Genomic DNA, 57,671 nt, shown 5'->3' with positions numbered 1-57,671 from the left:
AGGATGCAAAAGCAGAGATCGAGAAGCTGAATGTTGTGTGAAAATCTTAAGGTGTAAACGAAAAATAATTACACCTTACTTTACACCTTTTGCCGGTGTAAATATGCCAAAATATGCATATATTATGCCGGCAAATGAAAATGAAAAAGGTGTCTGAGCCCTGATAAAACAAGGAAAAACGATATGATAAAGATACTATTTGTCTGCCACGGCATAGTATGCGGAAAACATGGAAAAGCCCAGATTTTAAGGCGTTTTTAGATGTGGAAAAACTGGTTTTACCCCAACTTTCCCCCAACAGATTAATAGGAATACTTCATCCGAATTGAATATGGTTTTTTACATAAAGAGCAGTTGTTCTTAACAGAATGACTGCTCTTTTTCTATGCCCCAAACAGGGCTTAACCATTATTCAAACCACAGGAGGACACAGGATGAACTACGAAGAGTTTAAGGAAAATCTTGCAAATGATGTTAAAGAGCTGATGGAGTCCAGATCAGGCTCCAGAGTCACAGTTGAGACAAGAACAGTTGAGAAGATGAATGAGACCTATGATGCGCTCACGGTAAAACCGGATGACAGTATTATCGGCGTAAATCTCAATGTTACAAGCCTTTACAAGGAGTACGAGGACGGAAAGGACTTTGACAGCATTGTGAATGGTGCTGCCGAGGTGGCAGAAAATGCCCTAAGCAACAAGCCGGACTTTAACCTGGACGTCATTAAGGACTATGACCAGATGAAGGATAAGCTGGCTATCGAGGTGGTTTCTGCTGAGAGGAACAAGGACCTTTTGGAGACGGTGCCTCACAAGGATATTGAGGACATGGCTGTGGTTTACAGATTTGTTATAGGTGACACACAGGCAGGTACAGGAACAATTCTTGTGAATAATCAGATGCTTGAAAACTACGGCATAACAGCGCAGCAGCTCCATGAGGATGCTCTTAAAAATGCACCGGAGATCAGGCCACTTATTATAGAAGGGATGGCAGAGGTCCTTGCCAAGCAGATGGGAGTAGAAGACCTTGAGATGTTGGGGCTTAATATTCCTCCCGAGCAGGAGCAGATGTTTGTGGCTTCTGTTGAAGGAAATGTCCATGGAGCAGGCGTTCTTGCTTACCAGAATTTTATGGACCAGGCTGCAGACAGAGTCGGTGGCAGCTTCTTTATTTTACCCAGCAGCATTCATGAGGTGCTGATCATTCCTGATAACGGCAAATTTGATACTGCAAGTCTTGAGAACATGGTAAAAGAGGTAAATGCTACAACAGTGGATCCTTCAGACCAGCTCACAGACAGCGTATATCACTATGACGCAGATGCAAAGGTGTTTGAGCTTGCTGAGAAGTTTGAGGACAGGATGAAGGACAAGGTGGTTGGTATCAGGAAAGAAACATCTGAGCACGCAGCACCTAAGCCTCACAGGGATCGTGGAGGCGAAGCAATCTGATGGAAAAATACGCGGCTGATAAACCAGAAGAATGCAAAAATTGCTTCTTTGGAACAAGCAAGGGCATATGCACCAGATATTCTGAGTGCTTTTACGTCATAAGAAGAAACAAGCAGACGCGTAAGATGTGTGATAAGGACTGTCCTTACGGTGCGCACTGGCCATGTATTGGCTGGTGCACCCGTAAGATTCTTGAGGAAAAGAGGAATTAGCATAAATGGCTGAGTTTGATTATTTCTATGGTCAGGAAGCTGATCTGTTCAGCTTTATCAGAGTCCCTAAGCTGCTGTTTACAGATGCCAGATTTAAAGAGCTTACAAGTGATGCCAAGATTCTTTATGGGCTGTTACTGGACAGGATGAGCCTGTCTGCAGAGAATAAATGGTTTGATGAAAGAGGAAGAGTATATATTATTTACACGATTGAGCAGATCAGCGACAGCATAGGCTGCTCAAACGGAAAGGCCTGCAGGACGCTCAAACAGCTTGTTGATATAGGACTTGTAGATAAGAATTTTAAAGGACAGGGGAAGGCAGCTCTTTTGTATGTGAAAAAGATTCTTTCTGATATGTCACAGCGTGAAAACAAGGATGTCCAAAATGGGAATCCTGGAATGTCCAAAACAGAAATCCAAGGATTTTCAAAACGGGAATCTAATAATACTGAGATAAATAATACTGATTTTAGTAATACTGAGAATAAAAATATCTCATCTAATCTCATCAGGATATATCCTCCGGAACATAAACCGTTTTCTGATGATGCGATGAGAAGAGATGAGAAAAGAGATTCCTGCATGTCTGATATATCAAAGCTAAAAAGAAAAGTCTATGAAAGCATTGATGTAGATAGCTTGAAACGTAGATTCCCATACAATGGCGAGCTTATAGACCAGATTGCAAATCTGATCGTAGATGTTCTGTCGGATGATGCAAGGTATTTCGTTGTTGGAGGAGCAAAGAAATCTCCGGAGCTGGTAAAAGAACAGTTCAGAAGCCTTGATTACAGCCATGTGGCTTATGTTATCGATTCCCTTAAGAGTAACACTACTGACGTTAAGAATGTCAGACAGTACCTTATTGCAGCACTTTATAACGCGCCGCTGACTATTGATGCCCACTACGAAAATATGGTCAGTCATGACCATGCAAGGGGCTATTTCTGAGAAAAGAGAGGATGAAAATGAGCAGAGGAACAGTATATGCCCTGGTCAACCAAAAGGGAGGAACGGGCAAAACGCAGAGTACGGAGAATATAGGCATAGGCCTTGCGAAAGAAGGCAAAAGAGTCCTGCTGGTAGATCTTGACCCGCAGGGCTCCCTTACTATCAGCATGGGATACTCTAAGACAGATGATATCCCTGTCACAGTGACGGATATCATGAGTGGCGTGCTTCAGGAATACCCTATAGAACGGGGTGAAGGTATCATTCACCATCCGGAGGGAGTAGACCTTCTCCCGGCAAACATATCACTTGCCGGCCTTGAGGTTTCGCTTGTAAATGCCATGGGAAGGGAGAGAATCCTGAAAGAGTATATTGACTGTGTCAAAAATGACTATGATGCAGTGCTGATCGACTGTATGCCATCACTGGGGATGCTGACGGTCAACGCCCTTACAGCTGCTGACAGGCTTATCATTCCGGTTCAGAGCCAGTACCTGTCAGCAAAAGGTTTAGAGCAGCTTCTTCAGACTGTCAGCAGGGTAAAGAGGCAGATGAACCCGGGGCTTAAGATTGATGGAATCCTTCTGACCATGGTAGACAACAGGACCAATTATGCAAAAGAGATAGGCTCACTTGTAAGGGCAGTCTATGGAAAAAATATAAAGGTATATGACACAGAGATTCCTTTTTCCGTCAGAGCAGCGGAAATAAGTGCTGCAGGAAAGAGCATATATGAGCATGACCCAAAGGGAAAAGTAGCTGAGGCATATAAGAAGCTGACGAAGGAGGTGCTGAAGAATGCAGAAATCGCGCGGAAACATTCAGCTTTCGAGTTATGATGACATCTTTGGCGGGGCTTCATCTCAGGGTAAAGAGGCAGAAAGCTCCGGAGCCGAACAGGTTAAGGATATCCCTTTATCGGAGCTTCATCCATTTAAGAACCATCCCTTTAAGGTTCTGGATGATGGAGAGATGGATAAAACTGTTGAGAGCATCAAAGAATACGGGGTACTCACTCCGGCAATTGTACGACCGAGAGATGAAGGTGGATTTGAAATTGTGTCAGGTCACAGAAGATGTCATGCTTCAGAGATTGCTGGAAAAGAGACACTGCCCTGTATCGTAAGGGATCTGGATGATGATGCCGCTACTATTTTGATGGTGGATGCCAACTTGCAGAGGGAGACATTGCTTCCAAGTGAGAGGGCTTGGGCGTTGAAGATGAAATTGGATGCTGTAAAACGTCAAGGCAGGAAGCGAGTTGAGATTGGAGATAATGAGGAATTAGCTTCCCGACAACTCGTCGGGAAGTTGGAAGCTGCTGATATTGTTGCGGAAGGAACCGGAGAGAGTGGCAGGCAGGTGCAGCGTTATATCCGCCTCACAAACCTGCTCCCTGAAATCCTCGATATGGTCGATAACAAGCAGATCGGTTTCAATCCGGCAGTAGAACTGTCATACCTTGATGTAGATGAACAGAAACGCCTTTTGGAAGCCATGGACTTTTCGCAGTCCACGCCATCACTGGCGCAGGCGCAGCGCATCAAAAAAATGTCCCAGGAAGAAGGACTAACCCAGGAGGTCATGAACGTGATTATGTCAGAAGAAAAGAAGTCCGATGTGGACAAAGTAACTATCAAAAATGATGTCCTCAAGAAGTATTTTCCAAAGAACTACACACCAAAACAGATGGAGGACACAATAGTTAAGCTCCTTGACCAATGGCAGAAAAAGAGAATGCGGGAGCAACAGCTGTAGAAGCATTTGAAAGGGGGGATTTCTTATGCAGGAGGCTGTAGAAGAGAAAACCATAAACCTTGCTGTTAACGTGACCAAGCTGTCATGGCGGGCAATAGTCGGAGCAGTAAGAGCCTATATTGCTTACAAGCGCCATAAAGATATGGTGGGCCCTAAGCGCTACCGTGGGAAGCAGACTGTGAAACAGTTGATCAGCCAGGATCAGGGTGTGACAAGCATGCTCGTGGGAGATGAGAGTATAAAGCAGTTCGAAAGGATTGCGAAACGCTATGGTGTGGACTTTGCCATAACAAAGGACAAGTTCGCTGACCCTCCGAAATATACGGCATTTTTCAAGGCAAAAGATATTGATGCACTGGAAGCTGTAATGGATGAATTTGAGAAAACAAAGGCATTCCAGAAACAGAGGCCAAGCGTCCTGGATAAGCTTGAGCATTACAAGGAGGTATCCAAAGAGCAGATCACCAAAGCAAAAATACGGGTAAAGGAGATGGTGCGATGACAAAATCTCAGAAACGTATTATTATCCTGAATATCCCATATGCCTTTGCAGGACTGTTTGCTACTAACTTCGGAGAAGCATGGAGGTTGGCTTCGGGAGGGAGTGCAACTGAAAAGATAAACAGTCTTTTCAATGTACTTCCAGTAGCTCTTTCCAATCCTATTCCCAGCTTTCATCCCTTTGATATCATTGTTGGAGCAGCTGTCGGAGGCCTGTTCAGACTGGCAGTTTATCTCAAGGGGAAGAATGCCAAGAAGTACAGGCATGGTGCTGAGTATGGAACAGCCAGATGGGGAACAGCACAGGATATAGAGCCATTTATTGACCCAAAGTTTGAGAATAATGTTATACTGACTCAGACAGAGCGTCTGACAATGAACAGCAGGCCAAAGATCATCAAATGTGCCAGAAACAAAAATGTTCTGATCATAGGCGGTTCCGGATCCGGTAAAACAAGATTCTTTCTTTTACCGAACCTATTGCAGATGCACAGTTCATATGTGGTAACTGATCCCAAAGGAGACCTGGTGGTTAAAACCGGTATGTGCCTTAAGAAGCATGGATACAAGATTGTAGTCTTCAACACCATAAACTTTAAGAAGAGTGCCCATTACAATCCGTTCCGATATATTCATTCGGAAAAAGACATCTTAAAGCTGGTAAACACGCTGATCGCCAATACCAAAGGTGAAGGTAAGTCCGGAGATGAATTTTGGACCAAAGCGGAAACACTGCTCTATACCGCACTTATAGGCTATATTTATTATGTCGCACCTTACGAGGAGCAGAATTTCAATACACTTCTGGAACTTATCAATGCTTCTGATGTCAGGGAAGATGATGAGGACTATATGAGCCCGGTGGATATGCTCTTCAGAGATTTGGAAAAAGACGATCCGAATCACTTCGCAGTAAGGCAATATAAAAAATTTAAGGTTGCGGCCGGCAAGACCATGAAATCAGTGCTCATAAGCTGTGCTGCAAGGCTTTCACCATTTGATATCCAGGAGCTCAGGGACATAACCCGATATGATGAGCTTGACCTTGATATGCTGGGAGACAGAAAGACAGCCCTGTTCCTTATCATGAGCGATACTGATCCAACATTCAATTTCCTGATTGCCATGATCTATAGTCAGATGTTCAATCTGTTATGCGAGAAAGCTGATGATGTTTATGGTGGGAAGCTTCCGATTCATGTGCGCTGCCTTATTGATGAGACAGCAAACGTCGGACAGATACCGAATTTGGAGAAGCTGGTAGCAACAATCCGAAGCCGTGAGATTAGTGCATGCCTGTTTTTGCAGGCCAAGTCACAGCTGAAGGCTTTGTACAAAGATCACTGCGATACCATCATTGGCAACATGGATTCACAGTTATTCCTCGGTGGTACAGAGCAGACGACTTTGAAAGACTTGAGCCAGATGTTGGGTAAGGAAACTATCGACATGTACAACACTGGAGAGAGCCGGGGCAATAATCCATCGTATTCCATGAATTACCAAAAGACAGGTAAGGATCTCATGACCATGGATGAGCTTGCTGTCATGGATGGCGGTAAGTGCATCCTGCAACTCAGGGGCGTAAGACCATTCTTCTCTGACAAGTATGATGTCACACAGCATCCACACTATAAGGAAACAGCAGAGTATAACAAGAAGAACACTTATGACATTGCAAAGAACTTGAACCCTCCAATGTCCTTGAAGGAAGATGATCTTTACGATGTTGTAGAAGCATAGGCAGCTGCGGCTGCCTTTACATAGGCCAGCAAAGGCCGGAGACGTCCGGTACTTACTGGTCTGTTTTTATGCTCTAAAGCAGGTGCACATGAAGCGGGGCATAAAGAAACTACAAACCATTTTTTCATCAAAGAAAGGAGAGTAGTCCGAAGATTCAATTGTTCGGATGAAGATTGTTTATTGAAGTAGAGCGTATATGAAGAATGTAGTATGAAGCTGGATTTTTGGGCGAAACAAGAAATCGTATGGCATTCTTTAATTCAGCAGTAGGCGTATTACAGACACTCGTTGTAGCACTTGGCGCTGGTCTCGGCGTATGGGGCATCATCAACCTCCTTGAGGGATATGGCAACGACAACCCCGGCGCAAAGAGCCAGGGAATTAAGCAGCTGATGGCCGGTGGTGGTGTCTGCCTCATCGGTATCCAGCTCATTCCCCTTCTTTCAGGACTCTTCTGATTCCTGAAAGGGGAGCGCGGCCTGCCGCGCTATAGCAAGATGCAGGAGTAAAAACTGAATATTGTCCGGGGGCTGGCAAATGACCAGTCCCCACCTATAAAAAACAGAGAGGTGGCAATCTATGGATAGAGTTATAGAGGAGCTGGCCTCCTGGCTAAAGTCTGTACTTGTAGATGGTATTATGAGCGTAATGACAGGCATGTTTCAGGACGTAAACAACCATGTGGCGGATATAACTGCTCAGGTTGGAACACCTCCTGCATCTTTCCAACCCGGTGTTTTTTCCATGATACGAAATCTCTCTGAGACAGTAATCATGCCCATAGCCGGAATGGTGCTGACATTTATTGCCTGCTATGAGCTGATACAGCTGATCACTGCTCATAATAACCTGGCTAACTTTGAAACTTGGATCTTCTTCAAATGGCTGTTCAAGACTTATGTTGCTGTAATGCTGATCACGCATTGCTTTGATTTCACGCTGGCAGTATTTGATGTGGCGCAGCATGTGGTAAACAGCAGCGGTGGACTTATTGCAGCATCAACGGCCATAGACGACTCGGCTCTTGCTGCCATGAGGTCAACCCTTGAAGCAATGGATATGGCTGCACTATTCGGTCTGTTCTTCCAGGTCATGTTCGTGTCGCTGGCAACAAGGATCCTTGCGGCTTTCATATTTGTGGTGGTTTATGGCCGTATGCTGGAAGTATATCTGACCATAAGTCTCGCGCCGATTCCTTTTGCAACATTCGGAAACAGGGAGCAGAGTCAGATGGGACAGAACTATGTAAGAGGCCTGTTTGCTTTGGGCTTCCAGGGATTTCTTATCATGGTCTGCGTGGCTATATATGCAGCGCTGGTACAGTCGGTTGCATTTTCAAGCGACATAGTAGGCTCCATGTGGGGAGTTCTGGGCTACACAGTCCTTTTATGCTTCTCGCTTTTAAAGACCAGTTCCATTTCAAAGAGCATTTTCAACGCAAGGTAAGACAAAGGGGGCAAAAGAGATATGGCAAATTTTGTATCGGTCCCCAGGGACCTTTCACGGGTCAAGGAAAAACTTTTCCTGAACCTCACCAAAAGACAGATCATATGCTTTTCACTGGCGGCACTCGTAGGAGTTCCGTCTTTTTTCTTTGTAAAAAAGCTGACGGAGGATATAAGCGCATCGACACTTGTGATGATGGTGCTGATGCTCCCGTTCTTCTTTGTGGCTTTGTATGAAAAGGACGGCATGAACTGTGAGACCATCCTAAAGCACATGATACAGTGGCGGTTCAAAAGACCCAAGGAGCGTCCCTACAGGACCAGTAATTATTACGCTGCCCTCATGAGGCAGAGGAAACTAAACGAGGAGGTAGAGGACATTGTTATTTCATTTGTTCAGAAAGAAAAGAAAACGTGACCTTAAGGTTCCGGCCCGCCTCTCATCCGAGGAAAAGAAAAAGATAAAAAAGGTCATAGATGATGCCAAAAAGGCTGACAAGGTACCGCACTCCGCACAGGAGTCCGTGACATTTGAGAGGATGTTCCCAAGCGGTATCTGCAGGGAGGAAGGAGATTTTTATTCAAAGACGATCCAGTTCCAGGACATCAACTACAAGCTGGCGCAGGAAGAGGACAAAACCACTATCTTTGAGGAGTGGTGCAGCTTCCTTAACTTCTTTGACAGCTCTGTTGAGTTTTCCCTGACTTTTCTCAACGTCAGTACTGACGGCACAAAGTTTGAAAAGAGTATCAAGATCCCTTTTAAAAAGGATACCTTCAATGACGTAAGAGACCAGTATTCATCGGTGCTTAAGAGCCAATTTGAAAAGGGTAATAATGGTCTTACAAAGACCAAGTACCTTACTTTCGGCATCCATGCTGCTTCCATAAGGGAGGCTAAGCCAAGGCTGGCACGAATAGAGACCGATGTTCTCAATAACTTCAAACACATAGGAGTGTATGCCAACACTCTTAATGGAAAAGAGAGGCTGAAAGTAATGCATGCCATCTTCCACATGGGGGATGATGACAGGTTTATGTTCGACTGGAAATGGTGCACGGAAAGAGGGCTTGGCCCTAAGGACTTCATAGTTCCAAGCAGCATTGCCTTTCCTACGAAAAAGACCTTTGAGATGGGAGACATGTACTGTGCCATGAGTTTTCTTTCCATCACTGCTTCAGAGATAAATGATGAGATGCTCTGCGATTTTCTTTCCATGGATTCATCGCAGGTTCTCACGATCCACATGCAGTCGGTAGACCAGAACACGGCCATCAAAAAGGTAAAGCACACCATCACCGAGCTTGATAAAAGTAAGATCGAGGAGCAGAAAAAGGCAGTCCGTGCCGGGTATGATATGGACATCATTCCCTCAGATCTTGCGACATACGGCAAAGATGCCAAGTCGCTTCTGAGGGAGCTGCAGAGCCAGAATGAGCGAATGTTTATGATAACCTTCCTTATCATGAACACAGGAAAAACGCTCCGGGAGCTTGAAAACAATGTATTTCAGGCAAAGAGCATAGCCCAGAAGCACAGCTGCAGCCTTGTGAGGTTGGACTACCAGCAGGAAATGGGGCTTATGAGCAGCCTACCGCTTGCCCATAACCACATCGAGATACAGCGCGGTATGACAACTTCCAGCTCAGCCATCATGATTCCGTTCACAACTCAGGAGCTTTTTCAGGAGGGAGAGGAATCACTGTATTACGGACTTAATGCCCTTTCCAATAACCTGATCATGGCTGACAGAAAGAAGCTCAAGAACCCCAACGGCCTTATTCTTGGCACACCCGGCTCCGGAAAGTCTTTTGCTGCAAAGAGGGAAATGGCCAATGTCATGCTTTCCACAGACGATGACATCATAGTCTGTGATCCCGAGTCCGAGTACGCGCCTCTTGTAAAGAAGTTTGGCGGTCAGGTCATAAAGATAAGTCCCAATTCCAAGCAGTATATCAATCCCATGGACATCAACCAGAATTATTCTGACGATGATAACCCTGTAACTCTTAAGGCGGAATTCATACTGTCTTTATGTGAGCTGGTTATCGGTGGAAAAGAGGGACTGATGCCCATTGAAAGAACTGTCATAGACCGATGCGTTCACAAGATCTATAACAGGTACTTTGATGATCCAAAGCCTGAGAACATGCCTCTTTTGGAAGATCTGTATAATGAGCTCCTTAAGCAGGATGAGAAAGAAGCCCACAACCTGGCTACTGCGCTGGAGATATATGTAAAGGGATCACTTAATGTCTTTAACCACAGGACAAATGTGGATATCAATAACAGGATCATCTGCTATGACATCAAGGATCTTGGAAAACAGCTTAAAAAGCTGGGGATGCTCATTGTGGAGGATCAAGTCTGGGGCAGGGTCTCGGCCAACAGGGAGTCCGGAAGGAGCACCCGTTACTATATGGACGAGTTCCATCTGCTCCTTCGTGAAAAGCAGACAGCAAGCTACAGCGTAGAGATCTACAAGCGTTTCCGTAAATGGGGAGGCATCCCGACAGCCATAACTCAGAACGTCAAGGACCTGCTTGCCTCTGCTGAGGTTGAGAATATCCTTGAGAACTGCGAGTTCATCTATATGCTCAATCAGGCTTCAGGCGACAGGTCAGTCCTGGCACAGAAGCTCAATATAAGCCCACACCAGTTATCCCATGTCACACAGGCAGGGGAAGGCGAAGGGCTTTTATTTTTTGGGAATGTGATCCTGCCGTTTGTAGACCACTTCCCGAAAGATATCGAGCTGTACAGGATTCTTACCACAAAGCCTTCCGACCTTGCGAAGTACAGGGAAGAAGCTGATGGACAGAGCAAAGGGTAAACAAAAATGAATTTCATTATGAGGGGGAAATGGATTTGAATGATAGAGCGCATTTCAGGGATAAGTTTAGGACGAAGTCCACCATTGAAGCGGAGTACGGGAAAAAGCTAAAGCGTAGAGGCTGTGGTGTTGAGGCCTCTGACGCTGCAGCTGATCCAGAACGAAAGAAGATTCTCAAGGGCAGGCTGGAATCAAAGGAAATGCTTGGGGTAAAAGCCCAGATGAAAGCTGAGTCAGCAAAAGTTAAAGCTATGCAGGTTGCTGAGGGTGTCGCAAGAGCTGGTACAGCTGTTATAGGCACTGCCTCAGCTGTGGTTGCTGCAGGAAGCAGTGACTGCAGAGATGACAAAAATGTGTCCGGTGATGTGGTTCATGAGGGGGCTAATGCAGTTCATGAAGCCACTGACAAGATCAACGAAGGTCTATATCAGAGAAAGCTTAGGCGTGAGCATAAGGAAGAAAAGAGGCATTCCAATGAGCAGAACCCAAGGGACGGCTCCAATGCCAAGTCCAGGGCTGCTCAGAAAAAGAAGACCAGAAAGTCCTATTACCAGAAGGAAAAAGAGCGTGAGACTGCACGTAAGGGTGCAACCATGCTTGAAGATGCAGTTAATAAGCTCTCTGAAAAGATGAGCGACGTTCTTGCTGCCATCGTCAACTTCGTAAAGGACAATCCAAAGCTCCTGTTAGCAATCCTTATTGTTGTTCTCATCATCATCCTGTTGTCAGCTATGGTTTCAAGCTGCGCCCTGATGATTCCGTCCATTTCAGATGGAACGCTGGCTTCCACGTATACCGCCTATGATGAGGATATCCTTGGCATAGAAACGGATTACCGGAAGCTGGAAAAAGACCTGAAGAAAAAGATAGATGATACTGAGACACTTTATCCAGATTATGACGAGTATGAGTACGAGCTTGACGAGATAGGCCATAACCCTTATGAACTCATCACATATCTCACAGTTAAATATGATGACTTCAAGCGTAAAGACATGAAGGACATCATAAAGGCGTTGTTTGAGAAGCAGTACAAGCTCACATATAAGTCCTGGACCGAAACAAGGACCAGAACTGTAGAAAAGACTGGCTTGCGCTGGGTGGATGATGATTCCTATGAGGATGGCGGCTACTACGAGGACTACACCTACGAAGAGGAAGAGGAGTATACCGTAAAGATCCTGAAGGTGAAGCTTGATAACAGAAGCCTTGGCAGAGTCATAGAGGAAATGGGACTAACTGACAAACAGCAGTCTCACTATGACTTGCTCCTATATACCAAGGGCAATAAGGAATATCTTTTCGCTGATATCTATACCGACCTTGAGAATCCGGAGGACTATCATGTTCCCGGGGATGCCCTTACCGACCACCAATTTGCCCTGATGATAGCAGAGGCGGAGAAATACCTCGGCCGTGAGTATGTCTGGGGAGGCAGCAATCCCACAACTGGATTTGACTGTTCTGGATATGTCTGCTGGGTATTGAACCACTGCGGTTATAACGTTGGAAGAACCACGGCACAGGGGCTCCGGAAAAGAAGTGCCTATGTTTCTCCGGCAGATGCAAGGCCGGGAGACCTTATCTTTTTCCAGAGAACCTATGATACCCCAGGTGCTAGTCACGTAGGCATCTATGTTGGAAACGGAATGATGATCCACTGCGGGAATCCCATTTCCTACACATCAATCAACACCAAGTACTGGCAACAGCACTTTTTATGTTTTGGAAGACCATGAGGAGGGGAGATTATGTTTGAAAGGTTAGATCGATACAAGGCTGAACTTGCAAAGGCCAGGGAGCGAAGAGCCGAGGTTGATGCAAGGGTCAAAGCCCTGGAAAAGAAATGCCAGGAGGAAGAGATGGCAGCTGTCCATGAAATGATGAAGGCTGCAGATATCACTCCTGAGGGACTCCAGAAGCTGATTGCTTATACAAAGAGCAATCTTCCCGGAGGCAAGTCTGTTGGCGATATCGTCAGCGGGAATAACGAAGAGGAGGATACGGAAGATGAGGAAGTTTAAGACTACTGCGCTTTTAGCTGGATGTATCAGCTTAGCACTTACACTGGCACCTGTAACTGCTTTTGCCAGAGTTGACCCTGAGATGGTAGAGGAGGAAGAAATCATTCCTCCCGCCCCGCCTAAGGAGGAACCTGAAAAGATGGGGCCGCTCACTCCGGAAGGTAACCTTACCATAGTCGATGACTACGGGAATCCGGAAAAGAGCGGAAAGCAGTTCATCACTGTTACCACCAAGACAGGAAATATCTTTTATATTATCATCGACCGTGATGATGAAGGAGAGAACACAGTCCACTTCCTTAACCTTGTTGATGAGAGAGACCTGCTTTCACTTATGGATGAGGAAGAAATAGCAGAGCTTAAGGGCGAAACTGAGGAGCCTGAACCTGAGCCTGTAGTGGAAGAACCGGATGAAGAGGAGGCTCCACCGGAGGAACCAAAGAAGGGCAACTCCAATCTGATAGTATTTGTCATCCTGGCAATTCTTGGATGCGCTGGTGGGTTCTATGTCTACAGCAACAGGGACGACTTCATCAAGAAGGAAAAGAAAGATCCTGATGAGGATTATGCCGAGGATGAAGAGACCGGAGCTCTGGATAAGATAGAGACTGTCAACGAAAAGCCTGAAGACTAAGAAAACGAAGGCGGCTGCATATTGGTTCAATGTGTGGCTGCCGGACTAAAGAAAGGGGGAACAGTTCATGGTAGAAGTATTAACAGCTGATATGACAGCAGAAGAGAAGGTCAGTATGATAACTGACCGCCTGTCGAATTACAGTGTCAGAATGGGAGAAGTCGTGGATGCAAAGAAGAAAACTTCACGCAAAAAGAAGCAGATGATCAGGAAAGGCAAGACCGATGGCAGACCTTCAGTTTTGCAGAAACTTGAGAACTACAAAAAAGCGAAAGGGGTGATCTCATGAGCGGGCTTGATATAGCAAACGACAGAATCCACAAGGAAGAAGAGCTTACAGAAGCCGAAGAGGCTATCTTGGAGGAGCACACAATCCGTTCCAAGAAGAACTATCTGAAGGCGGCTGAGGATGCCATCGAAGCCAATGACAATAACTTCGATGGCCTTATAAATGCTGTCCCCGAAGATGATCCCGATGACCCTGGAGATGATGACTCAACAGAGCTTTCCGGCAAAAGAGCCAGGGAGTATGAGGCTTTCAGGCAGAGAGCCATCGAGGAAGAACAGATTGCAGAGGAGAGAAAAGAACATGCAAGAGCACACGCACATGGTCACTTTGAGATTGACAGATAAGGAGTACACCAGGCTCCTTGCCAAGATGAATGAGGCTGGGATCACGAGTCGCAGTATCTATATCAGGAAGATGATCCTTGATGGCTACTGCGTAAAACTTAAAACCGATGATTTCAGTGAAATCGTTTATTTCTTGCGCATGTGTTCCAACAATCTCAATCAGTATGCCAAGAAGGCAAATGCTTTCGGAGAGGTCTATGCAGAAGATATCAAAGATCTGCAAAAGCGTCTGGATGAGATCTGGGATCACACAAAAAGCATGATGATTGCTTTTTCAAAGATAAGGTAATCGACAAACTTGGCAGCTGCATCTACTGACTTTATCATGGTTATAACAACATTTGTTTAGGCATCAAGGAGGTAGTCGCCATGAGTATTGTAAGATTTCTGTTTAAGGTTTTATTGTTTCCGCTGTTCCTGGTTGTATTCACACTGAGCCTTTTTGTGAAGGTCGTTGTGAACGTGTCTGGAGTTGTGGCAGGTGTGGCATTCCTGCTGGGTATAGTGATCATTATCTACAACATTTCTACCCACTGTGTCTTTGGAGTGTGCATGACATTCGTTGCAGCTATGATGATTGCTGGTGCAATGCTGGCACTTGGCTATGGCGAGTATCTTTTGGACAGGGTTATAGAACTGTACCAGGATATCTAAAGATTGCAATTTCATAGATTAAGGGCAAAGGAGCAGTCTGTATTTTACGATACGGGCTGCTTTTTATTATGCCCGGATTTGCGAAAGGAGGAATTTGATGGCAGCGACAATGCTTATTCCGCTTCATCATGTTAGGTCTAAATCTGTTGCTGACTGCCTTAAGCGCAGCATCGATTACATCAGGGATTCAAGAAAAACTGAGGACGAAAAGTATGTAAGCACCTATGGTTGTGATCCCAATTCTATTGAGGAACAGTTCCTTCTTTCGAGAAAAATCTATGAGGACAATGTCCGTAAACCACACAAAAAAGACATTATCGCCTATCAGATCAGGCAGGCATTTAAGCCTGGTGAGATAACTCCGGAACATGCAAACGAGCTTGGATATGAACTTGCTATGAAGTTCACCAAGGGAAAGCATGCCTTCATAGTAACCACTCATACGGACAAACACCACATCCATAATCATGTGGTTTTCAATGCGGTAGCCATTGATGGAAAGAGCAGATTCCGGAATATGTATTTTTCCAGTTATGCTCTCTCCAGGGTTTCCGACATGCTCTGTCTTGAGAATAATCTATCTGTGATCCAGTCCAGATATGAGGAGAAGATCCGTAAGCATGGTAAGGAAAATGACAGGGGAAATAATCATGGCCTTGACTATAACAGCCTAAGCTTCCTTGTTGATATCGAGAAGAAAATGCGGGAGGGAAAAGGCAAAGGTTATGAGAACTGGGCGAGGAAGTTTAACCTTAAGCAGCGCGCCAAGGTGCTGTTGTTTTTGGAGGAACATGGCATTTCATCTTACGAAGAACTGGTTAAGAAGACCGACTCCATGGATGCAGAAATTGAAGAACTGAATAGCAAAGTTAAGGCCAGAAATCAGAAGATGGCAGATAACAAGGAACTTCAGAATGCCATCATCGCATACTCCAAAACGGCAGATAGTTACACTGCCTACATGAAGAGCGGCTACAGCAAAAAGTACCTTGCTGAACATGAAAAAGAGATCCAGGAGCATAAGAAGGCCAAAGCGATTTTTGAAAAACTGCCTGATGGGAAAATCCCAAAGCTCAAAGATCTCCGCAGGGAATATGGCGAACTCATTGAAGCTAATAGACCTGATTTTCAGCAGTATGTTCAGCTGAAAAATGAGCGGAGAGACTATCTTATCGCAAGGAAGAATCTTGAACTTCTGCTTGCCAGAGAGGAAGCAGAAAAGGAAGAAAAGGCGAAGGCGAAGCCAAGCCGTAGCTCGAGGTCGGAGGCCTCGTTATAAAAGCGAAACATGCATATGTATTACATATGCATTGCTTGCATGCGACCTTTGCCGTAGGCAGAGGTCGTCCCAGGGTAGCCACCCGAGCAAAAACAAAACAACAATTTTTCAAACGAGGGGGGAAAACTATTATGAGAATCGATGTAAGGACAAAAGCACTTGAGGAGACAATAAACGGAGTCAGGGGAGTAGCCACAGTAACATTTGGGAGCAGCTTTGCTGTCAGAAATATTTCCATTGTGGAGAGCAAGGCAGGGAATCTCTTCATGTCCATGCCCAGCTACAAGATGAAGGCTGTGGATGAGAATGGAAAACCCCAGTTCAAGGATATCGCATATCCTGTGACAAGGGATTTCAGAGAACAGCTCCAGGAGAAGATCCTCCAGAGCTATGAAAGTGGGGAAGGAGTCTCTTTTGAAGCGTAACAACTGATTATAGAATTTTAAGAAAAGAATGTGCTTTTTCAATTGACATGAAGGCCGCTCAACTGTATTATGATTGTAGAAGGAAACTTCTCGAGAAGCATACTCGTAAAAATGCTTTCATTACCTATGAAACAGAAGCCGTGATGGTATGCGGGGACTGCGGAGGTTCTGCAAAAGGTGGCAACTTACCATAAACCATCTAGTGAAAACGAAGAGAAAGTTGCATTAACAAAAGCCTTGCTTATGCAAGGCTTTTGTTAGTGATGGGAGGAAAATGGACATAATATACGAATGCGCAGCTAATTATAGAGAGCTGCTTAATATAAAATATCATTTTGTAATATCACTTCGAAGAAATACAAAAGATATTACAATTGACTTTGAGGAAAATGACTTCAGGCATATGTCTGGCCTTCAACATATAGACGATATTCACATAGAAAGAGATCCCGCTAAGGTAATAGAAGCAATAATTCAGGGAAAGATAACAGATGAAATACTGGAGTCCAGTGATGAGTACAAAAAAATCCATCCTGAGGGCAGAAGTATAAAGAGCAGGGTTGATCAGCTACGGTATTTACAAGAGTACCTTGATATAAGCGATTTTATAAGAATCTACGAGATGCAACAGTTTGGGAGTCTTATTCGGGCTGATTATTTTATTGAAGCAAAGTCATCCAAACGAAAGTCGACTGTCTATGTATTCATTAGGAAGCGAGAACAAAATGACAACTATGTTGTAGTATCATTTTTTGTTAAAACTAACGCTTATAAAGGCACAGCCGCTTATTGGATGCTGAAAGAAAAAATAACTGATGGTACAACGACTGAATTATATCGCCATCCAAATTATAAGCCTGAAGATAAAGACGAAAAGAACAGCGAAGCACAAAATACAACATGTTCAGAAACCTTAGAGAACCCGAATGATCAAAATGATAACAATAAAAATGCTACGGATAATTGAGGCATTGTTTGATGATAGAAAGTTTTGATGGGCGAAGTATGTGTGTAAGGCTTATTGAATTTAATAAACAAGAGAGCTAGAGATCTGCTATTTTCTGTTTTGGAAATCAAACGATGAGGAAAAATATTCTTCATCGTTTTTTTTGTAACCTTTTCTTTGGGTCAATTGTAATATTAGTATAAGGCCTTAAAAGAAGGAGCATTAAATGAAACTACCTGTACAGGAACTGATGAATATGTACAAGAACAATGTGTATGCGGTGGCATTCAATATTTGTAAAAATGCCAGTGACGCAGAAGACGTTGTTCAGGATACTTTTCTTCAATATTACATGACACATAAAAACTTTGATAATGAACAGCATATACGCGCATGGCTACTCAGAGTGGCAATTAATAAAGCCAAAAATATTCAGTCCTCTTTCTGGCATAGGAATGGAATGCCTTTGGATAATTATATTGAGACATTATCATTTGAAACACCGGAAACTAAGGAATTATTTGAAGAGGTTATGAAGCTGCCCGAAAAATATAGAGTTGTAGTTCATCTCTTTTACTACGAAGACTACAGCATCAAAGAGATAGCCAAGATACTCAGAACCACAGAAAGCAATATAAAGGTCAGATTATCACGCGGACGTGCAAAACTAAAAGACGCACTTAAGGAGGGCTGGGAAGATGAGCAATAGAGAACAGTACAAGAAAGCATTTTCGGTTTTACAGACCTCCAGTGACTTTACTTTGGATGATGAAAAAATGGCAATATTAAAGAAAAAAGCAATGTTAAGAACTTTCGCTGCTGCAGTTGCGGCCTGCTTCGTAATTGTTGGTGGTTCCGGAACGGCTTATGCTGCAAATGTTGGTGGAATCCAAAGAACAATTCAGTTATGGATGCATGGCGACCAGACTGATGTAACCATTGACTTTGATGGATTAGGTAATTATACCATGGAATATACCGACACAGATGGAAGTGTAAGAGAAGCTGGCGGAGGAGGTGTTGCCATCGAGGCTGATGGCACAGAGAGAGCCCTGACAGAGGATGAATTGATACTGCATCTTTCCAGAGAAGTAGATGTAAGTTATAACGATGATGGCAAGATAATGCTATATTTTCAGGAGCAGGCTGTTGATATAACTGATAAATTTGAAAATGATACCTGTTATGTTTTCCTTAATGGAACCGAAATAAGCCTTTATGTAACAGTACTTAAAGAGAAAGACGGAGCTTTTCACATCGCTTCAAGCCCTAATAGATACCTGCAATTCAAAGAAACTGAGCCTGGCATATATACATCATATTGATTGAATTGTTACTGAAATCGTAATCTGAGGGTAGGAGTTATTTTAGAAGGTATATTAGTCTTTGGTAAAGAGACTGACCATTCATTACAAAAAAGTGTCCATTCATGACATGAATATTTCTGTAATGATTGCTGTGATGTTATGATGAATATAGGATTATGTCGAAAATGCTTACATGGATGTCCGTGCTAAGCATTTTTGCGTTTGCAGGGGAAACAGTATAAGAGGCAAGGGCTCATGGGAAAGTATTGTTTTGCAGTATGTGATGACGAAAAGGCTGTAAGGGATTTACTACATGTATGGCTGTCTGACAGTTCATATAAAGCAGATATAAGAGAATATGTTTCCGGGGAAGAACTGATAAAAGATATAGATGCCGGAATAAAGATTGATGTCCTTTTCCTTGATATTGCCATGGACGGGAATGACGGCATAGAGACGGCAAGAGAGCTTGGCTGCCGCATAGAGCATAATGGGAAAAGCATGCGTGCCTCAAGGCCGCTGATCATATATGTGACCGGTATTCCTGACAGAATGGGTGATGCCTTTGGAGTCAAGGCTTATGGATATCTTTTGAAACCGGTAGATCGGTTTTCTTTTGATGGCGAACTTCACAGGGCAATTGAAGAGCTGAAAAAGTTAGATGCTCAGCTTGTGTGTGAGACAACATACGAGAAGTCAGAGGATAATTTTATAGCGCTTCAATCCGGTAAAGGTTTGATAAACTTAAATCTTAAGGATGTTCTGTACATTGAAAGCTCAGGAAGAAAAGCCGTAGTGCATTTGCCAGATCAGAACTATGAAATCTACAAGCCTATGTCCGAATTTGAATGCGAACTCGGCAAAAACTATTTCAGGATTCATAGAGGTTATATTGTCAACATGAAGCATGTAAAAGGGTATTCAAAATCCGAAGCCAAGATTGATAATGGTGAATCACTGATCATCTCAAAATATAAATATGCAGATTTCATCAAGGCGTACTTGGATTTTATATCATGACTCGTATGTTTAACGCAGGTGCAGACAATTAATAATTTGAACATGGGGGCTTTATGACGGAGCAGATGTTTCGAATTGTAGAAGAATGCTATGGGATTATGATTATTCTTGTCCGAGGCATTCTTCTTGGATTTCTTATCAATGCTTTTATAAGTGATGATGTCATGGACAGGGCAAAAAAGATAGTGATTTCGGTAGTTATTACTGCCGAAGGGGCAACTCTTTTTGTGGTGCCTTTTTCAACCAGAGGTGCCTGGACCATTATAAGTCTGTTGACGATACTGGCTGTATTCTATTTCTATGATAAAAGGATTTTGCCGCATATCGTGTTCGTCTATTTCCTATGGCAGAACATGTTTTTTGTATGGTACATCATGAATATTGTCCTGTCTGATTACATATCCATATGGTTCACACAGAACATAGACTATTCACAGGGTGATGCGCTTGCTGTATTTTATGGCAGGATGATGGTTCAGATGGCACTGGAGATAGTGTTCCTGGCAGCGGCTTTCATCGCTATCTATTTCTGCATTGAAAAGATATGCGTGCACAAGCGGGACATGTCCTGGACTGAGGCACTTTATCTTTCAATATATTCCGGGGTGTCCTATGTTATTGCCTACCTCATTGCAGAGGTCATGGTGGTTCCGCTGGAAAAGGAAGTATTTATTCTCTTGGATGAAAAGAAGAACCTTAAGCTTGTACTACCAATCCTGGCTATTCTCATATTCATTGGAGAGATGTCCGCTATCGCAACATGGCAGCGGTACAGAAGACTAAAGGAAGAGGAATTGTTGCTACAGGAACAGGTCCGTGAGCAGGAGTTTCTTCGGAAAAAGATTGAATACACAGAAAAGCACCATGATCAGATCAGAACACTGCGCCATGATATGGCTGGAAAGCTGATGATACTGAAAAGCTTTATTGAAAACAACCGGTATCAGGATGCCTCGCAGTTCCTTAGTGAAATGGATATAGAACTTAATGCCGGCGGTGTTAAGTATTCTACCGGGAATCCTGTTACTGATGTTGTCATAAATGAGGCGGCATCTCAGGCGGAAAAACTTGGATGCTCCTTTGATTGCGATTTTTCTTTTCCTGTGGAAAAGAATATCAGCGCCATGGATATGGCTATTGTGCTCAATAATCTTCTGGATAATGCATTGGAAGCAGTGGTGGTCATTCCGGAAGAAGACCGCTTCATAAAGATATCAGGCACTTCAAAAGATAACTTTTATCTGGTAAAAACAGAAAACTCATATGATGGAAAGGTTATCAGAGGGGCTGATAACAGCATTGTAAGCAAAAAGAAAGATGCTTCGAAGTCTGACAAGCATGGAATTGGATTAAAGAGTGTTATGCAGATTTCTGACAAGTACCTTGGAGTCATGGACGTGAAGACGGAAAATAAGGTCTTTGAAGTGAAAGTAATGCTCCAAAACACAGGAAACTGACTATTCATTACATAAACATGTCCGTTCATTACATACCTATTTAAACGCCTCCTTTTGTAGACGATACTTGAAATAGATAAAGTGATCGTCCTTAAGAGGAGGTGTTTTTTTATGAACTTTGGACAAAACTATTTTGATGTCCTGACAAGCAGGATAGGCGGAGCCTCCAACATTTGGAACAGACAGGGAACGTCGCATGTGAATAACAGGAGCAGGACTACAGGAACCCGTGGAACATCCAGATCTTCTGGTATCGGTGGCAATAACAGCTATTTTGGCCTTAGTGCCAACACCATAAAGGCTATGAACAATGCTTATAATGCCACTAACAACAGGTCTTACATGGCAGATGCGAATGTCGCTGATGGCGCTGTGAAGGTTGAAAATGCCGGACGTAAACTTTCCTACGGTGAGATGTATGAGGAGAAGAACACTGATCAGCTCCTTAAGACCGTAAAGAATTTTGTAGAAGGTTACAACGAAGTCAGCACAAATGCTAGAAATACTACGAGTACAACTGTCAGAAACAGAGCAGGCTGGATGAGGGAAGATGCTCTTAACAATGTATCAGATCTCAGAAAGATTGGTATCGGCTATGACAGTAAGACCGGTGAACTCTCTGTGGATGAGGATGTTTTCAAGGGAGCAACCAAAGATGATATAAAGAAAGCGTTTGCAGGAGCAGGATCCTTTGGACAGAGAATGCGTAACAATGCTTCCCTGACATCCCAGGCAGCGGTTACAGCAAGCAGATTTTCGGTAACTACCGGTATATATGGTTCAAATGGACGATATGGAACAAACAATCTGCTTGGCGGATATGGTGGATACGGATCTTTCCTTTCATCCATGTTCTCCAGATGGTTCTAAGGTAGCACTTTCAGTAACTATATCTGTTTACACAAATACGAGGACAATGACATATGAAGATAGCTAATAGTGATGTGTGCTCTAATGCAAACTACAGCTATCAAAAGGATTTGAAGACAGGCGGCGCAGGGACAGGCGGATTTTTTGCTGGGATTGTAGAAAAGCACGTAGAAAAAGAAAAGACTGATTATAAAGCCTCCGGCAAGGTACAAACCGAAGACGGAAGGGACATTAAGGTTGACGTTGATGTAAGCATGGCCCGTCAGAAAGAACATGAAACCTTTATACCAATGTCATCTCCACTGGACAACCTGTTTGACCCTCTTATCATCAATTATAATGCGCAGACTTCCGGGCTCAGCGATAAGAAATTTAAGTTTGATCTGGATGCCGATGGCAAGGAGGATGAAATCTCCATGACAAAGGCAGGAAGCGGATTCCTTGCCCTTGATAAAAACGATGATGGAAAGATTAATGACGGCACAGAGCTCTTTGGTGTAAAGAGCGGTGACGGCTTCAAGGACCTTGCCGAATACGATACTGATGGTAACGGCTGGATTGATGAAAACGATGAGGTTTTTGACAAGCTCAAAGTCTGGAGCAAGACAGACGATGGAGAAGATGAGATGAAGAGCCTGAAAGAAGCGGGAGTAGGTGCAATTTTCCTGGGATCCGAAGATACGGAGTTTACCCTTGATGGCGAGGACGGCGTTCTGGATGGAAAGGTGCGAAAAACAGGTATATTTCTAAAAGAAGATGGCACTGCTGGAACAATCCAGCACGTTGATCTTGCCATCAAAGGCCGCGAATCAGAACTTATGAGTGCAGCAGAGAAACTGGATGAAGTTTTGGAAAAAATGCGTAGCGAGAACTCCCAGAGGAGCAGGCGCAATAACAACAATGACAATGCAAGGCGCCGGGCTCAGAGAGCAGCGAGACAGAAGAAGCAGCTTGAGGACTATCAGAAGAGGCAGGATCTCAATAAAGAATTGACTGAAAAAGCCATAGAGCATAGGAAAATGCTATATGGAATATAAGAGCCATGAACCTTCAGGGACATTCCGGATTGGAGTGTCCCTATTTTTGTCCTTCCACCGTCGTTTTACGCCATTTTACCGTCGTTTAATGCAGCCATATTTTATTTCAATGCGAATATCCGATATCATAATTATATGAATAGAAAGAAGGTGTTCCTATGAACATTTTAATTTGTGATGATGATAAAAAGGATTTAACGAAGCTTCGGGATATGATTGAAAAATATGATAAAGAAAAACGTATCGGTATGTCTATTAGTGAGTGCGGCTCAGGAGAAGAACTGCTAAAAGCTATATCTAAAAATGCTGACATAGATGCAATTTTCCTTGACATAAACATGGATGACATGGATGGTCTTACTGTTGCCAAAAATATCCGCGAAGAGAATGAAGATGTTCCTATCGTTCTTGTTACGGCCTATATGAATTATGCTCTTGATGGTTATAAAGTAAGGGCGAGCCGTTTCCTCATAAAGGATGATCTGGACAAAACTTTTTCAGAATGCATGGACGATCTATGCCATGAGAAAAAACGAAAATCTAACAAAATACTATTCTCTTGTGTGGGCGGTGAAGTATGCCTGCAAGCATCAGATATTCTGTTGATTGAAACCGCAGGGCATAAAAATACTATTAGATTGAAAAATGAGTCATATCAGATATACAAGAAGCTTGATGACATGGAGGAACAGCTTAAAAGTCATGGCTTTCTAAGGGTGCATAACAGCTTCCTTGTAAATATGGATCATATCCGTAATATCAACAACTATGTCCTCACTATGGATGATGGGAGGCAGTTGCCAATCCCTAGAGCCAGATATAAAGAGGTGCGAAGGATATTTGCACTGTTTGCAGGTGAAAAAATATGATGGCATGGATAGTTTTCTTTGCAGAGGGAATAATTGAGACGGCATTAAGTATATATTTTTATGATTCATTTCTTGAATGCAAATGGAATTTGAGGGGAAAGATTATATGCAGTATGGGACTTTATGCTGCTTGTATAGCAGAAGCATTGTTTGTTGAAGCTTTATCAAGTGAGTTTTACCCTCTGAAAATACTGATGCTGGTATTGGTGAATATCATTTATATTATAGTGTGCTATAAAGCATCTGCTTTTATTGGGATTTTCTTTGCGGGTTCAAAAGTTCTAATGCTGATTTTGTTTGAATCCACCATTGTTGGAATAAGTCAGGTCGCTTTTGGGGATAAAGAATTAGCGCGTTTCTTATTATTGATACCGTTTGCCTTGCTTTTCTGCACTACTTTTATTCTTAGAAAGCAGCTTACATATTTAAAACATTTACTGAAGCATTCATCTAACAAGATTTATAATTTCATTTGGATCCCGTTTTCAAGTGTTATTGCAGGCTTTTACTTTGCGACACTATTTGTGAGTGGTGCTATGGGGGCCTTCGAAATATTTGTATCAATATTACTGATTGTAGTTAATATTGCAGCTCTTTTCATCTTACAGGAATTATTGAAAAAGGATGAAGAAATACGCTTGTCTGCTGTACAGATAGAGCGCAAGCAGAACCAGCTTCAGGCTTTCAGGGATATGCAGTCACTATATGAGCGCCAAGGGAAAAAGCTTCATGATTATAAAAAGCAGCTTGCAACCATACAGGAACTATTAGCCAGTGGTGACGTGGAATCCGCTACAGATTATGTGGAGAAGTTAACCAAAAGTATATCTGTGGAGATATCTGAGGTAAATGTAGGACATCCAGTTATAAATGCTGTTTTGAATCAGCAGTATCGTATAGCCAAGGAAAAGGGAATTGGAATGACATTTGCTGTCAGTGATCTTCATGATATAAGGATTTCTGATGAGGATATTGTTATTCTTTTGGGAAATCTCATTGAGAATGCGATACATGAGTGTGAAAAAGTGATGCTTTCTGGGGAGAGTGCATCTATACAGGTAAAATTTGTTGAAAAGGACGATAATCTAATCCTTATGATAAAGAATCCTGTGGTGCAGAAAGTCACGATTTTAGATAACAAGGTGCAGACCGATTCTGATGAGAGCAATGGTATAGGACTCTCTAATGTGGAAGGAGTTACGGCAAAATACGATGGAAGTTTTGCCATTGCATGTACTGAAGAAGAATTTAGTGCAGTCGTAATGATATAGATATTGATTACTAATCTATGTCTATTTATGTCATTTTAACGTCTATTCATGCAACAGAGGTTATTGTTTCTTATTCTGATGACGAAAAGAGATATAGAAAACTATTCTTATCGGAAAAATTGAATATTTTCATGAAATGGATGTCGGCGTCATTTACAAGGAGGTAAACGATTATGGCTGGAATCAATGGTATTTCTGCTTATCAGCAGACAGAGAATACATGGAACTCAGCAAAAACTCAAAGTGATAAATCTCAGATTACGTCTAAAACAGCCCCGGCAGCTGCTGCAAAAGATAGCAAAGCAGCTCCGATCGAAACAAAAAACTGGTCTCCAATAGACAATAAGAGCTCTCTTGTTCCCAGATCAGCAGAATATGGCAGCACGATTGGTGATGTGCAGCTTTCTGCCAAGGCAAAAGACTATCTTGGAAAGTTGAAATCAAAGTTCCATAACATGGAGTTTATCACTGTCAGCAATGATATGAAGGCGCAGGTTCAGCAGAATGCTGCGTCCTATGGCAATGCCAATAAGATGGTTGTGCTCATAGATGAAGAAAAGCTTGAGCGTATGGCCACAGATGAATCCTTCAGGAAGAAGTATGAGGGCATTATTGCCATGTCTCAGGCAAAAATGACACAGGCAAAGATGGGCTTATCAAGTAGCGGTGCTAATGTAAAGAATTTCGGCATATCTGTTGATTCCAATGGGAAAGAGAGCTTTTTTGCCACTGTAGGTAAGTCTTCAGATCTGCAAAAGAAACGAACAGAGAAGAAAGCTGCGGAGAAGAAAACACAGAAGCTTCAGGAAAAAAAGAAAGCCGATAAAAAAGCCCGAGAGGAACGCCTGCAGAAGGTAAAAGACAAAAAGACGGATAATGCTGATACTGACAAGAAGGGCGATAAAACAATAGAGGATAATTATGATGAGGACTACGTAATTCTCGAAGCGGAGTCTATGGATTAGCTTCTGTCTAAGGCTCAGAGATATTCATATAATAGCGCGGCTGACAGAGTTATGACCTATTCAGAACGGATGGTTGGAACTAAGGTTGATTACAAGGGATAAGGAGTTGATCACATGAGTATTTCAGGTGTGGATTATACAGGCTACCTGCACACATACGAAGCATATAGGATTCCTAAGGGGACTACTGTGAAAAACTCTGAAGGTGAAGACGTTATACTTTCCAAAGAAGAAGACCAGCTTGTTTTAACAGAGGAATCCAGTCGCCAGCTTGTGAAAGACCGCAAAGACTATGGTGACATGCTGAAGACACAGGCAGAAATGGCTGCTGAAAAAACACAATCTGCTGCTACGGAAAAATACATAAAAGATCAGGCTAAAGCGTTGGCTGTTTACAGAGCCTTGGCTAATGGTGACAACGTTCCGGCATCAGATGAGAGCAGATTGATGGATTATGATAAGAAGCTGTATCAGGCAGCCAAAATGGCACAGGCCATGGCTCAGATGCAAAAGAAAAAAGCGGAGTCAAAAGAATCCCAATGGGATCAGCGAGAAGAAGAAGCTCATAACAAGAAAATGGAAAAACTCTGTGAAGAATCAAATGAGGCTGCGCTGGCCATCGGCACCGAATATCACAAGTTTTATGAGGCACAGCTCCAAAATGTCGTGGAAATAGACTCCAGTGGGGTGGATCTATCATCACTCAAGACTTGTAATTTAGGGGGAATAACTGGTGAATATATAGATCTTTCGCTGTAGATTGCAAATCTGTGTCTATTAATGCCGGTTTCACGTCTATTCATGCAAACCATGTAGAATTAGGTTCATATACAAAGTAAAATAAAAATAACAGAATTGCCGGATATCAGCGGAAGGAAAAGCTTCATGGATATTCGGCATTTGTTATAAATGCTAAAAACTAGCTGGAGGTGTTCCTTATGAAAAAGAAAACAATAGTTATTTGCGGAATAACACTTGCAATCATTACTGTTGTTATTGGGGGAATACTTGTATCTTCTTCAAAGACAACAGCCTCAACATCATCAAGTGATTTATTCGAAGAGGATATTTATTATGTTAAGGATACTCTTTCAGGAGAACAAGAGAAAACAGCTTCACAGGATTATTTACCAGCAGAAGATATTACAGCAACAGAAGCTCCAGATGAGGTTGCCCACACATTTGAGCCTGCTATGAAAACGCACGATGATAATAATATTGAAAATGACTATAGCCGAGTAATTGATAGGATACTCAACCAATACAATTCTGAACCGGTTGCTTGGAATAATACTATTGATTGGAAAGAGGATGCAGATGTTCTCGTAAAAATGGCTGAAGAGAACAAAGGTAGATATAAGGCATATGGAGTTATAAGCAAAGAAGCGGGGGCATATGGGATAGTACTGATTGATAATGTTGATTTTACAGAGTTTCATACGAACTATGTTTATGAAAAATGGTTTTATACAGGCAGTTCTTCAGGAGAGCCAGAATTGAAATGGGATAAAAGCAGGTTATATTTTACATATCCGGTTCCTTCAGGAGAAAGCTATATAATGAAGACCGTGGAAATTGATTGTGGGAACGATTCCGGGCATATGGAATTTTGTATAGATGGGTAATAAGGAACGTTTTGATGGATGGACCAGTTTCATTTTTCTTCAAAAACAAAGAAGTGCAGTGGCATTGTAAGCATGTTCAAAATCTTACCATGCTGTTTTATGAGAACCTGCCGCATGAATATCAAAATGTGGTGAATCCAGTTGGACTGGAGTATGCTGCCTTTTTGCATGACATAGGGAAACTGGAAATTTCCGAGTCTATATTGAATAAGCCTGGCAAGCTTGATGATGAGGAATGGAAAATAATGCGTACTCATCCGGAGCTTGGTGTAAAAATAATAGAATCGCTTGGTTTATTTGATGGGATTACAGACTGGGTTTTATATCATCATGAGAGAATTGATGGAAAAGGTTATTATAAGCTAAAGGGGCCCGATATTCCTCTTGCTTCAAGGATAATTGCTATCACTGACACTTATTCAGCAATAACGATGAAACGACCTTATGAAGATGCAAAAACTCATGAGGAAGCTTTCAGAATTATCAGAGAAGTTGCTGGCACACAGCTTGATAAAGAATTAGTGGATATATTTACATCCATTTCCAAGACAGTACTGGAGAAATGTCAGCCATGTACATGAGATGAGGTCTATTCATGTCATTTTAACGTCTATTCATGCCACAAATATTAAGATGACTTATGCCTTTACCGATATTTATATCAGCAAAGGATTTGCCGGATATCAATGGATTGAACAATCTGATGATATTCGGCTTTTTATGTGATATGAAGGAGTGATGGCTATGAATATAGGTGCTGTAAGTAACGCCTATTCCTATCAGGGAATAGGTAGCGAAGGAACTAAGAATAAAAACAATAATGTAGCCGGTGATTTTAAAAATACTCTTGATAACGGATATACGGTTACAGAATCTTCCGGTCTTACTCTTCACTATAAAAAGGTGGCAGAAGATGGTTCAAGATGTCTGAGCTCGTGGGTCGATGCGCGTTCTGGAATAAACACTGCCGTATATAAGCCTGCAGATTTTGACGAAAACGATCCGGAGTACAGGGTTGAAATATGGGATAAGAACGGGAATAAGACTGAGCAGATGGTGAAAATTTCTGAAGTTGATCCTACCAATGCAACTTCCGCAGAAATGCATGCTTATTCGTCATATCTGTCAGACTCAGGAAAGTGCAAAAGTGCAGTTGACAGTTTCCTCATGTCCAAGAACAGAATCTATGATAAGACCCCAGACTATGATGGCCTTGAAAAAGCTAACTTCATGGATTTGGCACGCGATATGATGCAGATGCAGTACACAGTTGGAAATATGCAGGGTTACCTTAAGTTCAAGGCATTCTATGATGCGCTGTTAGATAGCAGAAATGCTTTTGGGATGAGCATGAAATCATATGCATTCGTATGAAATTGTAGTAGCTGATGCAAAAAAGATGTGCTGAAAGGTTCATGATATGAGTATTGGGTTGATAAAAGGTGATTTTGCGCTATCTTCAATGGCATATTTTAATGACGTAACATCGGTTGATGGTCATGAAACAGATCAGGATAAATCTTCTTTTAAAGATAAATTGTTGGAAAAGCAGGAGTGCCTGAATGATACTGATAAAAAATTGGAAATTGTTAATTCCAATGATGATGTAGTAAATAAGGAAATGCCGGAGCAAGGAGTGCCTGATCATCGTTGGCACGATGGGAATTTTGGGTATACAGCATATGTGTATAAAAATGAAGGAACTGAATCGGAGTATACAGTGAAGCTGAGGTATGACAATGGAAGAATAGAGGAAAGAACCGTTAATGCAGATATGATTGATGCGGCATCATGTAATATTACAGATCTTTCTGTAAAGCTGTATCATCTTGAGGACCAAGGAAAAATAGAAAACGCAGGAGTGCAGATCATTCAGGCACAAATTTATATGAGATACAACTTGCCGGAAGCTGATGATCATACTGTAATCGACTTTAGAAGCAGGTATGAACGGCTGCTGATGCTGGAGATAAAAAACAATGGATCTCCGAAGTATATAAAAGACCTTATGGATATTCTCAAATGGATTTAGCAAAAACTGCTAATCATGCCATTATAACGTCTATTCATGACAGCCATATTAAGCAGAACACATTAAAACCGATATTAATAGTGATGGAACAGCCAGATATCAAAGGATTGATCAGCCTGGGGATATTCGGCATTTTTATACCGGAAATAAAGGAGGTGCATAATCCATGCAGGTTAATTCGCAGTATTTAAGCTATGTTAGCACTTTCTCGGGAGTCCGAACCGGCATCAAATCATCTCCGGCAGATGAATGTGATAATTCCGGAACAAGCTCTTTTGCAAACAAGCTATCTGAAAAGAGCAGGATCTATGAGCCGGAAACTGAAAACAACAGAAAAACCGAGGAGACCGCTATAAATCCAGAAGAGACTGCTACATCAGGCGAGCCTACATATCACTGGTATGACGGGCAATATGGCTACCATGCCTATGTCTACAGAAATGATGGTTCAGGTTCCGAGTATACCGTGAAGCTGCAGTATAACGATGGGAGATGTGAGGAACGCCTAGTAGATGTAGACAGCGTGGATGGCTCCAATTGCAATTTTATTGATCTTTCAGTAAGAATGCACCACCTGAAGGATGAGGGGAAGCTTGATCAGAAGGATGTGATGATGAACCTTGTATCAGCACATTACAAGATGGAGTACAGTATGCCTGATGCAGATATGAATACTAACATAAACTTCAGAAGTTGGTATGAGCAACAGCTAAAGCTCAATATGAACAATACCATGTCACCCAGAGGAGTCCAGGGACTTCTCGACATATTAAAGTGGCTGTAGTTGTTAAAGAATTATGTGAAAGAAGGTGGCGCCAAAGACAAAATGATGTATCTGAAGGTTATTTGCCCACTCGGTCCTTTCCGGAGAGTGGCGCGGCTCTGAATGACGGACGAGCCGCAGAAAGGAACACTTATGTCAAATACAATTACAAACGGAAACTATTATTACTCGCAGAGTGCATTTGTGCAGAGTGCCCACTATTATTCAAACCAGACCATCGGAAATAGTGATTTCCAGAGTGCTGTTCTTGAAAAAGACGAGGATTCACCAGAGGTTGTAGATACCCTGGAAAAAGAGGAAGAACCCAAAAAGAAGGGCTACACAAGGGTGATCACAGCGAATGTGTGGAACTCGGGTTATACCGCAACACAGCTTTCCGATGGTAAAACAGCATATTCATATCAGGGTGTAATGCAGAAGTTTGAAATTCGGATTGATGTGGATGGTGACAGCAGAAAGTATACTGCAACCGGAACTGATGAGAATGGCAAGGAGTTCTCAAAGGAAATCGATCCATATAACGTTGATCCGACCGACTCTGATTTTACTGAATTTGCGGCACTTTGCTCATATATCCGCGATACAGAAGGTATTGCTGATGAAGCCATGCAGGCAGTGGATGATGTGGCTCCTGTTGATATATTTGAGAAAAAGAATTACCTGTCTGAGCTTAACGGTTCCATAAACAACTTCCAGATGATGGGCGTAAGCACTCTTGGAGCTGAGCAGCTTCTTTCCCACATAAACAGGCTGATGGAAGTCATGATGACATCAGGTGTTGGCACAGGCATTTCTCCTGAGCCAGTAGAGAATGCAACAACATTTGCAGGAGCCAAAGTCTGGGGAGATACCGGAAGCTTTGGTACTTTTTCAGGATTCCGGTTCCAGGCAATAAGTTATTTTGGCAGCCGGGAAATAGGCGGCGCTGAAACAGCTGATGCCACAAAACCTGTAGAAGTGAGCGATAAGGAAGACGAACAGAAAGAGATAGTTACTCCCTTAAGTGGAATGGGCACACTTCCTGTCGGAAATATGACTTATGTGATGACTGCATCAGAAGTATTCAAGCCCGGCTCAGATGATGCTATTGTCCGGGTGCATGTCGGTGACCAGGACATTGACGTAAATATAAATGAAGTTGATCCTAAGCATGCATCGGCAGTAGAGATGTTCGCTTACTGCCAATATGCAGATGCCCATGACACAGGAACGGGATATGCTTTTGGCAGTTACAGCGTGCTTAAAAACGTTACAGATCCTTTGAGAAAGACAGAGTATGCTTCACTGGATGAGGCTATCTCCAAAAAGAGTAACTGGAGCGATACAATTTCTGGTTCCAAAGCTTCCTTTACAAAAGAACAGACAAAAGAAAAATTTGACTCATCCGTACTTCTGAAAATGCTGGAAGAAACCGCTAATCTCTTTGCAACCAAGGGTGGAGACAAGGATTTGGGAGATCTTACAGATGAAGAGTGGGAAAAGCTCCTTGGCGATACTGATAAAGCTGTCAATGAAGCAAAAGAAACAGCACCGGCAGATAATACATATGCAAAAGAGGAGTATAGATATGAAGTATCAGTTTATGCTTCATCAGTTTCCGGTGCTGCAGATACTTCCGACCAGAGAAAGTCCGAGCTTGGTCTGATTTCCATGGATGCTAACGGAGTACGCTATTCCAATAGTGAAACTAATGGGATTGATTGGGAGATTGAATTCCAAAACGATGAAGATTATGAGCGCGCCCAACTTATCATGGAGTGGGTAGCTCAGAACAATATCAGTTCAGAGTTTATAGCTGATAAAGATAAGTGGTCAGGCTACATGTCGGGTAAAATCAGCGAAGCATCCTTCAAGGATTGGATACAGAACGGTTCTGTAGATGAATCAGAAGAGATGAAAGAAGAAACCGAGGCTGAACGCATGAAGCGTCTTATTCAGGAAAACTGGGAAAACGGTAAGATACAAAAAGCCATGGACGGATATGAGTTCATGAAGATGCAGGGTGAACTTATCGAGCGGAATATTGAGAAGCTCAGGAAGAATCAGAAAACCACCCGAGAAAGACTTCTTGAGCAGGATCCCAATGCAGCCAGCAAATGGTATATGTATGATGGCGGAAGTAAACGCTATTCCTTTGATGAGTTTTGCAAGTTTATGGACGCTAAAGATGCAGAGCTGCGCGCCAATGCCCCGGAGTTCAAGAACCCGTATCTTGAAATGGCAAACGACATCCTGAATCGGAGGAAGAAGGAAGCATAACACGCAATTTTCATGTACCTCAAGAATAGGAGGCGGTATTAGTGAGAGTGCAAAGGCAGTCAAATATGAATATAGCCCAGCTTCTCTTGACTGGCGGAAGAGGAGCAGGAGAATATAAATCCAATAAAATTGGGAATAGAGGACGCCGTGATGAATATGTGCACGGAATAATATCGCCTACTATTACTTATTCAAAGAATAATAGTAGAACAATCGGCATATCAAAATCTGTGATGGATGCAATAAACTTTGGTTATACAAACATTCATAAGGACCATGGCGAAACAGTAAACTCCATCAAGGTAAACGGAAAAGAATACTCAAAGAAAAGTCTTCCGACAGTTGATGAAGCCTGGTGCTCTACGATACAGGCCAAAGATAATGTTGTCCACTTTGATAATGAAAAATATTACAAATATACAGATAAAGATGGCTGCCTGCATACCTTTTCATGTGACCATGACAGGCTTACGCAACCCTATTCGGATCTGATATCCGGACGGCAAAACAGTAAAAGCTATGAAATAACGAAGTTTTGGAACATGCTCTCGCAGGATGGAACATATTTAGGTTTATACTATAGTGCTACTGAACAGAAACAGTTTCTAAATGATGCCGGAATCAAAGAGGGATTCTTTTCTGTGGAAAGTGGTTCAAGGAAGCAGGATTACTTTTATTCCAATGGAAATGCGGGCGTAGCTGTAAGAAAGTTTGAGTATGATGCGGTATATGACATGTATACCAACAGGGGCAGCGCCTTGTTTAATAAATATGAAGTGGGATCTGTCTTTAAAATTGGTGGCAAGGAATATACTTTAAATGAGGATCGGAAGCTTGATATACCATATGGAGAAGATATTTTTGATATCCAGTTTCCACAGATGAAATCAGATGTTTAAAGCAATAATTGAAAAACATTATAGTCCATACAAGCAAGGAGCAAACCATGATACAACATACAGGTCTGACAGATACATATGAACTTAGCTATTATCAGAGGAATAGCCGTGAAACGATCTCCCTTCGAAAAGGTGACAATGATAATCTGATAAAGATAAATGCTGATGGTACAGAATCTGCGTTAGACAGATATGAAGGTCCGGCAATATCTACAGCTCCAATTCCGTGCGAGAACTACAATGATCTAAAAAACAAAGCGGCAGACGCACCGCTCCTTAGTTGGAATAAACTTTTTCATGAGTCTTATGACGTTATGGAAGGATTCTATGCTGGGGAAAAGACGATAGAAGATGTCACTGCTTATATAAAGAAAACATGCAGCTTCAGCACTGCAACGAAGACTGGCATTACAAAGGCATTGTCAACTGTATATGAACATATGTCAAGGGCCAATGCACAAAATGCAGCCGAGAAAAACGCCCGGGAAGCAGAGAAATTATTTACAGAAACTGGTCTAAGGTCGGATGTAGGCGATTACTATGGTAATCTTAAGGGGACGATGTATTATAATGCCGACTATTACTACGCTTACAAAGAGATGCAAACTGTATTCAAGGATACTCTTAATGAACTGGCAGACAGTTATGGTGCATCGAGACCTGATTATGATGCAGTGGATAATAGTAAAACCTTCATTGACGGTGGCATTACCTATAATGGAGTCTGGAATCAGAAAACCATAAACACATACCGCGGTCTGGATGATTCCGGTGTAATAGATAACAGCTTTGTCCCTTCGGGATCCTTCCTTTTCTGTGAAGCAAGGGTTGAACTGAGAGAAAAGAATGACCTTGACACAGTAAAAGCAGCAATTACCAAGTATGTGAATGAAAATATACGCAAAAATACAGGAAATAATCGGTCAAGTCTCGTCATGGAACTCCAGAAAAACAGCCTCTATAATAATGATCTGCGTGAAGGTAAAGGAAGAATACACCAATACCTGGAAGCCAACAATATTCCAATAAAGAATACTGCGGACAGGAATTGGATAATGGATTATTTTGGAATGGTAATGCTATAAAGGCAAGCTTTGTCCATTCATGTCAAAATAACGTCTATTCATGCAGTTGCTGTTGCCTTATGAAGGCTGTTAGCTGACAATAATTATGAGGGAAAACGCACATGTGGGTTCTGTTTTAGCCCATGACATAAGAATAGGATTCATTAAACTGTGCAGGGATTCATGGAAGATGATGTTTGTCATATGGAGTCCCTGCTATTTTATTATTCGGAGGTTCGCTATGAATATTGGCGGTATCGGAAGCGTTGCAAATGCATATCAGTATGCGAATCTGACAAGGTCAAATAAGGTATCCTCACCAGATTTCACAAGCTCCATGCAGGAGGCTACTGCGGAGAATAAAGTTGATGCCTATAAGAACTACTTACAGGACAAATACGGAGTCCCAATTACTGTGACGAGCGTTGGAAAAGATCAGAATAGCATGGATAGATTTGCCGGCGGAACAGCAGGCTCCGGCAATGTTGCCATAGCACCTAATATTTTGAAGCAGATGGCTAATGATCCTGAAAAAGCAGCTTACTATGAAAAGAAAATATCGGATTATTTTAACTATGGGGTACCTCAGACAGATGCATTTATGGCAATGATTGGGCATAGGAAAACATCTGAAGGCTTGGTAATACATGAAGATGGAACCGTAACTCATTATCTGAGTGGTGAAGAATCACCGGAAAAGGTTGCTAAATTCGAAGCGGAACAAAAAGCCAAGAAAGAGAAAAAAGCGAAACAAGCACGTGAGGCACAGGAAAGAGCAAAGGAAGTTGCTGAAGAGAGGCATCGTGTACAAGAGGAAATGTATCATAACCGGTCGATAGAATCAGTTCTTTATGATCAAGTATATAACAGTAGGATGATGGCATATTCGGATTCACAAGAAGGACTGCTATCAGCATATACATTGAGAATGGGACCAATTGTAACGTCGCTGTAGCATTACATAGAGAAAAAACAAGTTGTTAGGGGGCATGGGATTTACGGCAAAACTGCTGCTGGCATACATTTTACTGCTAGCATTGACTGTACCTGCATTTATCAAGAAAAAGAAATTGTTAGCTATGTTGTTCTTGGGCATAATGCTCATGAGGATCATTGCTTTATTCTATTTGCTGATGATATCACCTATGTAAAATAGGATATGAGTGTCGTTTTCTCAGAAGGCTGATAAGTATGGTTGTTGAGCAGATTAAAGCTTACAATACAATAAGCAATATAGAGGCTCCTGATAGTGGTGGGTTGAAGAAGACAGAATTTGGAGCTTTTGCCACTATGCTGGCTGAGCAGCTTGGTAGTTATTGTCCTTTGCAATGCAAAGAAACAGGAAATGTCAAGGTTTCCTTTAAGGTGGGAGAATGCAAAGAATGCAAAGTGACAAGGACCAATTGGGAAAAAGATGATTTTCCTTTTTGGGAATACTTTGATAAAAATACCACTGCTGATAAACTAAATGGGTGGCATGGCTCAGCTTCTGGTCTATCTCAAGCAGAAATACAAGACAGATTAAAGAAAATAGGCTTGGGGGAAATGGTGGTGATAATTCCGGAGAGCCTTAAAGAAAAGATGCAAAAGGATCCATCGTATGATGATGCGATATATAAGAAAATAGCCAAGTGGAAAGAAAACTATGACCTTGCTGATAATGTCATTGCAGCTCAAAATGGCTTTGATGCAGATATTTACCAGATGACCAAAAGCTATTGTATAACATTGGATGAAAACGGGAACGTCGATAAAAATGTTGTTATCAGTGGTGGTGTTGACTGCTGCGGGAACAGTAATTCTAATGAGCAAACAAGCAACAGTGATCCTATAAAATACAAATTAAATTCTTTCAAAAAAATACCAGAAGAAAACATAGAAAAGAACTCAAATAATGGCATGAACCGGCAAAATGAAATTGAATATATGTATCTGGATGCTATGGGTATACTTGCATCTGGCTTGTATCGCAAGCTATAGGGGAATAATGATATGAAAAGAGGGCTTTTGGTTGTTTTGGCAGTGGCAGTTATGAGTATTACTGCATGCTCACACAAGGATATTAGTTATGCGAATTACACATCCAGGGATGAGGATGGCTTAAGGGTCGTTATTACAGGGGACAAAGTTTTTATTCCCCTAGCAGCAGTTGACAATACTGACAGAGGAATACAGATCGGAATAGTTGATGGGGATGTCAAAGATCAGATCTATGAGTATAAAGACCACAATCAGGATGAGTGGATAATTGAATATTATGATTCCGGTGAAATGGATAGTTCAATGCTTTGCAGAGAGCGTAGCGTGGATGATTGGGACGTAGATGTATCTGGGGCTAAATTGGATCAAAGCATGGGTTCCGATCGTTCGCTGTATACTTCCGGGCAGGAGGGTATTGAAAATAATTCCTCAAAAGTGGCTGTATCAGCATTTTATACGCCGGATGAGCTTTTTGAACTTAGTGATGATGACGCAGCAGGTATTCAAGAAGAAATTATCAAGGCCTCCTGGAATGAAGAAGGTACAACGGATGGCCTTAGCGACTGCATTATCCTGATAGAAGATACAAAAATATATTATAATTCTACGGATGGAGTCCTAAATGATGTATCAAACGACAGATATTGTATTGTGGACGACCACACAAAAGAGCTTTTTAATGGTATTTTGAGAACATATATAGAACTGGGAGGATTTGACTGATTTTTGTCTCGTTTCAGAGTTCAGATTTGATGAAAACATAGATTAAATATATCTTGGTGACTATTTATGTCAAAATAACGTCTATTCATGCAGACTGTATTGATTATTGAAAAATGATGTGGTAGAACATATCTGTTGCGTTCTTTTCCGCATCTAATATGAGTAATGTTTATGGGCGAAGAAAAGAAGACACGCTGGGTCAGATGCCCAGAATGTGACAAAAAAACAAGAATAAAAGTTCAAGAAGACACTGTTCTGATAAAGTTTCCGCTGCATTGTCAAAAGTGCAAACGGACAACCCTGATCAATGTCATACATTTTAGGATAGAAAAAAGCTTGGAGCCGGGCACATGAAATATGCATGTGGAGAGTCTGCTTTTCCTTAATTGGAGAAGCAGACTCTTTTTTATTCCTTTATTGCTTTCATCTTCTTTGACTGAACCATTTCTACTATGGAGATAAAGCTTGGTTCCACAAGCTTTGCTTCAGCATTGGACAAATGGTTTAAAAGATAATGAATCAGTCTGTGTAAGTCGGGCTTTTTAGTGATTTTCCCAGGGCAAAATATATCATTAGGGTCTATATTCAAAGCTTCTATAATAGGTCCCATCGTGAAAAGCTCTGGATTTGAAAGAAGATCAGGATTTTCAAGCCTTTTGATCGTGGATACATCAATCCCTGATTTTTCAGATAGTTCTTCTTGTGTCATGTTCTGCTCAGTTCTGTACATTTTCATCACTTTAGCAAAGCGTAGAGCAAGAGCTTTGTTTGATGCGCTATTACGCTTGTTTTTAACATTTTTCATATGCGAATACCTCATGATTATTCTAAAAACAATCATGGAATCATTAAATTGCATAGAAAGGACGCAGTAATTGATTAAGGTGGCATATATACAACCAATGGTGTATGTATGCTCCTAAATAAGCGGATTGACGGCGCTTATATAAGACTAAAAAATTTTTTGAGGAGGAACCAACGGTGGGAACAATAATTATCGCAAGAAAGCAAAAAACTAAGGTGTATTGCCCATTTTGTGGCAGGTATTTTGTCACGCTCGGACATGGGGAAGCTGAGAGTGAATGCAACAGATGTCATAACTATCTGATTGCAATCAATGACGAAAAAGGATTCAGACTTTTTCGAAACCGCAGGTGTACTGTATAGGCACAGATGACCAAAAGGCATACTTAAGTGAATACGGACTGAGCTACCTGTATCAGGCGTTGGATCAGGCATAGAACCGAAAAGTTCGCAGCAGGTAGCAAGAGTTTGCTTAAGCGGCTAGGAACGGCACAGAATCGTTGAAAGGCGGAGCAAAACAGAGAGAAATATCCATTATGGGTATTCTGTTTTGCTACGCTTTTATATTTTGCCCATTTTTAAGGTGCAGATTTGGAATGCAATCAGAGATTTCTCTCTGTTTTCTCTGATTTGGTTTCAGATATGCACCTTTTTGTTTGGGAAGCATTTATAGGCAGATATCCGTGATCCCCGATTTTTGGAACTTATCAACTTTCAAAAATCGGAGGAAACGGAAAATGAATATCGAGAAATTTAATGAAGAATGCAGCGTTGTAAATCTTGGATTTGAGTATCCGGGGATGACTGGAGGAGTTAAGTGGGCTGTGATAACGGATCTGGACAAGTCTGTTCTTGAGGAAAGGTATGGAGATGCCCTGATGCCATATAAGCCCTATGTGATCATGTCAGTAGAACAGGGTCAGGCTTTTCGTGAATATGAGCTCAACGAAAAGAAGCATGACATGAGGCAGCTCCGGCACCATGACTATCAGGGTTATGAAGAAGGAACTACAGAGTATATGCACTCAGTATTTTCATCGGACGAACCAGAAGACATGGTTATCTCCAAAATGGAATATGAGGTGCTTCGGGAAACGATAGATAAGCTTCCTGAGAAGCAGAAGAAGCGTTGCAAGTTATATTTTTACTATGGCTTTAGTGAAGCTGAGATTGCAAGGATTGAAGGGGTGAGCCAAAAGAATATCTCCACTGCTTTATCAGCTGCAATAAAAAATTTGAAAAAAGTTTTGGAAAATAGGGTATAAAATCATTAGTTTCTGTGGGAATAGGTGAGAGGACAAAATTCGTTTTGTCCTACATCTACAACCACATACCCATTCATCAGGCACATTCCTGTTATTCTAGCCCCAAAGGTACGCCTTGCGCGAGATAGCCTCCCTGGAAACCGGCAGCACCGGTCTGGCGATGACAATAACATGGATAATGATACTTCCGCTCAGCCACAACTCATCGTAATGGGAGCGGCCCGGCGAGATCCGCGGGGAGGCAAAAACCTATGGCGCTGTCAGCTGCAGCCACCTGATGACTTCCCACTATCGGGGTGTCGAGGACAAATAGATAAGAATATTTTGGATGATTTCAGGAGCGCTTTCTTTTTTAGAAGGCGCTCTTTTACATAGGAAGGAGTGATGAAGTTTGAATGATATTAAGAGAGGGGACATCTACCTTGCTGATCTGGGAGAAGGGATAGGGTCTGAGCAACATGGGGTAAGGCCGGTTCTGGTTGTTCAGAATAATATAGGCAACAAGTATTCACCAACGGTAACAGTTTTACCCATAACAACGAAAATCCACAAGAGTAGAGGGTTGCCTACTCATGTGATGATAGACCATATGGGAGGGCTTGATGAAAAGTCTTCAATTATGGCAGAGCAGATTTCTACTATAGATAAAACAAAACTATTTACGTATATAGGAACAATCCCTGAGGATGCAATGAAGAAGGACATAAACGAAGCGATACGAATCCAGCTGGGATTGCCGGGGAGAAAACGATATGGAAGAAAGTAAGATACCAGTATGGCGGAAATACTCACTGAGTATACAGGAAGCAGCGAATTACTTTGGAATTGGTGAAAAGAGGCTTAGGTGCATGGTCGCAGAAAATACAGGAGCCAGTTTCCTTATTGAGATTGGAACACACACAAGAATCAAGAGAAAAATGTTTGAGGAGTACTTAGATGAAGCAGAAGTTATTTAATAATATTCGTCATGCTTTTCATGTGGCATCTGATATGTTATTTATAGACATGGATGAAGTGTTTCTTTTCTTAGAAAAGGAGGCACGATATGGTTGAAAGGAGAAAAGATGATAAAGGACGGCTTCTTCGAGATGGAGAAAGCCAGAGATCAGATGGCAGATATCGATTCAGATATACTGCATGGGATGGGAAAAGAAAAGAAGTGTATAGCTGGAGGCTTGATATTCACGATAAAGTACCTCCCGGGAAGAAGGACACGGAACCCTTAAGAGAGCTTGAAAAGAAGATACAGGCTGATGAGTTTGACAGAATAGTAACTGACGGAGGAAAGCTTACTGTATTTGATCTGGCGAAAAAGTATATCGATACAAGGGTGGGGGTTAGGCATACTACAATGCTTAACTACGGAACGGTACTTAATTTTTTGAAAAAAGATCCATTTGGAAAGAAACGGATAGATACAGTTCGTAAATCTGATGCAAAACTTTGGCTTATTCAGCTACAAAAAGAGCAGGAAAAAAGCTATAGTCAAATCACGAATATAAGAGGTGTCTTAAGACCAGCATTCAGACTTGCCTTGGATGATGACTTAATAAGAAAGAATCCATTTGATTTTGAACTTGTTAATGTAATCATTAACGACAGTATCCAGCGAGAGGCGCTGTCAAGAGAGAACGAGCGTAAGTTTCTGAATTTTGTTAAAGAAGATAAGCACTTCTCAAGATATTACGAAGCGATTTTTATTCTTTTTAAGACTGGAATGAGGATTTCAGAGTTCTGTGGCCTGACAGTTTCTGATATTGATTTCAAGAATCACTCCATAAATGTAGATCATCAGCTACAGAAAAAAGCTAAATACGGATACTACATTGAAGAAACAAAAACCGAAAGCGGCAAAAGAGTATTGCCAATGTCTGCAGAAGTGGAGGAGTGCTTCAGAAAAATAATTGCCAGAAGAAGACCACCTGATGTAGAGCCTATGATAGATGGAAAAACAGGCTTCCTCTATTTTGATAAGGATGGAAGCGTGGTATACTCTTTGCATTGGGATCACTACTTTAAGCATATTGTTCAGAAATACAATAAGATTTATAAAGTGCAGATGCCAAAAGTCACACCACATATATGCAGGCATACCTATTGTACGAACATGGCAAAGTCAGGGATGAATCCAAAGACACTTCAATATTTAATGGGACACTCGGATATCAGTGTTACATTAAACACATATACTCATATAGGATTTGAGGATGCAAAGAAGGAACTTCGAGGATTGAAGATTGTCTGAAAGCCTTGAAAATACTTAAGGGGCAAACTTAAAAGTTTTACCCCAATTTTTACCCCACTTGCCGGGAAGTATACACCAAGATATGCCATCTTATGCGGTGTAAGCCACAAAATAATAAAAATACAAAATGCGGGAAAACGCAGAAATAGAGGGCTTTAGAGCAATGATAAGAATTTTATTCGTATGTCACGGCAATATATGCCGTTCCACGATGGCAGAATTCATAATGAAAGATATAGTCAGAAAACAGCACCTGGAGGATCAGTTCCACATTGAATCATCAGCAACTCACACAGATGAGATATGGAATGGTCAGGGGAGCCCGGTTTATCCGCCTGCTAAGGCGAAACTTCGTGAGCACGGAATAGGAACTCCGGATAATGAACTGGGAGTGTCTGAGAAAAGAGCAAGACTTACTTCAAGGGCTGATTATGGCAAATTTGACTTTATCATCGGTATGGACAGCGCCAATATCAGAGATTTGAAGCGACTTTTCAATAATGATCCCGAGGGTAAAGTATATAAGATGCTTGATTTTGCCGACAGGAGCGGAGATGTGTCTGATCCGTGGTATACCGGTAATTTTGATGATACCTGGAGGGACTGCTCAGAGGGCTGCCATGGTCTTTTCAGAGAGATTCTTATGAATCCTGAGTATGCGAAAGTACTTGGCAATAGCGCAGGTTCGGAAGATAATAATGTATATGATTATGATGACGATCAGGACTATGACTTGGGACTGATTCATGATGACTTTCCGAGAGGATAAAAATATGGGATACCTTTACGAAACGCACTTACACACAATGGAGGCGAGTGCCTGCTCAAGTACGCCGGCCGGTGACTACATTGAATATATGATGGATCTTGGTTACAGTGGCCTGATTGTAACAGATCACTTTTTTAACGGAAACAGCTGTATTCCTAAGGCGCTGCCTTGGGAAAATAGAGTGGAGCAGTATTGCAGCGGCTATGAACATGCACTTGCTGCTGCCGATGGACTTGATTTTACAGTTATGTTCGGCATAGAATTCAACTTTGAGGGCGACGAATATCTTCTTTACGGAGTTGATAAAAACTGGCTTCTTGATAATGAAAATATCATGGAGAAGTCCAGAAAAGAGGTATACGATCTTGTTCATCAGGCGGGCGGTATCATGATACAGGCGCATCCCTATCGAGAAAGGGGCTATTTGTCTGCTATTCATCTGACGCCTTCCGTTTGCGACGGAGCGGAGATTTATAACTCCAACAACCCTGACTGGCAGAATGCTCTCGGCTATCTATTTGCAAAAGAACACAATTTCCTTATGTCAGCCGGATCCGACATTCATTCCTTCCCGCAGCTTTCCATGGGAGCGATGAGTTTTCCTTACAAAATAAATAACATTGATGAATATGTTAAGGCTTTTATGGCGGGTGACGGAACACCGATGATTAGAATCAATCCCGAGTCAAAGGATACCAAATTTGTACCGGTTGAGAGTTCAGCTGCTCAAACAACTTTTTCCAAGGAGCATACGCTTCCTGTGATAATGCATTAATCGTCTGTTTTTATTCAATATCAACCATTTTTGAAACTAAGTGATGACATTTTTATAATTCGGGTGTAAACTTGAAAAGTTGCACTCAAAACGAATCTGTTTTTGCAAACGAAAGATTTATGAATTTTTAGGAGGTAGTTAGAGAAATGGATTCAAAACGTATGAAATGGACCACTTTGGCGTTCATGGCCTTCTCTACGGTGTGGGGCTTTGGTAACGTATTAAATGGTTTCGTTTACTTCAATGGTATTCAGGTTATCTTCAGCTGGATACTAATGTTTGCACTTTATTTTGTTCCCTATGCACTTATGGTCGGTGAGCTTGGCTCCGCTTTCAAAACATCAGGCGGTGGAGTAAGCTCATGGATACTCAGTACAACAGGTCCCAAGGTTGCTTATTACGCGGGTTGGACCTACTGGGCATGCCATATCACTTATATTGCGTCAAAGTCATCAGGCGGTCTTAAGGCTCTTTGCTGGGCTATTTTCCGAAACGGTGAGACATACGACACATTCCCGACACTTGCTGTTCAGCTTGTGACTTTTGCAATTCTTCTTCTTTTCTGCTTTGTTGCATCAAGAGGTCTTAATCCTCTTAAGAAGCTTGCAACAATTGCTGGAACAAGTATGTTTGTGATGTCTATTCTTTATATCCTTATGATGTTTGCAGCTCCGGCAATTAATCCGAATGCTGGCTTTGTGTCAATGGACTTTGGGATGAAAAATCTTATCCCTCAGTTTGATGTTAAATACTTCACATCACTTTCAATCCTTGTATTTGCTGTTGGCGGATGCGAGAAGATTTCTCCTTACGTAAACAAGGTTGAGAATCCCAGCAAAGGGTTCCCCAGATCCATGATCACACTTGCTATCATGGTAGTTGTATGCGCTATTCTCGGAACTATTTCAATGGGTATGATGTTCGACCCTGCTGAGATCAACGCATCTGCAGAGAGTTTTAATGCTTACAATTCAAACGGAAGCTACTGGGCATTCCAGAAGCTTGGCAATTACTATCATGTAGGTGATCTTCTTCTTATCATCTATGCTGTATGCAACATGATAGGCCAGCTCTCAACTCTTGTTATCAGTATTGATGCACCTCTTCGTATGCTTCTCGATAACGAGGACGCAAGAGAGTTCATCCCTTCAGGTCTTCTTAAGAAAAATGATGCCGGTGCGTATGTAAACGGAATCAAGATGGTTGCGGTTCTTTCAGGATCAATCATTCTTATTCAGTCATTTGTACCCGGTGCGGCAGCAGTACTTAAGCAGCTTACAAAGCTCAATTCCGTATGTATGCCTCTTCGTTATCTCTGGGTGTTCTTTGCGTATATGGCACTTAGAAAAGCAGGTGATAAGTTCCCCGCTGAGTACAGATTCGTCAAGAACCAGGGTGTTGCACTTTTCTTCGGAGCATGGTGCTTTATCGTGACTGCAGCAAGCTGCATTCTCGGTATGTATGATACAGATCCTTTTACCTTTGCACTTAATGTAATCACTCCTCTTGTGCTTACCGCACTCGGAGTTGTGCTTCCCATTATTGCAAAGAATGAGAAAAAGACAGGGAACAAATAAAGGACAAAAAGCTGTATAAAATATTTGGCAGTTACGCTGCGCATGGCTCTTTTAGCGGGTCATGCGCAGTTTTTTTATCCATTTTTATAGGCTTGGTTTGTTTCCGGGGTGAAATTCTATTTATCGAAAAACGATAAAAAATTATTGACTCTCAAAAATGACTGTGATATAACGAAAATATCTTAAGATTATTTATATGCGCATGAAAAGGAGTGAGACCGGTAATAATGAGCGACCGCTTAAATGTTTATTTCAAGAAGTTTTTGGATATCAGTCTTGTTGTTGGACTTATCATGGAGCTTGCAGTGCCGTTCGGACTAAAAAAGGCAGTGGAGATCTCCATGACGGTTCTCGGAGATACGACTGAATATGCAGAAATTATGGACCATTACATCTTTGCAATAATTTCCATAATGCTTGCCGGCGGGCTGGCATTACTCATTCTTTTTGAACTCAGGAAGATGATGAAAACGGTTATCGAGGACAATTGTTTTATCAGGGAGAATGTTGAAAGCCTGTCGAGAATGGCGAATTATGCATTTGCGATTGCGGTGGTAAAAATCCTCAGGAATTTTATCTACTTCACACCTGCTTCCTTAGTGACTTCAGCGGTATTCCTTTTTGCGGGAATACTCAGCAAGGTTCTGGCAAAGGTCTTTGACAAGGCAGTCAGTTACAAGGAAGAGAACGATCTGACGATCTAAGGATGGAGGAAGAGATGGCAATCGTTATAAATTTGGATGTGATGATGGCGAAGCGGAAGATAGGCCTCACAGAGCTGGCCGGGAAGGTTGATATAACTCTGGCTAACCTATCAATACTTAAAAACAACAAAGCAAAAGCAGTGCGGCTTCAGACGCTTGATGCGATATGCAGAGAGCTGGATTGTCAGCCGGGAGATATTCTCGAATTCATCCCGGATGATGATACTTGAATTTAATGACCGCAAATATAATGTGATTTGCTATTATGGCATTTCACAAAAAGGAGGAATCATCATGGAAAGACCGATAGATGGGGGATTATTACAGGAGAATGGTGTGGAGCAGGCATGCCTGGCCGAGACCGCTGTGGGAGCTGCATGTTATGTGCAGGATGCCGTTCAGACTAAGGCTAAGGGAGATGCAGTTTCTTTTAAAAAGTATGGAGCGCTGGCTGTAATATTTGCGATTCTGCATACCTTCTGCCTTTATGGAAATACTTCAGGAATTACATATCCGTTTTTTATGGCAGGCACACTTATACTTATTGCATTTGCCAGAAAAAGCGACGGTTTGTCACTTTTTAAAGACAGAGACGGGAAAAGCGCTCTTAACTTATTTTACATAATTTCGTTAATGCTCTTATCAATTTCAAAGTGCACCACTGCAAATGAATCCCTTTTATTTGTTGATGGATTTGCCATATTTCTTTTGATGTTCAGCTTTATGACACATTTGTACGCTGATACTAAGCAGTGGGATATTATCAGTAATCTTATCGGAATATTGTTAGTGGTTGTGTCACCTTTAACTAATATGCTTGATCCGGTGTTGGACTGCGTTGAGTGTTTCAGGGTGGGCGGCGCCAAGGTTAGCTCAAAGAATAAGCAGAATCTGATTGCAGTGCTTGCCGGAATCTGTGTTGCAGTTCCGCTTCTTTCGATTGTGCTTGCACTTCTTGCTTCCGCGGATGCAATTTTCTCTGATGTTCTTGGTAAAGTGTTTGGGCTTTTCAAGCTTCCTGATAATTTCTGGGATGTGATCGGAATACTCTGGATGCTTGCCTGGACTCTATGGCTCTTTTATACAGTTGCTAAGGTGCTTACCAAGAAGGGTGTTACTGTAGAGAATAAGAATTGCGGATATAACGCAATCGTGGCCATCACCTTTTCAAGCCTTCTTGCGATTGTATATTTGCTTTTCAGTGTGATACAGATTGTGTTCCTCTTCATGGGAAATATGACACTTCCCGCAAAGTATACTTTCGCAGAATATGCGCACGAGGGCTTCTATCAGCTGCTTGCGGTAAGTGTGCTCAACCTTGCAATCGTTACCGTATGTAAGAAGCTCTTTTCCGAAAATAATGTCCTTAAAGCCATTCTTACTCTGATCGGTATTTGTACTTCTATAATGATAGCTTCAAGTGCATTCAGAATGTTTATGTACATCGAAGCATACCACCTTACTTTTCTCAGAGTATTTGTATTATGGTTTCTCGCGGTGCTTGCTATTTGCCTGTTGTTCCTGATTATCGGACTTTATAATGACAGCTTCCCGGTATTTAAGTGCTGCATGATAGCGATGACTGCTATGTATATTGTGTTCGTTTTTGCTAACCCTGATTACCATGTCGCAAAGTACGACCTTGCATACATGAAAACCTCAGGCGGCACAGACTCAGTGGGAAGATACGAGAGCTCAATGACAAGATACCTTACCGAAGAGATCTCCGAGGATGCTGTTCCTGCCTATGCCGGAAACGAAGAGTTGCTGAAACTGTACGAGACCGGACTTAGTGATAGGCGCGGCTACTACGAGAAGCATTATAAAGAGATAAGGAAGTTCAATTTCTCCAGATACACAGCGTGGAAGATACTGTATAGTGGGAAATGATATAGCAAAATCGTGTCAAGAAAACATTTTGACACATATAATCTAGTATAATATCTTTTAAATAAATGGACTAAATATTCATGCCATGATATAATGGATCCAGAGAAGAAACTGGAGGGCATTTATCATGGGAAGAACCGCTTCACAGATCGAACTCACACCGGCTGATCGCGAATACCTCGAACTACAAACAAGAGCTCGTACCATCCAGGCTCAGACTGTCAGCCGTGCAAGAATAATCCTGCTTAAAGCCGATGGTGTCTCAATTGATGAGATTGCCAGCAAAGTGAATCTGAACAGGAAAAGCGTCATGCTTTGCCTTAAAAAATTCAAAGAAGGCGGAGTTGAAAACGCTCTCTATGACGCCCCCGGTCGAGGTCGGAATGCCGAGATCACAGACGAAGAAAAAGCCTGGATCATCAACATTGCCTGCCAGAAACCGTCTGAGTTTGGCTATGCGGCAGAAACCTGGACTTACGCAAAATTGACATCTCATATCAACAAAACGGCTGAAGCTGCCGGCTATGTCCGTCTTTCAACCATACATAAAAGTACCGTTAACACCATTCTTGATGAAGCTGATATAAAGCCACACAAGATCACGTATTACTGCGAAAACAGAGACCCTGATTTTGATGCCAAGATGCACAACGTGCTTCTTGTATATAAGCAGCTTTCATTCCAGTTTGATAAAGCCGGAAACCTTATTCCCTTTGAAGAGGATGATCAGACCGTACATATTTTGTCATATGATGAGAAACCAGGCATCCAGGCTACTGCGACTACTTCTGATGATTTAAGACCAAATGAGAGTAATTCAACCATCAAGCGTGATTACGAGTATAAGCGCCTTGGAACCGTTTCATTGTTAGCAGCTATCGATCTTCAGACCGGTGAAGGAATACCGCTTGTAAGGGATAAACACACCAGCAAGGAGTATATCGAATTCCTCAAAATCCTTGATGAAAAATATCCTCGTGGCGATAAGATCCGAATTGTCTTGGATAATCTTAAAGTACATACATCCGATGAAACAAGACGTTATCTTGCAACTGTACCCGGAAGATTTGAATTTGTTTTCACTCCGAAACATGGTTCATGGTTAAACATGGTTGAAGGCTTCTTCAGTAAGATGACACGTCAAATGCTTCGCGGAATACGCGTTAAAACCAAAGATGAACTTGTTCAGCGTATTTACCGGTACTTTGAAGAAGCGAATGAGGAACCGGTGGTCTTCCACTGGAAGTATAACCTGGATGACATCGACGTATCAGAGGAATTGATTGTTGATACATTGCCGATTAAAAAGTCCAGTTAATTTGAGGATGAAATACTAGATTTGATTTTTTTACGATATTGCGACAAATATTTTTATAAAAATCTAATAAATTATAGCGGTAGATTATGCTATTATTAGAAATGTAGGAATCTAATAATATTGGGAAGGAGATGGATAAAATGGCAGAAAACAACAAGTGGAGATGCAGAGCCGATGATTTAAAGGGAACTCAGACAGAGAAAAATCTTCAGGCTGCTTTTGCAGGGGAATCTGAAGCAAGAAACAAATATACATTCTTTGCTTCGAAGGCTAAGAAAGATGGCTTTGTTCAGATTTCCAATATCTTTGCGGAGACAGCTGCGAACGAAAAAGAACATGCTGAAATCTGGTACAAAATCCTGACAGGAATCGGAAGCACTATTGAAAATCTGAAGGAAGCTGCAGAAGGCGAAGCCTATGAATGGCAGGAGATGTATCCGTCTTTCGCTAAGACCGCCAGAGAAGAAGGCTTTGATGAGATTGCCGAGCTTTTCGAGGGTGTTGCAGCAATAGAAAAAGAGCACGAAGAGCGTTACAAGAAGCTTCTTAAGAATATTGAAGACAAGCTGGTATTCTCCCGCGATGGCGATTGTATCTGGCAGTGTGGAAACTGCGGTCATATCGTAGTAGGTCCCTCTGCTCCGGAGGTATGTCCTGTATGTAACCATCCTCAGGCTTATTTCCAGATAAAAGCTGAGAATTATTAATGTTTCTAAAATACATGATATAAAAGGAGGTTTTTATGAACATTTTCAAGTGCGAAAAATGCGGTAGTATGGTGATTAAGATCAATGATGCTGCGTGTACTCCGGTTTGCTGCGGCGATCCTATGACAGCTCTCGTTCCCGGAACTTCTGACGGCGCTCATGAGAAGCACGTTCCGGTAGTCGAAGTTAGTGGAAATAAGGTAACCGTTAAGGTTGGAGAAGTTGAGCATCCTATGATGGACGCCCATTACATTCAGTACATCTGGCTTGAGACTGATAAAGGCTACATGCAGAAAAACCTCACTCCTTCCGATAAGCCTGTTGCTGAGTTTGTTCTTGCAGATGGTGAGAAGGCCGTTGCAGCTTATGAGTACTGCAATCTCCATGGACTTTGGAAAGCAGATATTTAATAAACGGAGTGTTACATTAAAATAAATCAAGAAAACTGATTAAATCCGTCACTATTAAAATTTCAAACAAGTGCTAAAATAAAAATCATCAATATTAGTTGATGATTTTTATTTTTGTGTCGATAACAATATAGAATCCGATTAATTCCACTACAAACAGGTAGAGTGATTGTAATAAATCGACTGAAAATACTGAATATTTTATAACCAGGAGGAGCATTATGAAGAACTACGAGAAGTATCAGAGACAGTATTTCATGCCACCCAAGGCTACCTATGATTGGGTGAAAAAAGACTACGTTGACAAGCCGCCAATCTGGTGCAGCGTTGACCTTCGCGACGGTAACCAGGCACTTATAGAGCCCATGAGCCTTGATGAGAAACTTGAGTTTTTCACAATGCTTGTAAATCTTGGCTTCAAGGAAATTGAGATAGGATTTCCCGCAGCGTCCGAGACAGAGTTTGAGTTTGCGAGAACTCTTATTGAAAAGAACATGATTCCGGATGATGTAACCGTTCAGGTTCTTACGCAGGCGAGAGAGCACATCATCAAGAGAACCTTTGAGGCTGTAAAGGGTGCGCCCAGAGCGATTATCCATCTTTACAATTCCACATCCGTAGCTCAGAGAGAGCAGGTTTTCAAAAAGAATAAAGAAGATGTTAAGCAGATAGCTGTAGATGGTGCAAAGCTTCTTGACAAGCTTGCAAAGGAGACAAAGGGTAACTTCTCATTTGAGTATTCACCCGAGAGTTTCCCCGGAACAGAGGTTGACTATGCGGTCGAAGTCTGCAATGCAGTGCTTGATGTATGGAAGCCCAAGAAGGAAAATAAAGTAATCATCAATATACCTACAACTGTAGAGATTGCTATGCCTCACGTATTTGCAACTCAGGTTGAGTATATTCACAGAAATCTTAAGTATCGTGATGCGGTAACACTTTCACTCCATCCGCACAATGACAGAGGTTCGGGAATCAGTGATGCTGAGCTTGGATGTCTTGCAGGTGCTGACAGAATAGAAGGAACACTTTTTGGAAATGGTGAGAGAACAGGTAATGTTGATATCGTTACACTTGCTCTTAACATGTATTCGCACGGCGTTGATCCGAAGCTTGACTTCAGCAACATAAATGAGATCGGCGAGACCTATGAGCGTCTTACAAGAATGCGCATTTTCGAGAGACAGCCTTATGCAGGACAGCTCGTATTTACAGCATTTTCAGGATCTCATCAGGATGCCATCAGCAAGGGCTTCTCATGGCACGAAGCAGGAAAAGACAAAGGAATTTGGACCGTTCCCTATCTCCCCATCGATCCCAAGGATCTTGGAAGAGAGTACGACGGCGATGTTATCAGAATTAACTCTCAGTCAGGAAAGGGCGGCGTAAGCTACATATTGAAGAACAACTACGGCATGATGGTTCCGAGAGAGATGCAGGCAGACATCAGCTACACAATAAAGGATGTTTCCGACAGAGAACATGCTGAGCTTGCACCCGGAAGAATCTATCAGATATTTGAAGACAAATATGTTCACAACGATTCTGTATTCAGAGTTGCGGACTGTCACTTCAAGCAGACAAATGGTATCCTTGCAGAGGTTACACTTGCTCATGCAGGAAAAGAGCACATAGTTGAGGCTAACGGAAACGGACGTCTCGATGCTGTAAGTAATGCTTTCAAACAGTACTTCAACATCAGCTATGAGCTTTCTGTTTATGAGGAGCATGCTCTTAGCCGCGGCTCTTCGTCCAAGGCTGTAACCTACGTTGGTATCACAAGCAACGGCAAGAAATTCTGGGGAGTTGGCATTGATGAGGATATCATCAGATCTTCCGTGAGTGCTCTCACAATTGCAGTCAACCAGCTTGACGAAGTAAAGGCAAGCACAGATGCCAAGGATGAGAGAATCAGTGCAATTCTCAATTACATCCAGGAGAATTACCTGACAGTAACACTTGATGATCTCTCAAAAGAGTTCTATTTATCAAAGCCGTATCTTTCAAAGTATATTAAGGAAAAATCCGGCATGACCTTCGGAGAGAACGTTAAAAAGATTCGTCTTAAAAAGGCAAGCATTCTTTTAAAGAACGGAAACATGAAGGTTGAGAGAGTCGCTGAAGCGGCAGGATATCAGAATGTTGAGCACTTTAACAGGCTCTTCAAGAAAAAGTACGGAATGACCCCTGTGCAGTATCGTAGCAACAGTAGGTAATTTTGTGATATAATAACAATGTTTTGAAAAAGTTTTTTATGAAGTGGAGGAGAAAATGACTTACGAAGAAGTAGTAGCAAAGGTAAAAGATGCACTTAAGGATGTTGATGTCAGCGATGTTAACGAGCATGCTGCTTACCAGTTCAATATTTCCGGTGAGGGCGAAGGCGCTTTCTATGTTGAGATCGATAACGGTAAGCTGAATGTTGAGCCTTATGAGTATTTTGATCGTGACATTCTTGTGTATACATCAGCTGCTGATCTTATGGACATTCTTGACGGTAAGACAGATTTTGTTAATGCGCATCTTTCAGGAAAAATCAGTGCTGAGGGTGACCTCAGAAAGGCAGAGCTCTTAAAGGACTTTGGTAAGAAGGCTCCTGTAAAGAAGACTCCTGCCAAGAAGGCACCTGCAAAGAAAGCAGCAACAAAGAAGCCTGCTGCAAAGAAAACTACAGCTAAAAAGGCTCCGGCTAAAAAAGCTACCAAATAATTTTCAGACGGTAACTTTTTAAAAACATGTGATCAAACGGACTAATGGCTGCTACAGTTTTGTGGCAGCCATTCTTATCCTTATGTCTTCCCCTTGGGGGAAGGTGCCCGAAGAGCGGATGAGGGGAATGTATCTTAGAGAGGTTTTTTATGACAAACAAAGAAGTAGACGTACTCATAATTGGTGCGGGTCCCGGCGGAATTTTCTGCGCTTATGAGCTTATTGAAAAGCGCCCGGACTTAAAAGTAATGATTATCGAAAAGGGCAGATCCATTGAGAAAAGAGAGTGCCCCAAGAGAAAAACAGGAAAGTGTATGGGATGCAAACCCTGCTCTATAACCACAGGCTTCGCCGGAGCAGGTGCTTTTTCCGATGGAAAATTATCTCTTTCACCTGATGTAGGAGGAACACTTCCGGACATTCTTGGCTATGACGAGGCAACGGCTCTCATCAAGGAATCTGATGACATATATCTGAAATTCGGTGCAGATAAGAGTGTATACGGTATAGACAAAGCTGAGGAGATTCGCGAGATCAGAAGGAAGGCAATCAATGCCAACCTTAAACTCGTAGAGTGTCCCATCAGACATCTCGGCACCGAGGAAGGCTATAAGATTTATAAAAAGCTTCAGGAGCACCTTGAGGAAAAGGGCGTGGAGCTTGTGTTTAATACAATGGTTGAGGAGATCCTGGTGGAAGACGGCATTGCCACCGGTGTAAAAACACATGACGGCACCGTTGTAAACGCTAAGGAAATCGTATCTGCAGTTGGACGTGAAGGTGCTGACTGGTTCCATTCAGTGTGCGATAAGATCGGCATTGAGACCAAGCCCGGAACTGTTGACGTGGGAGTCCGCGTCGAAGTCAGAGATGAGGTTATGCAATTTTTGAATGAAAATCTGTATGAGGCTAAGCTCATCTTCCACACACCTACCTTTGATGACAAAGTCAGAACCTTCTGTACCAATCCTTCAGGAGAGGTTGCGACTGAGTATTATGAGGGCGGACTTGCGGTAGTAAACGGACATGCATATAAGAGCAGTGATTACAAGACAGACAATACCAACTTTGCACTGCTTGTTTCCAAGAATTTCACCAAGCCCTTCAAGACTCCTATTGAATACGGAAGGAAAATTGCGGAGCTTGCAAATATGCTTTGCGACGGCAAAATTCTTGTTCAGACCTACGGAGATTTCAGAAGAGGCAGAAGAACAACCGATGAGAGACTTGCAAGAAACAACCTGATTCCCACACTTAAGGATGCGGTTCCCGGAGATCTTTCTCTTGTTTTCCCGCACAGAATCATGGTTGACCTTGATGAGATGATTCAGGCGCTTGATAAGGTTACTCCCGGAATTGCCTCCGAAGAGACACTTCTTTACGGCGTTGAGGTTAAGTTCTACTCCAACAAGGTAATCGTGAACAAGGACTTTGAGACCAGCATCAGTCACCTTCGTGCAATCGGTGACGGAGCAGGAATAACCAGAGGCCTTCAGCAGGCTAGTGCTAACGGACTTAAAGTGGCAAGGAGTATTCTTAATAAACTTAAATGATGCGAAAAGTCGTGACCGGAGATAACAGAAACTTTATGAAAAACAGAATATACAGAATCCGGAAAACTGCTGTGGCAATTGCAATGGCTGCGGCTATGACCTTTTCACTGACAGGATGCGCTGCCCTTGATAATACCAGAGTTGTATTTACCACAGGTTTTAAGGAAAATGAGCTCTTCAGAATAGAGGACAAATCCTGCCTGGAGTCTGAGTTTTTGGTGTACCTTTATAATTCTCAGAAGACTTATGAAAAAGGCTTCGGCAGTGAAATCTGGAATGTGAACATAGGCGATGGCAGCATGGAGAGCTATGTTAAGGATAAGTGCCTTGTTGCAATATCTCAGGTAAAAGCAATGAATCTTCTCGCTTTGGAGAAAGGAATTGAACTCACGGAATCCGAAATCAGTAATGCAGCAGTGGCCGCTTCCGAGTATTTATCTTCACTCAGCGATGATGAAAAGAAGATGATGGGAGATATAGATGAAGAGACTTTGACAGCGATGTACACAGAGTATGCCACCGCAGATAAGCTCTATAATTACATTATCAGAGACATAAATCCCGAGATAAGTGACGACGAAGCCAGAACCATTACGGTTGAGCAGATAGTGCTTAATACCTGGAAGCTTGATTCCAAGGGAGATAAAATACCTCTCGAAGGTTCTGAAAAGGAAACGGTCAGAAACACTGCACTTCAGATACAAAGAGAATTGGGAGAGGGAACCGATTTCAGCGTACTCATGGAAAAGTATAATGAGGCTGAGGAGGGAACTGTTTCCATCGGTAAGGGCGATGTGGATTCCGAAATTGAGACTGCAGCTTTTAACCTCGATAACGGAGAAATAAGCGGGGTAATTGAAGCTCAGGATTCATATGTTATATTGAAATGTATAAGTACCTTCAACAGGGAAGAAACAGAGGCCAACAAGGTAAGGATTGTCGAGGAGAGAAAGCGGGAAGTATTTGGACAGCAGTATGATGCTTTTGCATCGGATCTTTCAAAGATACTTAACCAGGGCTTGTACGATAAAATTCATATAGCAGAAATATCCGATGGCAGTGGCAGCGATTTTTTCGATATCTATCGCAAACATTTTTCTGAATGAAACGTATATTAAATTTCATAATTATTTAAGAGGCGCATTATATGCGCCTCTGTTAATATTATAATAACAACGTTATTTCCGAAGGAGGTTTCTTATGAGGGTTAGAACGAAATTTGTATCTTTGGTAATGGCAGCAGTTGTTGCGGTTCCTATGCTTGCGGTATCTATACCTGCAGGAGAGGTTAAGGCGGAAAACACTTATAAGCTTTCTGATTATGGAATCAAGCCTGATGATAACAAGTCTGATACGGCTGATATTAATAACTTTATCTCCGAAACAATAGGATCCGGTGGTGGGACTATTGTTTTTGATTCCGGAACATATGACATAAATATTTTGGATTTCGACGGCTATGGTGTTGGAATTAATATTACTAAGCCAAACATATCATTCCAACTTGCCCAAGGAACGGAACTAAAGGTGAAGCCGACTACTATCGGTGAATACTGCGTTATAAGTGTTAAAGCAGATGGATTCAAAATATCTGGCGGGAAGATCACTGGAGATAGATCATCTAATGGAAAGTCCGGAGCTGATGGACATGGCATCGGAGTAATAGATTGTAAGAATGTTACCATCTCTGATATGACAATTTGTAACAACTGGGGAGATGGTATTTATCTTGGATCCATGAACCTTGAGGATAGTCTTTATGGATGTGATGGAGTATCCATTACCAATTGTACGATTTCAAATAACAGAAGAAACAATATAGCTATAGTTGATGCAGATAATGTAACTATAGATAATTGCAAGATTTTGAAGGCCAAGGGTGCTCAACCAAGTTGCGGCATAAATATAGAGCCTAATGCAGTAAATGGAAAAATTCCAGCAGATGAAGTATGTAAAAATATTACTATTAAAAACACCAAAGTAACTTGTGTAAAGCAGGGAACATCTAATTGGTACTTTGCATTTCAAACTATAAAAGACCCATCTAAACCAAAGATGGCGAGTGCTAAAAATGTAAAGATTATAAAATGTAATTTTGGCGGAGATGTAAGCAATTATTCAGGTAAAAAATTCACAATAAAAAATACGAAGATTACCGGAACTTTTTATGATAATAAAAATATGAAAACAAAAGTGAAGAAGTGTAAGATAAAAAAATACTATAAATACTAAAATTACAGGTTGTTCCCGGATGTAAGCCTAAAAACTTATATCCGGGAACTTTTTTTAGTAATTAAATGATAGAAATGAATATTCAGTTGATAACCTAGTGTCGTGGCAAGTTCACAATTAATTTAATCTCCAAGCCTGAGATTTACTCAAGCTTAGGGTATAAGGAAATCAGTTTTATCCTTGCTTTATCATTAGTGAACTGCCAATTAACCTTTGCCTGCTTGGCATTACGTTCTGACTCCCATGCTGAGAGTTCAGACTTAAGCTTGTCAATGCTTTCAATTCTTCTTGATAGGCATTGTTTTGTCATTACATTTAATTCAATCTCAGCAATGTCCAGCCAGCTTCCGTGCTTTGGAGTGTAATGGATTTCAAGCCGTTTCTTTAGACGGAATGCTTCTTCTGGACGATACTTTTTGTATAACGATGCAACCTTATGTGTATTAAGATTGTCCATAACGAGAATGATTTTGTCAGCAGCCGGGTACATTACATCACAGAGGTATTTGATTTCCTCTGCCCAGTCAGTAGCTGTACGATGCTCTCTAACACTTACATGATGTTTTCCAGCAAGTGGTTCAATAAATGCAAAGATGCTGCAAGTACCATTTCTTATGTACTCGGAATCAATTATTGCTGCTTCGCCAGGCTTCATAGGAAGAGGCTCACGCACTTCTCCGAGTAACTGTAATGGCTTTTCATCCATGCAAACTACAGGTTCTTTTGGATTATAAGGGCGTTCATATACATCGAGAACGTCCTCCATGCAAGCTATGAATTCCGGGTCTTCCTTTTTGGGGATGCACCAGTATCTGTTTCGGTGAGGCTGCAATTCGTTTTTTTTAGAGTTGTACGTATGGTTTCTTTGCTTACAGGTTCTTCAAGGACAATTTTACATTCATCTTCAAGCATCCTAAGAGTCCATCTTGAATGGCCTTCCGGTGCTGGACTACAAGCAATTTCAATGATGCGTGCTTCGGCACGTCCATCCATTTTGCGACGAGCGTTGTCAGAATTAACATTACGTTTTAATGATATTACAGCATCAATGCCACC

General features: G+C 41.9%; 66 protein-coding genes (2 of these 66 running past the window's edge). 63 read left to right on the top strand and 3 right to left on the bottom strand.

Annotated features, from left to right (window positions below):
• The 44 genes from BLR42_RS00955 to BLR42_RS00735 form a co-directional block, all read left to right on the top strand.
• A protein-coding gene (locus BLR42_RS00955) for a site-specific integrase (RefSeq protein ID WP_091865819.1) crosses the window boundary here: on the top strand, window positions 1-41 show its 3' portion. The gene continues 1,156 nt to the left of window position 1, outside the view; only the last 41 of its 1,197 coding nucleotides appear in the window; its start codon lies beyond the left edge, outside the window; its stop codon occupies window positions 39-41.
• A 393-nt stretch (window positions 42-434) separates the two neighbouring features.
• On the top strand, window positions 435-1,454 hold the full coding sequence (locus BLR42_RS00950; RefSeq protein ID WP_207648499.1) for a DUF5688 family protein: 1,020 nt from the start codon (window positions 435-437) through the stop codon (window positions 1,452-1,454).
• Complete coding sequence (locus BLR42_RS00945; protein WP_091865817.1) at window positions 1,454-1,666, top strand: hypothetical protein; 213 nt, start codon at window positions 1,454-1,456, stop codon at window positions 1,664-1,666. Before BLR42_RS00950 ends, BLR42_RS00945 begins: the two co-directional genes overlap by 1 nt.
• A gap of 5 nt (window positions 1,667-1,671) precedes the next feature.
• Window positions 1,672-2,619: a DUF6017 domain-containing protein gene (locus tag BLR42_RS00940; RefSeq protein ID WP_091865815.1), complete on the top strand. Its 948-nt coding sequence runs from the start codon at window positions 1,672-1,674 to the stop codon at window positions 2,617-2,619.
• Between the two features lie 17 nt (window positions 2,620-2,636).
• Window positions 2,637-3,458: a ParA family protein gene (locus tag BLR42_RS00935; RefSeq protein ID WP_091865813.1), complete on the top strand. Its 822-nt coding sequence runs from the start codon at window positions 2,637-2,639 to the stop codon at window positions 3,456-3,458.
• Complete coding sequence (locus BLR42_RS00930; protein WP_091865811.1) at window positions 3,418-4,377, top strand: ParB/RepB/Spo0J family partition protein; 960 nt, start codon at window positions 3,418-3,420, stop codon at window positions 4,375-4,377. The genes BLR42_RS00935 and BLR42_RS00930 overlap by 41 nt, the downstream gene beginning before the upstream one ends.
• A 25-nt stretch (window positions 4,378-4,402) precedes the next feature.
• Entirely contained in the window at window positions 4,403-4,879 is a 477-nt protein-coding gene (locus BLR42_RS00925) for a PcfB family protein (RefSeq protein ID WP_091865809.1), read from the top strand.
• Complete coding sequence (locus BLR42_RS00920) at window positions 4,876-6,621, top strand: VirD4-like conjugal transfer protein, CD1115 family (RefSeq protein WP_091865807.1); 1,746 nt, start codon at window positions 4,876-4,878, stop codon at window positions 6,619-6,621. The genes BLR42_RS00925 and BLR42_RS00920 overlap by 4 nt, the downstream gene beginning before the upstream one ends.
• Before the next feature lie 245 nt (window positions 6,622-6,866).
• The gene (locus BLR42_RS00915) at window positions 6,867-7,079 is read left to right on the top strand and encodes a Maff2 family mobile element protein (protein WP_091865868.1); all 213 of its coding nucleotides are present in this window, start codon (window positions 6,867-6,869) and stop codon (window positions 7,077-7,079) included.
• 121 nt (window positions 7,080-7,200) lie between these two features.
• Window positions 7,201-8,067 carry a VirB6/TrbL-like conjugal transfer protein, CD1112 family gene (locus BLR42_RS00910; protein ID WP_091865805.1) on the top strand — a complete coding sequence of 289 codons (867 nt, stop codon included), beginning with the start codon at window positions 7,201-7,203 and terminating at the stop codon, window positions 8,065-8,067.
• Between the two features lie 21 nt (window positions 8,068-8,088).
• Complete coding sequence (locus BLR42_RS00905; RefSeq protein ID WP_091865803.1) at window positions 8,089-8,484, top strand: PrgI family protein; 396 nt, start codon at window positions 8,089-8,091, stop codon at window positions 8,482-8,484.
• Window positions 8,447-10,900 (top strand): VirB4-like conjugal transfer ATPase, CD1110 family, encoded by a 2,454-nt coding sequence (locus BLR42_RS00900; protein WP_207648498.1) that lies wholly within the window; start codon window positions 8,447-8,449, stop codon window positions 10,898-10,900. Before BLR42_RS00905 ends, BLR42_RS00900 begins: the two co-directional genes overlap by 38 nt.
• 29 nt (window positions 10,901-10,929) lie before the next feature.
• Complete coding sequence (locus BLR42_RS00895) at window positions 10,930-12,639, top strand: C40 family peptidase (protein WP_091865799.1); 1,710 nt, start codon at window positions 10,930-10,932, stop codon at window positions 12,637-12,639.
• A gap of 12 nt (window positions 12,640-12,651) precedes the next feature.
• Window positions 12,652-12,924 (top strand): DUF4315 family protein, encoded by a 273-nt coding sequence (locus BLR42_RS00890; RefSeq protein ID WP_091865798.1) that lies wholly within the window; start codon window positions 12,652-12,654, stop codon window positions 12,922-12,924.
• Complete coding sequence (locus BLR42_RS00885; protein WP_091865796.1) at window positions 12,911-13,558, top strand: DUF4366 domain-containing protein; 648 nt, start codon at window positions 12,911-12,913, stop codon at window positions 13,556-13,558. The genes BLR42_RS00890 and BLR42_RS00885 overlap by 14 nt, the downstream gene beginning before the upstream one ends.
• A gap of 67 nt (window positions 13,559-13,625) precedes the next feature.
• Window positions 13,626-13,847 (top strand): hypothetical protein, encoded by a 222-nt coding sequence (locus BLR42_RS00880; protein ID WP_091865794.1) that lies wholly within the window; start codon window positions 13,626-13,628, stop codon window positions 13,845-13,847.
• A complete protein-coding gene (locus tag BLR42_RS00875; protein ID WP_091865792.1) occupies window positions 13,844-14,191 on the top strand; it encodes a DUF4316 domain-containing protein in 348 nt (115 codons plus the stop codon). Before BLR42_RS00880 ends, BLR42_RS00875 begins: the two co-directional genes overlap by 4 nt.
• Window positions 14,166-14,480, top strand: a complete 315-nt coding sequence (gene mobC / locus BLR42_RS00870; protein ID WP_242879147.1) for a plasmid mobilization protein — start codon at window positions 14,166-14,168, stop codon at window positions 14,478-14,480. The genes BLR42_RS00875 and mobC overlap by 26 nt, the downstream gene beginning before the upstream one ends.
• A gap of 80 nt (window positions 14,481-14,560) precedes the next feature.
• Complete coding sequence (locus BLR42_RS00865; RefSeq protein WP_091865788.1) at window positions 14,561-14,845, top strand: hypothetical protein; 285 nt, start codon at window positions 14,561-14,563, stop codon at window positions 14,843-14,845.
• A 97-nt stretch (window positions 14,846-14,942) separates the two neighbouring features.
• On the top strand, window positions 14,943-16,124 hold the full coding sequence (locus BLR42_RS00860; RefSeq protein WP_091865786.1) for a relaxase/mobilization nuclease domain-containing protein: 1,182 nt from the start codon (window positions 14,943-14,945) through the stop codon (window positions 16,122-16,124).
• 131 nt (window positions 16,125-16,255) lie between these two features.
• On the top strand, window positions 16,256-16,549 hold the full coding sequence (locus tag BLR42_RS00855; RefSeq protein WP_170832582.1) for a SpoVG family protein: 294 nt from the start codon (window positions 16,256-16,258) through the stop codon (window positions 16,547-16,549).
• Window positions 16,550-16,823: 274 nt separating this feature from the next.
• A complete protein-coding gene (locus BLR42_RS00850; protein WP_091865782.1) occupies window positions 16,824-17,516 on the top strand; it encodes a PBECR4 domain-containing protein in 693 nt (230 codons plus the stop codon).
• A gap of 205 nt (window positions 17,517-17,721) precedes the next feature.
• On the top strand, window positions 17,722-18,204 hold the full coding sequence (locus BLR42_RS00845; RefSeq protein WP_091865780.1) for an RNA polymerase sigma factor: 483 nt from the start codon (window positions 17,722-17,724) through the stop codon (window positions 18,202-18,204).
• Entirely contained in the window at window positions 18,194-18,820 is a 627-nt protein-coding gene (locus tag BLR42_RS00840) for a hypothetical protein (protein WP_091865778.1), read from the top strand. The genes BLR42_RS00845 and BLR42_RS00840 overlap by 11 nt, the downstream gene beginning before the upstream one ends.
• 237 nt (window positions 18,821-19,057) lie before the next feature.
• Complete coding sequence (locus BLR42_RS00835) at window positions 19,058-19,822, top strand: LytR/AlgR family response regulator transcription factor (RefSeq protein WP_091865777.1); 765 nt, start codon at window positions 19,058-19,060, stop codon at window positions 19,820-19,822.
• A 53-nt stretch (window positions 19,823-19,875) separates the two neighbouring features.
• Complete coding sequence (locus BLR42_RS00830; protein WP_091865775.1) at window positions 19,876-21,279, top strand: sensor histidine kinase; 1,404 nt, start codon at window positions 19,876-19,878, stop codon at window positions 21,277-21,279.
• A 111-nt stretch (window positions 21,280-21,390) separates the two neighbouring features.
• The gene (locus BLR42_RS00825) at window positions 21,391-22,149 is read left to right on the top strand and encodes a hypothetical protein (protein WP_091865773.1); all 759 of its coding nucleotides are present in this window, start codon (window positions 21,391-21,393) and stop codon (window positions 22,147-22,149) included.
• Between the two features lie 53 nt (window positions 22,150-22,202).
• Window positions 22,203-23,186 carry a hypothetical protein gene (locus tag BLR42_RS00820; RefSeq protein WP_091865771.1) on the top strand — a complete coding sequence of 328 codons (984 nt, stop codon included), beginning with the start codon at window positions 22,203-22,205 and terminating at the stop codon, window positions 23,184-23,186.
• A 158-nt stretch (window positions 23,187-23,344) separates the two neighbouring features.
• The gene (locus BLR42_RS00815) at window positions 23,345-24,055 is read left to right on the top strand and encodes a LytR/AlgR family response regulator transcription factor (RefSeq protein ID WP_091865768.1); all 711 of its coding nucleotides are present in this window, start codon (window positions 23,345-23,347) and stop codon (window positions 24,053-24,055) included.
• Window positions 24,052-25,326, top strand: a complete 1,275-nt coding sequence (locus BLR42_RS00810; protein WP_091865766.1) for a sensor histidine kinase — start codon at window positions 24,052-24,054, stop codon at window positions 25,324-25,326. The genes BLR42_RS00815 and BLR42_RS00810 overlap by 4 nt, the downstream gene beginning before the upstream one ends.
• A gap of 173 nt (window positions 25,327-25,499) precedes the next feature.
• Window positions 25,500-26,291, top strand: coding sequence for a DUF6033 family protein (locus tag BLR42_RS00805; protein WP_091865763.1), 792 nt, complete (start codon window positions 25,500-25,502; stop codon window positions 26,289-26,291).
• 114 nt (window positions 26,292-26,405) lie between these two features.
• Window positions 26,406-27,050 carry a hypothetical protein gene (locus tag BLR42_RS00800; protein WP_091865761.1) on the top strand — a complete coding sequence of 215 codons (645 nt, stop codon included), beginning with the start codon at window positions 26,406-26,408 and terminating at the stop codon, window positions 27,048-27,050.
• A gap of 179 nt (window positions 27,051-27,229) precedes the next feature.
• Window positions 27,230-27,916 carry a hypothetical protein gene (locus tag BLR42_RS00795; RefSeq protein WP_091865759.1) on the top strand — a complete coding sequence of 229 codons (687 nt, stop codon included), beginning with the start codon at window positions 27,230-27,232 and terminating at the stop codon, window positions 27,914-27,916.
• A gap of 14 nt (window positions 27,917-27,930) precedes the next feature.
• Entirely contained in the window at window positions 27,931-28,497 is a 567-nt protein-coding gene (locus BLR42_RS00790; protein WP_091865757.1) for an HD-GYP domain-containing protein, read from the top strand.
• A 163-nt stretch (window positions 28,498-28,660) separates the two neighbouring features.
• Window positions 28,661-29,290, top strand: coding sequence for a hypothetical protein (locus BLR42_RS00785; RefSeq protein ID WP_091865755.1), 630 nt, complete (start codon window positions 28,661-28,663; stop codon window positions 29,288-29,290).
• Between the two features lie 46 nt (window positions 29,291-29,336).
• Window positions 29,337-29,948, top strand: coding sequence for a hypothetical protein (locus BLR42_RS00780; protein WP_139165078.1), 612 nt, complete (start codon window positions 29,337-29,339; stop codon window positions 29,946-29,948).
• A 166-nt stretch (window positions 29,949-30,114) separates the two neighbouring features.
• The gene (locus BLR42_RS00770; protein ID WP_091865749.1) at window positions 30,115-30,732 is read left to right on the top strand and encodes a hypothetical protein; all 618 of its coding nucleotides are present in this window, start codon (window positions 30,115-30,117) and stop codon (window positions 30,730-30,732) included.
• 132 nt (window positions 30,733-30,864) lie between these two features.
• Window positions 30,865-32,991 carry a hypothetical protein gene (locus BLR42_RS00765; protein WP_139165077.1) on the top strand — a complete coding sequence of 709 codons (2,127 nt, stop codon included), beginning with the start codon at window positions 30,865-30,867 and terminating at the stop codon, window positions 32,989-32,991.
• Between the two features lie 41 nt (window positions 32,992-33,032).
• A complete protein-coding gene (locus BLR42_RS00760) occupies window positions 33,033-33,890 on the top strand; it encodes a hypothetical protein (RefSeq protein ID WP_139165076.1) in 858 nt (285 codons plus the stop codon).
• Between the two features lie 47 nt (window positions 33,891-33,937).
• The gene (locus tag BLR42_RS00755) at window positions 33,938-34,975 is read left to right on the top strand and encodes a hypothetical protein (RefSeq protein ID WP_091865743.1); all 1,038 of its coding nucleotides are present in this window, start codon (window positions 33,938-33,940) and stop codon (window positions 34,973-34,975) included.
• Window positions 34,976-35,195: 220 nt separating this feature from the next.
• On the top strand, window positions 35,196-35,909 hold the full coding sequence (locus BLR42_RS00750; protein WP_091865741.1) for a DUF6033 family protein: 714 nt from the start codon (window positions 35,196-35,198) through the stop codon (window positions 35,907-35,909).
• Window positions 35,910-36,145: 236 nt separating this feature from the next.
• Window positions 36,146-36,934: a DUF6033 family protein gene (locus BLR42_RS00745; protein WP_091865739.1), complete on the top strand. Its 789-nt coding sequence runs from the start codon at window positions 36,146-36,148 to the stop codon at window positions 36,932-36,934.
• Window positions 36,935-36,946: 12 nt separating this feature from the next.
• Window positions 36,947-37,657, top strand: coding sequence for a hypothetical protein (locus BLR42_RS00740; protein ID WP_091865737.1), 711 nt, complete (start codon window positions 36,947-36,949; stop codon window positions 37,655-37,657).
• 171 nt (window positions 37,658-37,828) lie between these two features.
• Window positions 37,829-38,011, top strand: a complete 183-nt coding sequence (locus BLR42_RS00735; protein WP_091865735.1) for a cysteine-rich KTR domain-containing protein — start codon at window positions 37,829-37,831, stop codon at window positions 38,009-38,011.
• A 52-nt stretch (window positions 38,012-38,063) separates the two neighbouring features.
• On the opposite strand, the gene BLR42_RS00730 is transcribed toward BLR42_RS00735, so the two are convergent.
• A complete protein-coding gene (locus tag BLR42_RS00730; RefSeq protein ID WP_170832581.1) occupies window positions 38,064-38,462 on the bottom strand; it encodes a helix-turn-helix domain-containing protein in 399 nt (132 codons plus the stop codon).
• 176 nt (window positions 38,463-38,638) lie between these two features.
• On the opposite strand from BLR42_RS00730, the gene BLR42_RS00725 reads away from it, so the two are divergent.
• The 19 genes from BLR42_RS00725 (at window position 38,639) to BLR42_RS00635 (ending at window position 56,615) form a co-directional block, all read left to right on the top strand.
• Window positions 38,639-38,824 (top strand): hypothetical protein, encoded by a 186-nt coding sequence (locus BLR42_RS00725; protein ID WP_091865729.1) that lies wholly within the window; start codon window positions 38,639-38,641, stop codon window positions 38,822-38,824.
• Window positions 38,825-39,198: 374 nt separating this feature from the next.
• On the top strand, window positions 39,199-39,726 hold the full coding sequence (locus tag BLR42_RS00720) for a sigma-70 family RNA polymerase sigma factor (protein ID WP_091865726.1): 528 nt from the start codon (window positions 39,199-39,201) through the stop codon (window positions 39,724-39,726).
• Between the two features lie 391 nt (window positions 39,727-40,117).
• On the top strand, window positions 40,118-40,492 hold the full coding sequence (locus BLR42_RS00715; protein WP_091865724.1) for a type II toxin-antitoxin system PemK/MazF family toxin: 375 nt from the start codon (window positions 40,118-40,120) through the stop codon (window positions 40,490-40,492).
• Window positions 40,479-40,682, top strand: a complete 204-nt coding sequence (locus BLR42_RS00710; protein ID WP_091865722.1) for an excisionase — start codon at window positions 40,479-40,481, stop codon at window positions 40,680-40,682. The genes BLR42_RS00715 and BLR42_RS00710 overlap by 14 nt, the downstream gene beginning before the upstream one ends.
• 89 nt (window positions 40,683-40,771) lie before the next feature.
• Entirely contained in the window at window positions 40,772-41,971 is a 1,200-nt protein-coding gene (locus BLR42_RS00705; RefSeq protein WP_091865720.1) for a site-specific integrase, read from the top strand.
• A gap of 163 nt (window positions 41,972-42,134) precedes the next feature.
• Entirely contained in the window at window positions 42,135-42,740 is a 606-nt protein-coding gene (locus BLR42_RS00700; RefSeq protein WP_091865718.1) for a low molecular weight protein-tyrosine-phosphatase, read from the top strand.
• Window positions 42,741-42,744: 4 nt separating this feature from the next.
• On the top strand, window positions 42,745-43,515 hold the full coding sequence (locus tag BLR42_RS00695; protein WP_091865716.1) for a PHP domain-containing protein: 771 nt from the start codon (window positions 42,745-42,747) through the stop codon (window positions 43,513-43,515).
• Window positions 43,516-43,661: 146 nt separating this feature from the next.
• The gene (locus BLR42_RS00690) at window positions 43,662-45,092 is read left to right on the top strand and encodes an APC family permease (protein WP_091865714.1); all 1,431 of its coding nucleotides are present in this window, start codon (window positions 43,662-43,664) and stop codon (window positions 45,090-45,092) included.
• Between the two features lie 227 nt (window positions 45,093-45,319).
• Entirely contained in the window at window positions 45,320-45,796 is a 477-nt protein-coding gene (locus BLR42_RS00685) for a DUF2975 domain-containing protein (protein ID WP_091865712.1), read from the top strand.
• A 14-nt stretch (window positions 45,797-45,810) separates the two neighbouring features.
• Window positions 45,811-46,026: a helix-turn-helix domain-containing protein gene (locus tag BLR42_RS00680; protein WP_091865866.1), complete on the top strand. Its 216-nt coding sequence runs from the start codon at window positions 45,811-45,813 to the stop codon at window positions 46,024-46,026.
• 64 nt (window positions 46,027-46,090) lie between these two features.
• Window positions 46,091-47,686: a DUF4153 domain-containing protein gene (locus tag BLR42_RS00675; RefSeq protein WP_170832580.1), complete on the top strand. Its 1,596-nt coding sequence runs from the start codon at window positions 46,091-46,093 to the stop codon at window positions 47,684-47,686.
• A gap of 127 nt (window positions 47,687-47,813) precedes the next feature.
• Window positions 47,814-49,004: an IS630 family transposase gene (locus tag BLR42_RS00670; RefSeq protein ID WP_091865708.1), complete on the top strand. Its 1,191-nt coding sequence runs from the start codon at window positions 47,814-47,816 to the stop codon at window positions 49,002-49,004.
• A 140-nt stretch (window positions 49,005-49,144) separates the two neighbouring features.
• Window positions 49,145-49,711 (top strand): rubrerythrin, encoded by a 567-nt coding sequence (gene rbr, locus BLR42_RS00665; protein WP_091865706.1) that lies wholly within the window; start codon window positions 49,145-49,147, stop codon window positions 49,709-49,711.
• 35 nt (window positions 49,712-49,746) lie between these two features.
• Window positions 49,747-50,121 carry a desulfoferrodoxin family protein gene (locus tag BLR42_RS00660; RefSeq protein ID WP_091865704.1) on the top strand — a complete coding sequence of 125 codons (375 nt, stop codon included), beginning with the start codon at window positions 49,747-49,749 and terminating at the stop codon, window positions 50,119-50,121.
• Window positions 50,122-50,342: 221 nt separating this feature from the next.
• Window positions 50,343-52,337 (top strand): 2-isopropylmalate synthase, encoded by a 1,995-nt coding sequence (locus BLR42_RS00655; RefSeq protein ID WP_091865702.1) that lies wholly within the window; start codon window positions 50,343-50,345, stop codon window positions 52,335-52,337.
• 55 nt (window positions 52,338-52,392) lie between these two features.
• A complete protein-coding gene (locus BLR42_RS00650) occupies window positions 52,393-52,830 on the top strand; it encodes an SCP2 sterol-binding domain-containing protein (protein ID WP_091865700.1) in 438 nt (145 codons plus the stop codon).
• 149 nt (window positions 52,831-52,979) lie between these two features.
• Window positions 52,980-54,383 (top strand): NAD(P)/FAD-dependent oxidoreductase, encoded by a 1,404-nt coding sequence (locus BLR42_RS00645; protein ID WP_091820526.1) that lies wholly within the window; start codon window positions 52,980-52,982, stop codon window positions 54,381-54,383.
• Between the two features lie 35 nt (window positions 54,384-54,418).
• Window positions 54,419-55,489, top strand: a complete 1,071-nt coding sequence (locus BLR42_RS00640) for a peptidylprolyl isomerase (RefSeq protein WP_170832579.1) — start codon at window positions 54,419-54,421, stop codon at window positions 55,487-55,489.
• Between the two features lie 94 nt (window positions 55,490-55,583).
• The gene (locus BLR42_RS00635) at window positions 55,584-56,615 is read left to right on the top strand and encodes a DUF3737 family protein (RefSeq protein ID WP_091865696.1); all 1,032 of its coding nucleotides are present in this window, start codon (window positions 55,584-55,586) and stop codon (window positions 56,613-56,615) included.
• Window positions 56,616-56,757: 142 nt separating this feature from the next.
• Here the strand turns inward: BLR42_RS00635 and BLR42_RS00630 are convergent, their stop codons facing one another.
• Entirely contained in the window at window positions 56,758-57,447 is a 690-nt protein-coding gene (locus BLR42_RS00630; RefSeq protein ID WP_139165075.1) for an IS630 family transposase, read from the bottom strand.
• Window positions 57,387-57,671: the 3' portion of a helix-turn-helix domain-containing protein gene (locus tag BLR42_RS00625; protein WP_091865692.1), read on the bottom strand. It continues 228 nt past the right edge of the window; only the last 285 of its 513 coding nucleotides appear in the window; its start codon lies off the right edge, out of view; the stop codon is at window positions 57,387-57,389. Before BLR42_RS00625 ends, BLR42_RS00630 begins: the two co-directional genes overlap by 61 nt.

It is taken from the genome of Butyrivibrio sp. INlla16, assembly GCF_900104155.1.
Taxonomy (GTDB): domain Bacteria; phylum Bacillota; class Clostridia; order Lachnospirales; family Lachnospiraceae; genus Butyrivibrio.
Note: the sequence above shows the minus strand (reverse complement) of the source record. Positions and strands in the feature narration are given on the sequence as shown.

Bases quoted from the DNA above. Each gene is read 5' to 3' on its own strand.
- BLR42_RS00780 (WP_139165078.1), top strand. From the start codon at position 29,337: ATGAGTATTGGGTTGATAAAAGGTGATTTTGCGCTATCTTCAATGGCA.
- BLR42_RS00830 (WP_091865775.1), top strand. From the start codon at position 19,876: ATGACGGAGCAGATGTTTCGAATTGTAGAAGAATGCTATGGGATTATG.
- BLR42_RS00740 (WP_091865737.1), top strand. From the start codon at position 36,947: ATGAAAAGAGGGCTTTTGGTTGTTTTGGCAGTGGCAGTTATGAGTATT.
- BLR42_RS00930 (WP_091865811.1), top strand. From the start codon at position 3,418: ATGCAGAAATCGCGCGGAAACATTCAGCTTTCGAGTTATGATGACATC.
- BLR42_RS00660 (WP_091865704.1), top strand. From the start codon at position 49,747: ATGAACATTTTCAAGTGCGAAAAATGCGGTAGTATGGTGATTAAGATC.
- BLR42_RS00840 (WP_091865778.1), top strand. From the start codon at position 18,194: ATGAGCAATAGAGAACAGTACAAGAAAGCATTTTCGGTTTTACAGACC.
- BLR42_RS00810 (WP_091865766.1), top strand. From the start codon at position 24,052: ATGATGGCATGGATAGTTTTCTTTGCAGAGGGAATAATTGAGACGGCA.
- BLR42_RS00940 (WP_091865815.1), top strand. From the start codon at position 1,672: ATGGCTGAGTTTGATTATTTCTATGGTCAGGAAGCTGATCTGTTCAGC.
- BLR42_RS00920 (WP_091865807.1), top strand. From the start codon at position 4,876: ATGACAAAATCTCAGAAACGTATTATTATCCTGAATATCCCATATGCC.
- BLR42_RS00855 (WP_170832582.1), top strand. From the start codon at position 16,256: ATGAGAATCGATGTAAGGACAAAAGCACTTGAGGAGACAATAAACGGA.
- BLR42_RS00895 (WP_091865799.1), top strand. From the start codon at position 10,930: ATGGATTTGAATGATAGAGCGCATTTCAGGGATAAGTTTAGGACGAAG.
- BLR42_RS00805 (WP_091865763.1), top strand. From the start codon at position 25,500: ATGGCTGGAATCAATGGTATTTCTGCTTATCAGCAGACAGAGAATACA.
- BLR42_RS00700 (WP_091865718.1), top strand. From the start codon at position 42,135: ATGATAAGAATTTTATTCGTATGTCACGGCAATATATGCCGTTCCACG.
- BLR42_RS00800 (WP_091865761.1), top strand. From the start codon at position 26,406: ATGAGTATTTCAGGTGTGGATTATACAGGCTACCTGCACACATACGAA.
- BLR42_RS00905 (WP_091865803.1), top strand. From the start codon at position 8,089: ATGGCAAATTTTGTATCGGTCCCCAGGGACCTTTCACGGGTCAAGGAA.
- BLR42_RS00820 (WP_091865771.1), top strand. From the start codon at position 22,203: ATGAAGATAGCTAATAGTGATGTGTGCTCTAATGCAAACTACAGCTAT.
- BLR42_RS00685 (WP_091865712.1), top strand. From the start codon at position 45,320: ATGAGCGACCGCTTAAATGTTTATTTCAAGAAGTTTTTGGATATCAGT.
- BLR42_RS00790 (WP_091865757.1), top strand. From the start codon at position 27,931: ATGGATGGACCAGTTTCATTTTTCTTCAAAAACAAAGAAGTGCAGTGG.
- mobC (WP_242879147.1), top strand. From the start codon at position 14,166: ATGGTCACTTTGAGATTGACAGATAAGGAGTACACCAGGCTCCTTGCC.
- BLR42_RS00730 (WP_170832581.1), bottom strand. From the start codon at position 38,462: ATGAAAAATGTTAAAAACAAGCGTAATAGCGCATCAAACAAAGCTCTT.
- BLR42_RS00885 (WP_091865796.1), top strand. From the start codon at position 12,911: ATGAGGAAGTTTAAGACTACTGCGCTTTTAGCTGGATGTATCAGCTTA.
- BLR42_RS00710 (WP_091865722.1), top strand. From the start codon at position 40,479: ATGGAAGAAAGTAAGATACCAGTATGGCGGAAATACTCACTGAGTATA.
- BLR42_RS00755 (WP_091865743.1), top strand. From the start codon at position 33,938: ATGATACAACATACAGGTCTGACAGATACATATGAACTTAGCTATTAT.
- BLR42_RS00675 (WP_170832580.1), top strand. From the start codon at position 46,091: ATGGAAAGACCGATAGATGGGGGATTATTACAGGAGAATGGTGTGGAG.
- BLR42_RS00765 (WP_139165077.1), top strand. From the start codon at position 30,865: ATGTCAAATACAATTACAAACGGAAACTATTATTACTCGCAGAGTGCA.
- BLR42_RS00795 (WP_091865759.1), top strand. From the start codon at position 27,230: ATGAAAAAGAAAACAATAGTTATTTGCGGAATAACACTTGCAATCATT.
- BLR42_RS00735 (WP_091865735.1), top strand. From the start codon at position 37,829: ATGGGCGAAGAAAAGAAGACACGCTGGGTCAGATGCCCAGAATGTGAC.
- BLR42_RS00770 (WP_091865749.1), top strand. From the start codon at position 30,115: ATGCAGGTTAATTCGCAGTATTTAAGCTATGTTAGCACTTTCTCGGGA.
- BLR42_RS00925 (WP_091865809.1), top strand. From the start codon at position 4,403: ATGCAGGAGGCTGTAGAAGAGAAAACCATAAACCTTGCTGTTAACGTG.
- BLR42_RS00865 (WP_091865788.1), top strand. From the start codon at position 14,561: ATGAGTATTGTAAGATTTCTGTTTAAGGTTTTATTGTTTCCGCTGTTC.
- BLR42_RS00950 (WP_207648499.1), top strand. From the start codon at position 435: ATGAACTACGAAGAGTTTAAGGAAAATCTTGCAAATGATGTTAAAGAG.
- BLR42_RS00690 (WP_091865714.1), top strand. From the start codon at position 43,662: ATGGATTCAAAACGTATGAAATGGACCACTTTGGCGTTCATGGCCTTC.
- BLR42_RS00705 (WP_091865720.1), top strand. From the start codon at position 40,772: ATGGTTGAAAGGAGAAAAGATGATAAAGGACGGCTTCTTCGAGATGGA.
- BLR42_RS00635 (WP_091865696.1), top strand. From the start codon at position 55,584: ATGAGGGTTAGAACGAAATTTGTATCTTTGGTAATGGCAGCAGTTGTT.
- BLR42_RS00875 (WP_091865792.1), top strand. From the start codon at position 13,844: ATGAGCGGGCTTGATATAGCAAACGACAGAATCCACAAGGAAGAAGAG.
- BLR42_RS00695 (WP_091865716.1), top strand. From the start codon at position 42,745: ATGGGATACCTTTACGAAACGCACTTACACACAATGGAGGCGAGTGCC.
- rbr (WP_091865706.1), top strand. From the start codon at position 49,145: ATGGCAGAAAACAACAAGTGGAGATGCAGAGCCGATGATTTAAAGGGA.
- BLR42_RS00845 (WP_091865780.1), top strand. From the start codon at position 17,722: ATGAAACTACCTGTACAGGAACTGATGAATATGTACAAGAACAATGTG.
- BLR42_RS00750 (WP_091865741.1), top strand. From the start codon at position 35,196: ATGAATATTGGCGGTATCGGAAGCGTTGCAAATGCATATCAGTATGCG.
- BLR42_RS00785 (WP_091865755.1), top strand. From the start codon at position 28,661: ATGAATATAGGTGCTGTAAGTAACGCCTATTCCTATCAGGGAATAGGT.
- BLR42_RS00945 (WP_091865817.1), top strand. From the start codon at position 1,454: ATGGAAAAATACGCGGCTGATAAACCAGAAGAATGCAAAAATTGCTTC.
- BLR42_RS00680 (WP_091865866.1), top strand. From the start codon at position 45,811: ATGGCAATCGTTATAAATTTGGATGTGATGATGGCGAAGCGGAAGATA.
- BLR42_RS00835 (WP_091865777.1), top strand. From the start codon at position 19,058: ATGGGAAAGTATTGTTTTGCAGTATGTGATGACGAAAAGGCTGTAAGG.
- BLR42_RS00825 (WP_091865773.1), top strand. From the start codon at position 21,391: ATGAACTTTGGACAAAACTATTTTGATGTCCTGACAAGCAGGATAGGC.
- BLR42_RS00655 (WP_091865702.1), top strand. From the start codon at position 50,343: ATGAAGAACTACGAGAAGTATCAGAGACAGTATTTCATGCCACCCAAG.
- BLR42_RS00915 (WP_091865868.1), top strand. From the start codon at position 6,867: ATGGCATTCTTTAATTCAGCAGTAGGCGTATTACAGACACTCGTTGTA.
- BLR42_RS00720 (WP_091865726.1), top strand. From the start codon at position 39,199: ATGAATATCGAGAAATTTAATGAAGAATGCAGCGTTGTAAATCTTGGA.
- BLR42_RS00910 (WP_091865805.1), top strand. From the start codon at position 7,201: ATGGATAGAGTTATAGAGGAGCTGGCCTCCTGGCTAAAGTCTGTACTT.
- BLR42_RS00670 (WP_091865708.1), top strand. From the start codon at position 47,814: ATGGGAAGAACCGCTTCACAGATCGAACTCACACCGGCTGATCGCGAA.
- BLR42_RS00850 (WP_091865782.1), top strand. From the start codon at position 16,824: ATGGACATAATATACGAATGCGCAGCTAATTATAGAGAGCTGCTTAAT.
- BLR42_RS00640 (WP_170832579.1), top strand. From the start codon at position 54,419: ATGAAAAACAGAATATACAGAATCCGGAAAACTGCTGTGGCAATTGCA.
- BLR42_RS00860 (WP_091865786.1), top strand. From the start codon at position 14,943: ATGGCAGCGACAATGCTTATTCCGCTTCATCATGTTAGGTCTAAATCT.
- BLR42_RS00645 (WP_091820526.1), top strand. From the start codon at position 52,980: ATGACAAACAAAGAAGTAGACGTACTCATAATTGGTGCGGGTCCCGGC.
- BLR42_RS00935 (WP_091865813.1), top strand. From the start codon at position 2,637: ATGAGCAGAGGAACAGTATATGCCCTGGTCAACCAAAAGGGAGGAACG.
- BLR42_RS00745 (WP_091865739.1), top strand. From the start codon at position 36,146: ATGGTTGTTGAGCAGATTAAAGCTTACAATACAATAAGCAATATAGAG.
- BLR42_RS00650 (WP_091865700.1), top strand. From the start codon at position 52,393: ATGACTTACGAAGAAGTAGTAGCAAAGGTAAAAGATGCACTTAAGGAT.
- BLR42_RS00815 (WP_091865768.1), top strand. From the start codon at position 23,345: ATGAACATTTTAATTTGTGATGATGATAAAAAGGATTTAACGAAGCTT.
- BLR42_RS00890 (WP_091865798.1), top strand. From the start codon at position 12,652: ATGTTTGAAAGGTTAGATCGATACAAGGCTGAACTTGCAAAGGCCAGG.
- BLR42_RS00880 (WP_091865794.1), top strand. From the start codon at position 13,626: ATGGTAGAAGTATTAACAGCTGATATGACAGCAGAAGAGAAGGTCAGT.